This is a genomic window from Endobacterium cereale, from assembly GCF_009617585.1.
Taxonomy (GTDB): domain Bacteria; phylum Pseudomonadota; class Alphaproteobacteria; order Rhizobiales; family Rhizobiaceae; genus Neorhizobium; species Neorhizobium cereale.
Map to the genome: position 1 here is coordinate 1 of NZ_WIXI01000051.1, position 57,037 is coordinate 57,037.

49 protein-coding genes, 1 tRNA gene and 6 pseudogenes (1 of these 56 cut by a window edge) are annotated in these 57,037 nt (G+C 59.2%); 43 read left to right on the top strand and 13 right to left on the bottom strand.

Annotated elements, in window-relative coordinates; translation table 11 throughout:
• The 5 genes from GAO09_RS26225 to GAO09_RS26245 form a co-directional block, all read left to right on the top strand.
• On the top strand, positions 1-679 hold a 679-nt coding region (locus GAO09_RS26225), incomplete at its 5' end, for a metallophosphoesterase family protein (protein ID WP_153359428.1).
• On the top strand, positions 676-1,839 hold the full coding sequence (locus GAO09_RS26230; RefSeq protein WP_153359430.1) for an ABC transporter ATP-binding protein: 1,164 nt from the start codon (positions 676-678) through the stop codon (positions 1,837-1,839). The genes GAO09_RS26225 and GAO09_RS26230, both read left to right, overlap by 4 nt.
• Positions 1,832-2,794 carry a carbohydrate ABC transporter permease gene (locus GAO09_RS26235; protein ID WP_235938515.1) on the top strand — a complete coding sequence of 321 codons (963 nt, stop codon included), beginning with the start codon at positions 1,832-1,834 and terminating at the stop codon, positions 2,792-2,794. The genes GAO09_RS26230 and GAO09_RS26235 overlap by 8 nt, the downstream gene beginning before the upstream one ends.
• Positions 2,794-3,627 (top strand): carbohydrate ABC transporter permease, encoded by an 834-nt coding sequence (locus GAO09_RS26240; protein WP_153359432.1) that lies wholly within the window; start codon positions 2,794-2,796, stop codon positions 3,625-3,627. Before GAO09_RS26235 ends, GAO09_RS26240 begins: the two co-directional genes overlap by 1 nt.
• A gap of 63 nt (positions 3,628-3,690) precedes the next feature.
• Positions 3,691-4,959 carry an ABC transporter substrate-binding protein gene (locus tag GAO09_RS26245; RefSeq protein WP_324184673.1) on the top strand — a complete coding sequence of 423 codons (1,269 nt, stop codon included), beginning with the start codon at positions 3,691-3,693 and terminating at the stop codon, positions 4,957-4,959.
• 64 nt (positions 4,960-5,023) lie between these two features.
• On the opposite strand, the gene GAO09_RS26250 is transcribed toward GAO09_RS26245, so the two are convergent.
• The 3 genes from GAO09_RS26250 to GAO09_RS26260 form a co-directional block, all read right to left on the bottom strand.
• Positions 5,024-6,001, bottom strand: coding sequence for a substrate-binding domain-containing protein (locus GAO09_RS26250; RefSeq protein ID WP_153359434.1), 978 nt, complete (start codon positions 5,999-6,001; stop codon positions 5,024-5,026).
• 81 nt (positions 6,002-6,082) lie between these two features.
• Entirely contained in the window at positions 6,083-6,292 is a 210-nt protein-coding gene (locus GAO09_RS26255; protein ID WP_153359436.1) for a hypothetical protein, read from the bottom strand.
• A gap of 242 nt (positions 6,293-6,534) precedes the next feature.
• Positions 6,535-7,293 carry an SIMPL domain-containing protein gene (locus tag GAO09_RS26260; protein ID WP_153359438.1) on the bottom strand — a complete coding sequence of 253 codons (759 nt, stop codon included), beginning with the start codon at positions 7,291-7,293 and terminating at the stop codon, positions 6,535-6,537.
• Between the two features lie 160 nt (positions 7,294-7,453).
• Here GAO09_RS26260 and GAO09_RS26265 point away from each other — a divergent pair.
• Positions 7,454-7,529, top strand: a tRNA-Ile gene (locus GAO09_RS26265).
• A 200-nt stretch (positions 7,530-7,729) separates the two neighbouring features.
• On the opposite strand, the pseudogene GAO09_RS30620 reads toward GAO09_RS26265, so the two are convergent.
• Positions 7,730-8,770: pseudogene (locus tag GAO09_RS30620) on the bottom strand (tyrosine-type recombinase/integrase); the annotation flags it as partial.
• A gap of 538 nt (positions 8,771-9,308) precedes the next feature.
• Between GAO09_RS30620 and GAO09_RS26275 the strand changes: the two are divergent.
• The 10 genes and pseudogenes from GAO09_RS26275 to fhuF all read left to right on the top strand — a co-directional run bounded on the left by GAO09_RS26275 (position 9,309) and on the right by fhuF (position 19,598).
• A pseudogene (locus GAO09_RS26275) lies at positions 9,309-9,769 on the top strand (isochorismatase family protein).
• Positions 9,766-10,778 (top strand): annotated as a pseudogene (locus tag GAO09_RS26280) (GlxA family transcriptional regulator). Before GAO09_RS26275 ends, GAO09_RS26280 begins: the two co-directional pseudogenes overlap by 4 nt.
• Positions 10,779-10,932: 154 nt before the next feature.
• On the top strand, positions 10,933-11,145 hold the full coding sequence (locus tag GAO09_RS30180; protein WP_153359440.1) for a type II toxin-antitoxin system Phd/YefM family antitoxin: 213 nt from the start codon (positions 10,933-10,935) through the stop codon (positions 11,143-11,145).
• A 37-nt stretch (positions 11,146-11,182) separates the two neighbouring features.
• A pseudogene (locus tag GAO09_RS26290) lies at positions 11,183-11,520 on the top strand (hypothetical protein).
• Positions 11,521-11,841: 321 nt separating this feature from the next.
• Positions 11,842-12,354, top strand: a complete 513-nt coding sequence (locus tag GAO09_RS26295; RefSeq protein ID WP_209018858.1) for an RNA polymerase sigma factor — start codon at positions 11,842-11,844, stop codon at positions 12,352-12,354.
• An 88-nt stretch (positions 12,355-12,442) separates the two neighbouring features.
• Positions 12,443-13,426, top strand: a complete 984-nt coding sequence (locus tag GAO09_RS26300; protein WP_153359444.1) for a FecR family protein — start codon at positions 12,443-12,445, stop codon at positions 13,424-13,426.
• A gap of 116 nt (positions 13,427-13,542) precedes the next feature.
• Positions 13,543-15,984 (top strand): TonB-dependent siderophore receptor, encoded by a 2,442-nt coding sequence (locus GAO09_RS26305; protein WP_153359446.1) that lies wholly within the window; start codon positions 13,543-13,545, stop codon positions 15,982-15,984.
• A gap of 41 nt (positions 15,985-16,025) precedes the next feature.
• Positions 16,026-16,895 carry an ABC transporter substrate-binding protein gene (locus tag GAO09_RS26310; protein ID WP_235938519.1) on the top strand — a complete coding sequence of 290 codons (870 nt, stop codon included), beginning with the start codon at positions 16,026-16,028 and terminating at the stop codon, positions 16,893-16,895.
• Positions 16,888-18,873, top strand: a complete 1,986-nt coding sequence (gene fhuB, locus GAO09_RS26315) for a Fe(3+)-hydroxamate ABC transporter permease FhuB (protein WP_153359450.1) — start codon at positions 16,888-16,890, stop codon at positions 18,871-18,873. Before GAO09_RS26310 ends, fhuB begins: the two co-directional genes overlap by 8 nt.
• The gene (gene fhuF / locus GAO09_RS26320) at positions 18,870-19,598 is read left to right on the top strand and encodes a siderophore-iron reductase FhuF (protein WP_153359452.1); all 729 of its coding nucleotides are present in this window, start codon (positions 18,870-18,872) and stop codon (positions 19,596-19,598) included. Before fhuB ends, fhuF begins: the two co-directional genes overlap by 4 nt.
• A gap of 536 nt (positions 19,599-20,134) precedes the next feature.
• Here fhuF and GAO09_RS26325 read toward each other — a convergent pair.
• Complete coding sequence (locus GAO09_RS26325; protein ID WP_153359453.1) at positions 20,135-20,848, bottom strand: response regulator transcription factor; 714 nt, start codon at positions 20,846-20,848, stop codon at positions 20,135-20,137.
• Positions 20,845-22,083, bottom strand: coding sequence for a GAF domain-containing sensor histidine kinase (locus GAO09_RS26330; RefSeq protein ID WP_153359454.1), 1,239 nt, complete (start codon positions 22,081-22,083; stop codon positions 20,845-20,847). The genes GAO09_RS26325 and GAO09_RS26330 overlap by 4 nt, the downstream gene beginning before the upstream one ends.
• A gap of 241 nt (positions 22,084-22,324) precedes the next feature.
• On the opposite strand from GAO09_RS26330, the gene GAO09_RS26335 reads away from it, so the two are divergent.
• The 5 genes from GAO09_RS26335 (at position 22,325) to GAO09_RS26355 (ending at position 27,707) form a co-directional block, all read left to right on the top strand.
• Positions 22,325-23,332, top strand: a complete 1,008-nt coding sequence (locus tag GAO09_RS26335) for an ABC transporter substrate-binding protein (RefSeq protein ID WP_153359455.1) — start codon at positions 22,325-22,327, stop codon at positions 23,330-23,332.
• Positions 23,333-23,412: 80 nt separating this feature from the next.
• Entirely contained in the window at positions 23,413-24,873 is a 1,461-nt protein-coding gene (locus GAO09_RS26340) for a sugar ABC transporter ATP-binding protein (RefSeq protein WP_153359456.1), read from the top strand.
• Positions 24,870-25,811, top strand: coding sequence for an ABC transporter permease (locus GAO09_RS26345; protein ID WP_153359457.1), 942 nt, complete (start codon positions 24,870-24,872; stop codon positions 25,809-25,811). The genes GAO09_RS26340 and GAO09_RS26345 overlap by 4 nt, the downstream gene beginning before the upstream one ends.
• A complete protein-coding gene (locus GAO09_RS26350) occupies positions 25,808-26,755 on the top strand; it encodes an ABC transporter permease (protein WP_153359458.1) in 948 nt (315 codons plus the stop codon). The genes GAO09_RS26345 and GAO09_RS26350 overlap by 4 nt, the downstream gene beginning before the upstream one ends.
• A gap of 34 nt (positions 26,756-26,789) precedes the next feature.
• Positions 26,790-27,707 (top strand): SMP-30/gluconolactonase/LRE family protein, encoded by a 918-nt coding sequence (locus GAO09_RS26355; RefSeq protein WP_153359460.1) that lies wholly within the window; start codon positions 26,790-26,792, stop codon positions 27,705-27,707.
• 116 nt (positions 27,708-27,823) lie between these two features.
• On the opposite strand, the gene GAO09_RS26360 is transcribed toward GAO09_RS26355, so the two are convergent.
• Positions 27,824-29,893 (bottom strand): 2Fe-2S iron-sulfur cluster-binding protein, encoded by a 2,070-nt coding sequence (locus GAO09_RS26360; protein ID WP_153359462.1) that lies wholly within the window; start codon positions 29,891-29,893, stop codon positions 27,824-27,826.
• A 62-nt stretch (positions 29,894-29,955) separates the two neighbouring features.
• The gene (locus tag GAO09_RS26365; protein ID WP_153359464.1) at positions 29,956-30,567 is read right to left on the bottom strand and encodes a glutathione S-transferase family protein; all 612 of its coding nucleotides are present in this window, start codon (positions 30,565-30,567) and stop codon (positions 29,956-29,958) included.
• Between the two features lie 118 nt (positions 30,568-30,685).
• On the opposite strand from GAO09_RS26365, the gene GAO09_RS26370 reads away from it, so the two are divergent.
• The 9 genes from GAO09_RS26370 (at position 30,686) to GAO09_RS26410 (ending at position 39,917) form a co-directional block, all read left to right on the top strand.
• Positions 30,686-31,579 (top strand): LysR family transcriptional regulator, encoded by an 894-nt coding sequence (locus tag GAO09_RS26370; protein ID WP_153359466.1) that lies wholly within the window; start codon positions 30,686-30,688, stop codon positions 31,577-31,579.
• 200 nt (positions 31,580-31,779) lie between these two features.
• Complete coding sequence (locus GAO09_RS26375) at positions 31,780-32,493, top strand: FadR/GntR family transcriptional regulator (protein ID WP_153359468.1); 714 nt, start codon at positions 31,780-31,782, stop codon at positions 32,491-32,493.
• Positions 32,494-32,561: 68 nt separating this feature from the next.
• Positions 32,562-34,103, top strand: a complete 1,542-nt coding sequence (locus tag GAO09_RS26380) for an ABC transporter substrate-binding protein (protein WP_420796184.1) — start codon at positions 32,562-32,564, stop codon at positions 34,101-34,103.
• Between the two features lie 68 nt (positions 34,104-34,171).
• Positions 34,172-35,131 carry an ABC transporter permease gene (locus GAO09_RS26385; RefSeq protein WP_153359471.1) on the top strand — a complete coding sequence of 320 codons (960 nt, stop codon included), beginning with the start codon at positions 34,172-34,174 and terminating at the stop codon, positions 35,129-35,131.
• A 3-nt stretch (positions 35,132-35,134) separates the two neighbouring features.
• On the top strand, positions 35,135-36,022 hold the full coding sequence (locus GAO09_RS26390) for an ABC transporter permease (protein ID WP_153359474.1): 888 nt from the start codon (positions 35,135-35,137) through the stop codon (positions 36,020-36,022).
• 30 nt (positions 36,023-36,052) lie between these two features.
• Positions 36,053-36,970, top strand: a complete 918-nt coding sequence (locus tag GAO09_RS26395; RefSeq protein ID WP_153359476.1) for a dihydrodipicolinate synthase family protein — start codon at positions 36,053-36,055, stop codon at positions 36,968-36,970.
• 8 nt (positions 36,971-36,978) lie between these two features.
• Complete coding sequence (locus GAO09_RS26400) at positions 36,979-37,995, top strand: ABC transporter ATP-binding protein (RefSeq protein WP_153359478.1); 1,017 nt, start codon at positions 36,979-36,981, stop codon at positions 37,993-37,995.
• Complete coding sequence (locus GAO09_RS26405) at positions 37,996-38,961, top strand: ABC transporter ATP-binding protein (protein WP_153359479.1); 966 nt, start codon at positions 37,996-37,998, stop codon at positions 38,959-38,961.
• Entirely contained in the window at positions 38,958-39,917 is a 960-nt protein-coding gene (locus GAO09_RS26410) for a dihydrodipicolinate synthase family protein (protein ID WP_153359481.1), read from the top strand. The genes GAO09_RS26405 and GAO09_RS26410 overlap by 4 nt, the downstream gene beginning before the upstream one ends.
• Before the next feature lie 73 nt (positions 39,918-39,990).
• Here the strand turns inward: GAO09_RS26410 and GAO09_RS26415 are convergent, their stop codons facing one another.
• A complete protein-coding gene (locus GAO09_RS26415) occupies positions 39,991-41,172 on the bottom strand; it encodes a Fic family protein (protein ID WP_153359483.1) in 1,182 nt (393 codons plus the stop codon).
• A gap of 248 nt (positions 41,173-41,420) precedes the next feature.
• Between GAO09_RS26415 and GAO09_RS26420 the strand changes: the two are divergent.
• Together GAO09_RS26420 and GAO09_RS26425 are read left to right on the top strand one after the other, a co-directional pair.
• A pseudogene (locus tag GAO09_RS26420) lies at positions 41,421-42,932 on the top strand (hypothetical protein); the annotation flags it as partial.
• Between the two features lie 201 nt (positions 42,933-43,133).
• A pseudogene (locus GAO09_RS26425) lies at positions 43,134-43,979 on the top strand (hypothetical protein); the annotation flags it as partial.
• Positions 43,980-44,211: 232 nt separating this feature from the next.
• On the opposite strand, the gene GAO09_RS26430 reads toward GAO09_RS26425, so the two are convergent.
• Positions 44,212-45,027: an alpha/beta fold hydrolase gene (locus tag GAO09_RS26430; protein ID WP_153359485.1), complete on the bottom strand. Its 816-nt coding sequence runs from the start codon at positions 45,025-45,027 to the stop codon at positions 44,212-44,214.
• On the opposite strand from GAO09_RS26430, the gene GAO09_RS26435 reads away from it, so the two are divergent.
• Both GAO09_RS26435 and GAO09_RS26440 read left to right on the top strand, forming a co-directional pair.
• Positions 44,999-45,391 (top strand): ArsR/SmtB family transcription factor, encoded by a 393-nt coding sequence (locus GAO09_RS26435; protein WP_209018859.1) that lies wholly within the window; start codon positions 44,999-45,001, stop codon positions 45,389-45,391. The two genes, GAO09_RS26430 and GAO09_RS26435, sit on opposite strands and share 29 nt — an antisense overlap.
• Positions 45,392-45,441: 50 nt before the next feature.
• Positions 45,442-45,921, top strand: a complete 480-nt coding sequence (locus tag GAO09_RS26440) for a GNAT family N-acetyltransferase (protein WP_153359487.1) — start codon at positions 45,442-45,444, stop codon at positions 45,919-45,921.
• 29 nt (positions 45,922-45,950) lie between these two features.
• Here GAO09_RS26440 and GAO09_RS26445 read toward each other — a convergent pair whose 3' ends face one another.
• Positions 45,951-47,123: an MFS transporter gene (locus GAO09_RS26445; protein WP_153359489.1), complete on the bottom strand. Its 1,173-nt coding sequence runs from the start codon at positions 47,121-47,123 to the stop codon at positions 45,951-45,953.
• A 1-nt stretch (position 47,124) separates the two neighbouring features.
• A complete protein-coding gene (locus GAO09_RS26450) occupies positions 47,125-47,994 on the bottom strand; it encodes an EamA family transporter (RefSeq protein ID WP_153359491.1) in 870 nt (289 codons plus the stop codon).
• A 78-nt stretch (positions 47,995-48,072) separates the two neighbouring features.
• Between GAO09_RS26450 and GAO09_RS26455 the strand changes: the two genes are divergently transcribed.
• The 6 genes from GAO09_RS26455 to ppk2 all read left to right on the top strand — a co-directional run bounded on the left by GAO09_RS26455 (position 48,073) and on the right by ppk2 (position 53,584).
• A complete protein-coding gene (locus tag GAO09_RS26455) occupies positions 48,073-48,561 on the top strand; it encodes a MarR family winged helix-turn-helix transcriptional regulator (RefSeq protein ID WP_153359493.1) in 489 nt (162 codons plus the stop codon).
• Between the two features lie 20 nt (positions 48,562-48,581).
• Positions 48,582-49,391 carry a helix-turn-helix transcriptional regulator gene (locus GAO09_RS26460; RefSeq protein ID WP_153359495.1) on the top strand — a complete coding sequence of 270 codons (810 nt, stop codon included), beginning with the start codon at positions 48,582-48,584 and terminating at the stop codon, positions 49,389-49,391.
• 429 nt (positions 49,392-49,820) lie between these two features.
• The gene (locus GAO09_RS26470) at positions 49,821-50,282 is read left to right on the top strand and encodes an NUDIX hydrolase (RefSeq protein ID WP_153359497.1); all 462 of its coding nucleotides are present in this window, start codon (positions 49,821-49,823) and stop codon (positions 50,280-50,282) included.
• A gap of 197 nt (positions 50,283-50,479) precedes the next feature.
• A complete protein-coding gene (locus GAO09_RS26475; RefSeq protein WP_338015105.1) occupies positions 50,480-52,084 on the top strand; it encodes an inorganic phosphate transporter in 1,605 nt (534 codons plus the stop codon).
• Positions 52,085-52,315: 231 nt separating this feature from the next.
• Positions 52,316-52,591: a hypothetical protein gene (locus GAO09_RS26480; RefSeq protein ID WP_153359499.1), complete on the top strand. Its 276-nt coding sequence runs from the start codon at positions 52,316-52,318 to the stop codon at positions 52,589-52,591.
• A 75-nt stretch (positions 52,592-52,666) separates the two neighbouring features.
• Positions 52,667-53,584, top strand: coding sequence for a polyphosphate kinase 2 (gene ppk2, locus GAO09_RS26485; RefSeq protein WP_153359501.1), 918 nt, complete (start codon positions 52,667-52,669; stop codon positions 53,582-53,584).
• A 266-nt stretch (positions 53,585-53,850) separates the two neighbouring features.
• Here ppk2 and GAO09_RS26490 read toward each other — a convergent pair whose 3' ends face one another.
• Positions 53,851-54,567: a UTRA domain-containing protein gene (locus GAO09_RS26490; RefSeq protein ID WP_153359503.1), complete on the bottom strand. Its 717-nt coding sequence runs from the start codon at positions 54,565-54,567 to the stop codon at positions 53,851-53,853.
• A gap of 99 nt (positions 54,568-54,666) precedes the next feature.
• Here GAO09_RS26490 and GAO09_RS26495 point away from each other — a divergent pair, with 99 nt between their 5' ends.
• The 3 genes from GAO09_RS26495 to GAO09_RS26505 form a co-directional block, all read left to right on the top strand.
• Positions 54,667-55,716, top strand: a complete 1,050-nt coding sequence (locus GAO09_RS26495) for an ABC transporter substrate-binding protein (RefSeq protein ID WP_153359505.1) — start codon at positions 54,667-54,669, stop codon at positions 55,714-55,716.
• Positions 55,717-55,808: 92 nt separating this feature from the next.
• Positions 55,809-56,633: an alkaline phosphatase family protein gene (locus GAO09_RS26500; RefSeq protein WP_153359506.1), complete on the top strand. Its 825-nt coding sequence runs from the start codon at positions 55,809-55,811 to the stop codon at positions 56,631-56,633.
• Positions 56,630-57,037: the 5' end (the start) of an ABC transporter permease gene (locus GAO09_RS26505; protein WP_153359508.1), read on the top strand. The gene runs 420 nt beyond the window's last position; 408 of the gene's 828 nt are visible here — the first part of the coding sequence; its start codon is at positions 56,630-56,632; the stop codon falls past the right edge of the window. Before GAO09_RS26500 ends, GAO09_RS26505 begins: the two co-directional genes overlap by 4 nt.

Sequence of the window (57,037 nt, forward strand, 5' to 3'; positions counted from 1 at the left end):
CGAAACGTCGGTGCCGATGCTGATCATTCCCGGCAATCACGATGTCGGCCACCTGCCGGGTTCGCCGCAGCCCGTCAACGAAGAACGCCTCAACCGCTGGCGTGACATGGTCGGCCGTGACTACTGGTTCCACGATGCTGATACCGACAACGGCAACTGGCGTTTCATCGGCCTCAATGCTCTCCTGTTCGGCCAGGGTGATGATAGCGATGGTGCGGAAGAAGAAGCCCAGTTCGTCTGGCTGAAGGAAGTGCTGGAAGGTCGTGGTGACCGCCGCGTTGCCATGTTCTCGCACAAGCCGCTGTTCGTCGATGAACCGCAGGAAGGCGACACCGGTTACTGGGGTCTGCGCCCGGCCCAGCGCGGCCGCATGTATGACCTGATCGCTGTCCACGACGTTGCGCTGTTCGCCAGCGGCCACCTGCACTGGGCGTGGGAAGGCAAGCATGAGAACACGTCGCTCGTCTGGGGTCCGGCCGCTGCCTTCATCATCGATACGCTGGAGCGCGAAATGCCGGGCAAGCGTCTGGTCGGCGCCGTCGTCCACGAATTCGGGAACACGGTCAAGAGCACCATCGTCGCCGTTCCGGGCATGGTCGCCCATGTCATCGATGACGTCATCGAGGAAGTTTATCCGCAGAGCGCCAAAAAGGCGGAAGCAAACGAGGCCGCCGAATGAGCGCGCTTTCCATCACCAATGTCACCAAGTCCTTTGGTGACAATCACATCTTGAAGGGCATCAGCCTGGAGGCGGAAGCCGGCGAGTTCATCGCGCTGGTCGGCCCCTCGGGTTGCGGCAAGAGCACGCTGCTGCGCATCGTCGCCGGTCTTGAAGGCGCCGACAGCGGTGAGATCGTTGCCGGCGGCCGCGACCTGACGCGCCTGGTCGCGGCCGAACGCAACGTCGCCATGGTCTTTCAGTCCTACGCGCTCTACCCGCACCTGACCGCCGGCCAGAACATCGCCGTGCCGCTCGCCATGCGCAACCTGACGAGCTTGCAGCGCCTGCCGATGATCGGCTCGATGCTGCCGGGCCAGAAGGCAATCCGCAAGGACATCCTGCGGCAGGTCACCGACATGGCCCGCTCGCTGAAGATCGACCACCTGCTCGACCGCAAACCCGGCCAGATGTCCGGCGGCCAGCGTCAACGTGTGGCGCTTGCCCGCGCCATGGTGCGCCAGCCCGGCCTGTTCCTGATGGACGAGCCACTCTCCAACCTCGACGCCAACCTGCGCGTCCATGCGCGCGGCGAAATCGTCGATCTGCACCGCCGCGCCGGTGTGCCGACGCTTTATGTCACGCACGATCAGGCCGAAGCTTTGTCGATGGCCGACCGCGTTGCCGTGATGATGTCCGGTAGCCTGCTGCAGCTCGCGGCACCCGAAGTCATCTATGACGATCCGGCCCATATCGAAGTCGCCAAATTCGTCGGCCAGCCGCGCATCAACACCATTGCCAGCCGCGTCGATGCCGATGGCGCCGTCACGCTCGGCACATGGCGGTTGCAGCCGCATGAGCGGCTCGTCCCCGGCACCGACATCACCGTCGCCATCCGCTCGGAATTCCTATCGATTGCCGACATGGGAACACCCGGCCTGCCAGCCCATATCGAGCGCCTCGAATTTTTGGGCTCGGAAGTGATCGTCTACACCAAGCTCGACGCCATCGGCGAAAGCATGGTTGTCAAGCTCGCCCCGTCCGACGCCAGGGGCCTCGTCGCCGGCAAGCCGGTCACGATTGTTCCGCAGGGCGAACGCCTGATGGTGTTCGGTGCCGATGGTGCCCGCCTGCGCGCCGATCTCACCTTCACGACGCTGCTGGAGCGGGCGCATGGCTGACATGACCGCCATCTCCATTCCGGCCGAAGTGCCGCGCCAGAAGGCGCCAAAGCCCATCGTCCCCCGTCCCATCGTCAACGTCAGTGAACGTCACGAAGCCCGCGTTGCGTGGATGCTTGCCGCACCGGCAATGATCCTGATCGTGCTGTTCATCGTCGCGCCGGTCATCGCCGTCATCACGCTCGGCTTTACCGATTTCGAACTGGGTTACAGCACCTTCAAGTTTGTCGGTTTCGAAAACTACGCCGAACTTTTTGGTGATCGCACGTTCCGCCAGTCCTTGTGGAACACGGCCATCTATACGGCCATTGTCGCTCCGGCCTCGATCCTGCTCGGCCTCGGCGTCGCGCTGCTGATCGAAAGTGAAACCGTGGGCCGCTCCTTCTTCCGCACGGCCTATTTCCTCCCCGTCGCCTCGCTGCTCGTCGCCATGGCCACGGTCTGGCAATACCTGCTGCACCCCACCATCGGCCCGGTCAACAGCATGCTGGCCATGGTCGGCTTGCCCGGCCCCAACTGGCTCGGTTCCGCAGGCACCGTTCTCTACAGCCTGTCGATGATCGGCGTCTGGCAGACGGTCGGCTTCAACATGATCCTCTTCCTCGCCGGCCTCACCGCCATCCCGCGCGATCTGTATTCCGCCGCCGAAATCGATGGCGCAAAGTCCCCGATCGACCGGTTCTTCCTCGTCACGCTGCCGATGCTCGGCCCCACCACGGTCTTCGTCACCACGATCAGCATCATCAACGCGGTAAAAGTGTTCGAAACGGTCAAAACCCTCACCGAAGGCGGCCCCAACAAGGCTTCCGAAGTCCTGCTTTTCACCATCTATCAGGAAGGCTTTGTCTACCTGCGCGTCGGTTACGCCTCGGCCATGACAGTGGTTTTCCTCGCCGTGCTGGTGGTGATGATGTTCGCGCAATACCGCCTCGTCGACAGGAAGGTACACTACTGATGACCCAGACCTTTAACCTCGGCCGGGCCATCCGCCTCACCCTCCTGTCGCTCGGTGCGCTGATCTTCCTTGCACCCTACATCTTCATGATCTCCACAGCCGGCAAAGCCCAGAGCGAGATCTTCACCTCGTCACTGTCGCTCATCCCGACGCAGTTTTTCTACCTCGAAAATTTTGCCAAGGCGTTCGGCCGCGTCTCGATGGGGCAACTGCTCTGGAACGGTGTCGTGGTCTGCGGTCTGATCTTCGTCTTTCAGGTCGTCATCGCCATCCCTTGCGCCTATGCCATGGCCAAGCTGAAATTCGGCGCTGCCCGCCTGCTGATGGCACTGGTCATGCTCGGCTTGCTGGTGCCGATCCACGCCACCTCGCTGCCGCTTTACGTCGCCTTCGACAGCGCCGCCCTGCTAAACAGCTACACGGCACTCGTCGCCCCGTTCTCGATCTCGGTTTTCGCGATCTTCCTGTTCCTGCAGTTTTTTCGCGCCATGCCGGATGATCTCATCCACGCCGCCCGTCTGGACGGCATGTCGGAACTCGGCATCGTCATGCGGGTCATCGTTCCCAATGCCTGGCCGGCCATCACGGCCTTTGCGATCTTTTCAGTGGTTGCCCACTGGAACGACCTCTACTGGCCGCTGATCGTCGTTTCCAATCAGGCCTATGCCACCCCGCCGCTCGGTCTTCTGTTCTTCCGGGCAGCCGAAGCCGGCGACGACTACGGCGCGCTGATGGCCGCCACTTTGATCATCACCCTTCCCCTCGTTGCGGCATTTCTTCTCGCACAAAAACGCTTCGTCGAGGGCATCACCATGACCGGTCTGAAGGGATAGCCCGAACAACCGGTCGCCCCACTACCTCCCATCCTCCCGCCTATCCTCCCAAGGAGAAATGCAGTGAAGCATTTTGCAAAACTTCTCTCGGCCGCCGCCATCACCATGGCAGCCGCTTTCCCGGCGCATGCCGAAACCACCCTGACCGTGCATTACCCGATGCCGGGCTTCTTCAAGGACGTCATGGACAAGGTGTCCAAGAAGTTCATGGAAGAAAACCCGGACATCAAGATCGAGTTCGCCAACCCGTCGCCGACCTATGAGGAAGGCATCCAGACGATCATGCGCCAGGCCGGCACGTCCGAAATGCCGGACCTGACCTTCATCGGCCTCAACCGTCTGCGCATGGCCGACGAGCGTTCGATCCCGGTCGATCTCGCGCCGTTCATGGCCAAGGACAAGGCTTCGATGGCCGAACAGGGCTTTTCGGACACGATCCTGAAGCTCGCACAGGTCAACGGCAAGCAGGTCGGCCTCGCTTTCGCAACGTCCAACCCGATCATGTACTACAACGCCGATCTGGTGAAGGCTGCCGGTGGCAACCCTGACCAGCCGCCGAAGACATGGGACGAAGTGATCGCTCTCGGTGCAAAGATCAAGGCGCTCGGCAACGGCGTCGACTCGGTCGATTTCCGCTGGCAGGGTGACGACTGGATGTTCTCCGCGCTGCTGTTCGGCGCTGGCGGCTCCATGCTGTCGGAAGACGAAAGCAAGGTCGCGTTCAACGGTCCGGAAGGCCAGAAGGCTTTCAACGTGCTGTCGCGCCTCGTCAAGGAAGCCGGCATGCCGGTCTTCACCAAGGCTGCCGGTGAGCAGGCCTTCGTTGCCGGCAAGGTCGGCTTTGCCTTCCAGACCACCGGTGCCCTTGCCAACACCATCAAGAACGTTGGCGGCAAGTTCGACCTGCGCACCGCCGAGATCCCGCTTCTCGACCCGGTCAACGGCAAGCTGCCGACCGGCGGCAACGCCGTCGTCATCCTGACCAAGGACGAAGCCAAGCAGGACGCCGCCTGGAAGTTCGCCAAGTTCGCAGCCGGCCCTTACGGCGCCTCGGTTGTCGTACCGGGCACCGGCTACGTGCCGAACAACGAACTGGCTGCAAAGTCGCCGGAATATCTGGGTGACTTCTACGCCAAGAACCCGCTGTTCCAGGCTGGTCTCAAGCAGATGCCGCGCATGATCCCGTGGTACGCTTTCCCGGGTTCCAACGGTGTTCGCGTCACCCAGACCATCGTCGACAACTCTTCGCGCGTCGTTGACCAGTCTGCCAAGCCGGAAGAAGCACTTGACGATGCCGCCAAGGAAGTGAAGCGCCTGCTGCCACGCAGCTAAAAGGCCGGCACCGTGATGAAAAGCCGCCGCGCAGGAAACTGTGCGGCGGTTTTGTTTTGAAAAGTCAGATCGCCCGAACCGTACCGCCCGCCCGCATCGTGAACGGCACATCGAGATGCCGCGCCGGCGCATCGTTTTCGGCAATGTCGAGCAGCAACGAGGCGGCTGCCGCCCCCATGCTGACATCCGGCATCTCGATCGTCGTCAAAACCGGATCGATCAGTCGGCCAATCGAAATACCATCGAACCCCGCCACCGACACATCGCCCGGCACCGAAAGCCCCTCACGCTTCAAGGCACCGATGACGCCCAGCGCCAGAATGTCGTTGGAACCGATGATCGCCGTCGGTCGCGTCAGCCGCAAAGCCTCGCCGAGATCAAGCCGGTCATATTCGGTAAAACCGATCTCGACTGCCGGGATCGGTTCCAGCCCCGCCTGTTTCATCGCCTCGACATGCCCCTCATACCGATGACGCGCCCGGTCGGAGGCCGCAAAACTGCCCGACACGAACAGAATGCGGCTGTGGCCATGCGCAATCATGTGCCTTGTAATCATCCGGCTCGCCGCAAAATTGTCGGTGGTGACGGCCGCCGTAAAATCAGCTGTCGGACGATTGTGCATCAGCACGGTCGGCGGCATGTCGGCAATCGGCGGCTTATAACGCGCGGCATCGCACAACGTCAGGATCAGCCCCGTCGGCCGTTCGTTCAGTAGCGCCGCAATGGCATTCGCCTCCTGCGCCGGGTCGTAATTCGATTGCGCGATCAGCACACCATGCCCCGCCACCAGCATGCGGTTCTGGATGATGGAAACGGAAGTCGCAAAAACTGGATTGGTAATACTGGGGATCAGCAGGCCGATCACCGGCCGCCGCCCCGCCCTGCCCGCAGCCATGACCGAGGCGCGATACCCAAGTTCGGCCGCCGCCTTGGCGACCCGCCGCCGGGCGCTGTCGCTGACGGCCCCTTTGTCGGTCAGGACGCGGCTGGCCGTTGCCACCGAGCAGCCCGCGCGTTTCGCGACGTCTTCCAATGTAGCCATCGCTTGTCCGCTCCGTCCGTTGCCTCGAGGCGCGCGAGGTTTATGAAGATTGCGCGACAGTTTTACGACAACAGAGAAAACTCAATCCTTCGGCATGATCGCATAAAGCCGGAAGAAACGTGCCGCGCGCCGCTTTTCATCGGGATCGCGCCGCACGGAATCCCATGCCATCAGCAGCGCTTCATGCAGAGCAAGCCCCACCAGATGAGCGACGATACTGCGCTCGTCGATATCGCAAATCTCATCCCGGACCTTCTTCAACCCGGCCACCACGCTTTCGATATCCTGCATGTCAAAAGCCCCCGATGTGTTCCCCACATGCGCGAGACTACATGCAATCCAAGGCTGCATTCGGTAGAGTTAGATTTAAAGTAAAGCGTTAACGTGAGTATACGACGGACAGGGCAACCCACGCAAAGCAGGGATTGGAAATCCGAAAACACCGCCAAAGCAAAGGGATAAGCGGCTTGCATCGACGCGCCACGCCAAGCGTGGGCCGAACGGGCCGTGATACGGCCCGTTCGATGAAAAAATCAGTTCTGGTCGATTGCCAGCGTCATGGTCACGGAGATCGAATAGGTATTTTCGCCGGCTGCCACTGCAAAGCTGTCGGATTCGGCCTTCATCGCCGCCATGCGTGGCATCGGCGACGGCGGCATGAAACGATCTTCACCCTCGCTGATATCGACCACCTTGCCGACTTTCACACCGGCAGCTTCGGCAAGCGTGCGGGCTTTTTCTGTCGCTTCGGCAACAGCCTTCTTGCGCGCTTCGGTGCGGGCAGCAGACGGATCGTCATTGGTAAAAGTGATCTGGCCGCCCTGATTGACGCCGAGCTTCACCGACTGGTCGATAATGCCGCCCAGCCCCTTCAAATCGCGAATCTTGACGGTGATGCCGTTCTGCACTTCGTAACCGACGATCTTGGGCGGCGCACTGCCGGAATTCATGTAGTTCTGCTGGTATTGCGGATTGATAGAAAAATTGCTGGTCTGCAGATCCTTCTCGGCAATACCGGCCGTCTTCAGGGCGGCCAGAACCTGGCTCATGGCCGTATTGTTATCGGCAAACGCCTTTTCGGCGGTCTCGGCATTGCGCGCCACGGTCAAATTGATGATCGCCATGTCGGGCGCAACGGACGCTTCGCCGGTGCCGGTCACACGAATGACCGGTTCGCGCGCCGGGCGCTCCTGCGCCGACGCAGAGGTGGCGGCAAGCGGCAGGGCAACGAGCGTGGCAACGATGAGGGCGGAAAGAGGGCCGGTGGCGGAGCGATGATTGGTTCGGCGCATGGAAACGGTCCTTGTCTGAATAAAAAAACTTCGGCCACAACTCAGTGACGATCGATTGTGAACCTATTGCGGCAACGGCTTGTGAGGTCAGGGAAATTAAGTTAGAGCGTTTTTCGCGGAAGGCGAACCATTGCGCCACCGCGAGCCGTCTCTTACGGCTGGACCCGTAGCTCAATGGTTAGAGCCGGCGGCTCATAACCGCTTGGTTGGGGGTTCGAGTCCCTCCGGGTCTACCAATCCTATCCGTAGGCATTGAATTTCCATCATTTTTTCCTCGATTTGCCTCATCAAGATTTTGGCTTGGTAAAAGTGGGACAATTTTGCGGGACACGTATTTCTTGCGACGTTCAAAACCGGCATCGATGATGCGCTTGGACTGGGCGGACTTGGTATAATGTTGAGCCATCTTCGAATCGGACCAACCAAAGATAGCCATCAACTGATGCTCGGTCGCCCCCGCTTCAGCAAGAATGGTTGCAGAAGCCTTTCGTAGTCCGTGCGACGAGCATTCCGGCAGTTTCGCATCATTGCACCACTGGCGCATTTTGTTGCCAAAACCGTTCGAACTAAAAGCTTTTCCATACTCCGTGATCAGAAATGTCGATTTCTGATGATCGATTGTGTCCAAGGCCTCTCGCAACTCCTCCGTCACGGGCAGGCTTAACCAGAGCGCGCGGCGAGCGGCTCCCTTTTGCGGTGCGAACTCAATCCGATTGTTGACCAGATTTTTCAAACCCAGCCTTACGAGATCAGAACGTCTTACCCCTAAATTGAGCATTAACTCCATTGCAAGACGGGCCATGGAGCCTAGAGGGTAAAACTCGCGAAAACGCTCAACCTCCGCTTCACTCCAACTATGGAAACCAGATGATGTGTGGATTTTAGTGACACCAGCGCATGGATTGAATGTCGCAAGCTCCGCCGCAATCGCCCAATTGAATAAGGCTCGCAGATATTTAACCAATTTGTCAGCTGCGCCGGGCGTCTCGCCCCGCTTCATCTGGCTCGCTTCGATATCGGATTTCCGAATTGTCTTGAAGGGCAATTTGCCGACGTTGTTGCAGTATCGCTTGAGTACGCTCTTCTTATCTTTTTTCGTCGCCGGCGAATGGCTTTGAAACGCTTTTGAGCGGTAGTAATTTTCCACTAGCCATAAGACAGAACCAGGCTCAATACGCGCTATCAGAGGCTCATCTTTGCGGCCGCGATCCCCTGACATTACGCGATGGTACTCGGCCGTGAACTCCTGCGTCACACTGCCATTCTTGTCGCGATACGGAGATTTCATCCGATATTTCGGAAGGCCAGGGATACGAATATAGAAGCGCTCGTTTCCCCGTCGATCCACATCAACAGAGCAGTACCTAAAAGGGACACGACGCTCAGCCAACCGCGTGGTCAAACGGGTTTTCACAATCGTCATCCTCTTCGACATTGCGATGTAATTCAACGAGTTTGCGCCAAGACGATAAAACATCTCCGGTGTCCCACCGGCGTAAGGCGCCAATCTTGATCCCTCGCGGCATCCATCCTCGCCTCACCCATTCGTCAAATGTCGACGCTGATATGTCTAGCAAAGCAGCTGCTTCGGGGCGACTCACTGCGATCGGAAGAGAGACGGCATTCGGAATGCGGCTTTGGAGACTTGCCATTACTTTTAACGCCTCACGAACAACTCTAAAAATCTACGCCTTAAGGGGTACCTCGTTGCCCCATCATAGGCCATCAAACACACTTTCAAATTGTAGAATTTACCCTACGAACAAAAAGTGATCACGCCTCGACTAGCGCGCCATACAGCGCTTTCTGCACTGCAACGGCTAAGACGGCTTTCAAGTGTTTCGCCTTGATGGGATCAGAACCGCCGACCCGCTGAAATTTACCGTGACGCTGCCCATTTTATCCAAGATAGAGAGAAAAGATGACGGTGATGAGCGCCTTGGCGTGAATTGTCCGCTATAAGTCCCGTTGCTGCCTGTCGGTGCATGACGCAAGCCATATGATCGAGGCATCGCATCCGGAGAACCGTCATGCATCAAGACACAGCCCTCTTCGTCATCGACGCCCAAGAATCGTTCCGCCAGCGCTCCTATTTTCGCGAGGATGAGTTTCTCCCCTACATTGCACGCCAACAGGCGCTGATCGATGGCGCGAAAACGGCCGGCATCCCCGTCGTCCAGATATTCCATGTAGATCCGTGCGGCCCCTTTAGTGAGGCGTCGGGCCATGTGCGGACCATTGCACCTCTCAAACTCGAGGCGAATATCACCTTCCAAAAGACCCGGCACAGCGCACTTGTCGGCAACGGTCTTGACGTGTGGCTGACGGAACACGGCATTCGCAGGATCATCATCTCGGGCATCCGCACAGAACAATGCTGCGAGACGACCACGCGCCACGCCTTGCGGGCCGCTTCGCCCGTATCGCGACGGTCGAAGAGGCACTTGCGGGCGAGCATAAGGACGTAGCCGCATGATTGCAGCCGAGGGCGGGCAGGTCATACCGTTTTTTGTCCTGGTTCCGCCCCGGGCGCTGCTTCTCGATATCGCCGGACCGATGGAAGTGATGCGCAATGCCAACCTGGTCCAGTCCGACACCCGCTTCACCGTGACCTATATCGGGGTCTCGCCCGCCATGGAAACCTCCATCGGGCTCAGGCTGGCGGATATTGAACCACTTCCGATGGAACTTCCCGACGGGCCCACTATGGTCGTCTCCGGCGCCGTCGACCTCATGATGACCGGTCGCGACGATCGCAAGGGCGATGCCGTTGATGAGGCTGAGATCACCGGTGGCTGGCGCGCGCGATCCGGCCGGGCATTCGGCTCGTCACCGTCTGTTCCGGTGCGTTGCTCGCGGCGCTTGCTGCGCCTGCTGGAAAGCCACGAATGCACAACCCACCATTCGACACTCGATCAACTGGCCAGATTCGTGCCAACGGCACGGGTCCGCGCCAATCGCCTTTTCGTCGAGGACGGAGAAAGATTGACCAGCGCCGGCGTGACGGCCGGCATCGACCTCATGCTGGCGATCATCGCAAAGGAAATCGGCCACGGAGCCGCGACTGCCGTCGCCCGCAATCTCGTTGTCTACCTCCGGAGAACCGGTGCAGACGCACAATTGGCACCCTGGCTGGAAGGACGCAACCATATCCATCCCGCAGTCCACCGCGCGCAGCATGCCATCGCGGCTGATCCGGCTCGCGGCTGGTCGGTGCAGACGCTGGCGGATGTCGCGGCCACCAGCCCGCGCAACCTCTCCCGGCTTTTCAGCGATCACACCGGCACCAGCGTCACACTTATGTGAACCGCCTGCGCGTCGCGCTGGCAAGGGGACCTCATCAAGGGCACCCAGCTTTTATCGACGTCGTCGCCAAGCGCGCCGGCTTCACGTCGACCCGGCAATTTCGCAGGCCCTGGGGCCGCTTCAACGCCAGTGCGCGGCGGCGGGCGCGGGATGAGGCAGCAACCGTCCCAGATATATAATTGATCCGCATATTCGACATCATGCGCCAAGGCGGGCGTTGAATATTGTGCAGGTAGCTCCCGCAGTAATCGACAATGTCCGCATAGCAGCAGCGCAAATATCTTAAATATCTGGAAATCCAGATATTCTGGAGATCCAGTTCGGAGATTGTCTATGCGCCACTACACGACGGGTGACCTCAACAAACAGGTCGGCGATGTCACAGATGCGGCGAGCCGCGAGCCAGTGGTTCTCATCAAGCACAGGAAACCACGCTTCGTGTTGATGAGCTACGAGTATTATCAGCGCCTTTGCACCGGTGGCGATCCTCGCAAGGCTCATCTTGCCTCGAACATGCCAGATAAGCATAGAGAGCTGTTTAGTTAGGAAATAGATCGACTGGCGCGTGGTGAAGGGTATGGCGATGAGCCGTGAGTTCCTTCCCAGCCAAATCATTTCCTATCCGTATCTATGGGGCTGGCAAGATGAGCATGGCGAGACAGAAGGACGCAACCGCCAAAGTCCGACCGCGCCGCCTTGGAAATTCCGGATACGGAAGCGCGTCGAGCCGGCCTGAGCGATCTGAAGCGCTGTTGAGTGATGGTCGATGAATATAATTACGATGTCGCCGAACGCTCCTGGTACGTTGAGCCCGACGAAAAGGTCCTTGGTCGTTTTAGCAGGGCGTTCATGATCAAGATCGCAGCCGCATTTGGCGAAGCTTCCAAAAAATCTGGCCGCCGGATCAACCGAATGGATTGATCCGTTCGGGCCGATCCTTGCGAGTTCGTCATTCGATACCAAGCCTGACGGGGGCAACGACGACTACGCGATGGCGACGGCTCTTGAGATGGTGTGAACCAACGCCCTGCGGATTTACTCGTCGACCGTTCCGCAAACGCCTCTATGAGCCTGGGAACGCGCAGTGATCACTGATGCAGGTTTACAACTGCCACAAAAGAAGACAATTGCACTCAAATTAAATCCAGGGTCCGGCCTAGAAAGGCGCCGCGCCGTGCTTTAGCGATCTCCTACGTATGTTGGCGACTTTCGCGAACGACGAGAATGGCCGGCTCAATCCCGATGACGACTAAAATCGCCCGACTGCTGAACTCCTTCGTGCATCTGAAACCCCAGTTGATCGCAACAGCGCGTCAGCGGCGGATCAATCAGTCGTCGGCGGAAGATCTTATCCAGGATGCGTGGATCAAGGTGCAGACCGCGATGCCGGAACATCGCATCGAAAATATTGCCGGATATATTCACCGGACCGTTTCCAATACGACGATCGACCATTTGCGCCGCGAAAAGCGCCGTCGCGAAATCGATGCCGAAGTTCAGGATATCTTGCGCGAGGACATCGAAGACCGTTCCCCTGAACGCGCCTACATGGCCAGGCAGACACTCGACGCGGTGACCGAAACTCTTGAAGCAATGCCGGAGCGCTCGCGCCGGATATTTTTGATGAACCGGATGGATGGCCTCAGCCATAAGCGGATAGCCGAGCTTGAGGACATCACCGAGGAAGCCGTCTATTATCACATCCGCCGCGTTCTCGAACGTCTGGCCTATTTGCGCCGCGAGATGGATGCGTGAAACCGTTTCGGCGGATCGACCTTTGACGCCTGTGTGATAAGACCGTCGACATTCAATCCCTTTTACGAAAACGCTTCGATATAAGAGCATGAGCGACACCGACCACGATCGACCGGAGAACCATCGCGCTGCACTTGATGCGCGTGACTGGCTCGTGCGCCTGACGTCCGGATCGCTCAGCGCTGCCGAGCTTGAACAGTTCAGGCTTTGGCGGGACTGTCGCCCCGAACATCGCACTGCGTTCGAGCACGAGCGACGGTTCTGGAACCAGCTCGACCGTCTGGTGCAGCCGGCCGGAAATGTCGCACGAATGCAGACTTCCAGCCTGACGCGCCGCTCCCTGATTGGCGGCGGCGTGGCCCTTGCCGCTGCGTCGGCAGGCTTTGTCGCCGCTCCGCGCGTCTCACTCTGGTGGCAGGCCGACTTTATCGTGCCCGCCGGAAGCCAGCGCGAGGTGCCACTGCCGGACGGCACGATTGCGGCTGTGAATACCGGCGGGGCCCTCAAGGTCGACTTCCGGGTGGGCCTGCGCCTCGTCCATCTCCTGCGCGGCGAAGCGGAGTTCCGCATTCCACCTGCCGCCGATGGCAGCCCGTTTCGCATTGCCACCGGTGGCGGCAACACGGACATGCAGGATGGGCACCTAACGATCGGCAATGCCGACGACCTGACGACCGTTGCCGTTGTTGCCGGACATGCGGCCGTCTACAGCCCGCTTGCGCCGGACGAAACCGCCTTGTCACACAGGCCCCGCGTCGATCTCGCACCGTCACAGCAAACAATGTATCTGGCTGGCGCGAATCCCGGCCAGCCCCGCACTGCCGACCTGGAGATGCTCCTCGCCTGGCGGCAGGGAAAGATCATCTTCGAAGGCAAGTCTTTTGCCGCCGCCATTTCCGACATCGGTCGTTATGTTGCCGAACCGGTCATCCTGCGGCCGGGCATCGATCGCGAGCTTGCCGTCAGCGGCATATTTTCCACCGCCCAGCCTCTCGCTGCGTTGCAGTCTCTTGCCAAGACGCAAGCACTGTCTGTCCGACGCATTCCCGGCATCGCGGTCATTCTTGCCTGAAATCGAAAATAATTCCGCAAACCTCTTTAGGTGAATCCTTCCGCCAATCGTCAACATTTCAAACACGGCCAGAAAGGCCGGTGTCGGAATGATTATCAGTGCGTAGGGGCGACGGAATGAGGGACTATCAAAACGGCAGGCGGCATCAGGCCTCGGGCGCTACGGTGCTGCGAATGCTGATGGCGGGTGTGGCGATCTGCGTCGCAGGCGTGGCAACGGTCGGCATCAGCACGCCGACGATGGCGCAGATGAGCCAGACCTTCGGTTTCGACATTCCATCGACTTCGCTATCGCGGGCGCTGCGACAGTTTTCGCAGCAATCCGGCGTGCAGGTCGCCTACAGGACGGCCATTGCCGCCAATGCCGCAGCACCATCCGTGAAAGGTCAATTGACACCACAACAAGCGCTCTCGACACTGCTTGCAAGTTCAGGTCTGAGATACAGCTTTACCGGCAGCGGCGCGGTCACCATCCTTGCCGCCGATGCCGCAGCCGGCCCTGCTGACAACACAGGAGCAACAGTCCTCAACACCATCGTCGTTGCTGGCACCGGCGGCGCCTTCGACCGCGTCGAAGGTTATCGCGCCGACAGCTCTTCTTCCGGCGCAAAGACCGACACCCCGATCATCGAAACGCCGCAGTCGATCAGCGTCGTGACGGCAGACCAGATCGCCAACCAGCGCGCGACCTCGCTGTCCGAGACACTGGCTTACACACCGGGCATCGCCACCCAGTCCGGCGGGTTCAGCCGTATGGTCGACGATTTCATGATCCGCGGCTTCAACACCGCCAGCGGCAATACAGGCACGCTGCGCGACGGCATGAAATTCCAGTCGAGCGTTTATGACGGCGGCCAGGAGCCTTACGGGCTGGAACGCGTGGAGGTTCTGCGTGGGGCGTCTTCCGTCCTCTACGGTCAGGTCGCACCGGGCGGTATCGTCAACGCCATTTCCAAGCGCCCGACGACAACACCGCTGCACGAGATGAACCTCGAATACGGCAGCTATAACAGAAAACAGATTTCAGCTGATTTCGGTGGTCCGGTCGATGCGGATGGCGTGCTGTCCTATCGCCTCACCGGCCTTTACCGCGATGCCGACAACTGGGTCGACAATACGTCCGACAACAAGGCCTATATCGCGCCTGCCCTGACATGGAAGCCGGACGAAACGACGTCGCTGACGCTGCTCGGCAGCTATCAGCATGTCGATACCGGTTTCGCGCCGCCTTACCTTCTTTCGGATATCACATCGGGCAAACTGTCTCGTGACACGTTTACGGGTATCGACAATTTCGACACCTACAAATCCGACATCTATACCATCGGCGGCATGTTCGAACATGAGTTCGATGACGGCCTGAAGCTGCGCAGTTCCGCGCGCTATTTCCACGCCGATATCCAGTGGAACTACATGATGCCGAACGTAGCACCGATCAGCGCTGGCGGCGTGATGACACGTCTGGCATCGGAGCGACCCGAGACATCCTACGGCATCACATCCGACAATTCGCTCGAATATACGTTCGATGCCTTCGGGGCCGAGCATACGCTGCTTGGCGGCTTCGATTTTTACCGCCGCTCTTATGACAGCCACCGCTACCGCGGCACCGCCAGCCAGCTGAACCTCAATACCGGCGTCAACAGCAGCGGTCCCAATGTCAGTTATGCCGTCGATCGCGGCTCGGACAGCATTGGCGATCAGTATGGCATCTACCTACAGGACCAGATAAAATTCGACGATCACTGGATCCTGCTGCTCGGCGGACGTCACGACTGGGCCGACGGCAGCACCAAGAGCTACCAGACCGGCGTCGTGACCAACCAGCGTGACAACGCCTTCACCGGACGCGCTGGCCTCGTCTATCTCTTCGACAACGGCGTTGCGCCTTATGTCAGCGTCAGCCAGTCGTTCCTGCCGCAGGTCGGCTCCGATTTCCTGACCGGCAATGCCCTCAAGCCGAACGAAGGCCTGCAATACGAAACCGGCATCCGGTATCAGCCGCTCGGCACCAACCTCCAGTTCAGCGCCGCCGTTTACGATCTCAATCAGAAAAACGTCGTCTCCTACAACTCGAGCGGCAACGCCTATCAGCTTGGAGAAGTGCATTCCCGTGGTCTCGAACTGGAAGCGCGCGGCGATATCGGCAACTGGGGCCTCGTTGCGGCCTACACGTTCACCGATGCCGAAATCACGGCAAGCGCAAAAGCCGCGGAAATCGGTGAGCAGGTCGCGCTGGTGCCGCGCCACAGCTTTTCGATCTGGGCCGATTATGGCCTCGACGACCTTGGCCTAGAAGGCGTACGCCTTGGTGGCGGCATGCGTTATATCGGCAAGACAAACCTGACCGACAGCGTGATCGACGGTCCGAGCTATGTCCTGTTCGACGCCATGGCCAGCGTCGATCTCGGCAAGCTCAATGCGGATCTCGAAGGCCTGGATTTCAAGGTCAATGCCCGCAACCTCTTCGATCGCAAGTATTATACCTGCGTTTCGCTGGATGGCTGCCGTTTCGGAGAACCGATGACGGTTTCGGCAACTTTGTCCTACAAGTGGTAATGCGTTTGCCAATCAGCAGGCGCAATATTCTGGAGGCGGCCTTGGCCGCTCCCTTTGTCATGCTGTCCGGACGATACCCGCACGCACAATCTCCCAATCCGGGATCCCCGCAACGGCTGGTCAGCCTCGACTTGCTGATCACTGAACTTTTGCTGACATTGGGCGAGGGGCCGGTCGCCGTTGCCAATATCCCGCTTTACCGCCGGCTGGTCGCCAGCCCTGCCCTGCCCGAGAGCGTCGAGGATCTCGGCCCTCTCAACGAACCCAATCTCGAATTCCTGCAAAGTCTCGCGCCCACACGGGTGCTCGTGGCCGACTGGCAGGCACCCGGCCTAATGCCCCTGATGCGTATCGCACCGGTTCTGCCGATCAAGGTGTTTGCCGGACGAACCCCGGCGCTCGAGCATTGTGAAACCCTGCTTTCAGACATGGCCGAACTAACCGGTCGAAAGATGGAGGCGAAAACAGCCATCACCGCGACCAATGCCGCGATAGACGCAGCACGATCCACGCTGAGTGGCTTTTCCAGACCTGTCTACATCTGTCGTTTCAACCGCGACGGCCGCAATATTGCATTGTTCGGCGGCAATGGCATGCTGGGTGACGTCGCGAACCGGTTGAACCTTCGCAACGCCTACAAAGGCCGGGTGAACGGCGCCGGCGTGACCAACGCGCCGCTGTCACGACTGGCAGACGAACCCGATGCTGTCATCGTCCATTTCGACCGAGGGGCGGAAACCGATGTTGCGTTGGGGCGTCTGGAGGAAAGTGCGCTGTGGCACGCCCTGCCCGCGGTGCGCAAAGGCCGTGTCGTGCGCATGCCGGTGATCTATCCCAGCGGCGGCCTGCGCTCGGCGGACCGTTTTGCTACCCAGATCGGCACACAGCTTGCGAAATTTGCCGATGGCTGAAACCTCATATCTCCCGTCCCGACTGCGCCGCCTGTTTTTGCCCTTCATTTTGACGATAGCGGCAGTGCTACTGTTTGCCGGTTATCTGTGCATGAGCGGACTTGCCGAAGCGCTTTCGCTTTCTTCCGCACCGAATGCCTCTTTGCAATCGGTGCAGCTTTTTTACGGAGCGCTGCCCCGCGTCATCGTCGCATTGGCGGCAGGTGGCCTGCTGGGCTTGGCAACCACACTCATGCAGCAAGGGCTAGGCAACCCGCTTGCTGAACCTGGAACGATAGGGCTTCTGTCAACGAGCCGTCTGACCGTCGCCGTCGCACTCATTTGGCTACCCGCCTTTGCGGGCGGTTTTGTCCTGCCGGTTCTGGCCGGCTCGCTTTTTGGGCTTGTCATCCTGCTCGGCCTCTCGTGGCGCCGAAAGCTGTCACCACTTTTTCTCATCCTCAACGGGCTGGTACTCGGCCTCGTCTGCGATGCCGTCACCTCGATGCTCATCCTCACCCATTACGAGGACATCGCCGATCTGCTTTTATGGCAGTCGGGCTCGCTGGTGCAGGATAACTGGCAGGTCGCGCGCCTGTTGAGCGTGTGCCTTGCCGCTGTGTCGATCATCACTATCCTTTTGCGCAAGCCTCTGTCCCTGCTCGATCTCGACGATACCGCTGCCAGAAGCCTTGGTCTGTCGCCGATGATGGCAAGGCTTGCGGCAATCGGACTTGCCACGGTCGCTGCGGCCGCGGTTACCGCCCATGTCGGCCTGCTCGCCTTTGTTGGACTGGCCGGTGCGGCCCTTGCACGGATTTGCGGCGCACGCGGCTTTGCCGACCGCGCCATGTTTTCCGCACTCCTTTCGGCAGCCCTTCTGTTGCTGACCGACCAGACCATGCAAATTGCCGAAATGGTCATGGCAATCCCGGCGGGCACGGTAACAGCGCTCTTTGCCGCTCCGCTCCTTTTGTACCTTCTGCATTCGGGACGCATTCAGCAGCAAACCGAGCGCGCATTCGATCTCCACGTTCCACACCGCATTGTTCCAACGCGGAGCATCCTTCTTGGCCTGACAGCCGTCTTCGTTTTCGCCATCCTGCTCGCACTGATGGTCGGACGGGCGCCGCAGGGTTTTACCTGGGCAACAGCGAACGAATTCTCGCAACTTCTGCCATGGCGCTGGCCGCGTGTGACCGCAGCGCTTGCTGCAGGCGGCATGGTCGCACTGGCCGGCTGCCTGATGCAGCGCATGACCGGTAACCATCTGGCCAGCCCCGAACTGATCGGCGTCTCGTCGGGCGCGACGCTAGTCATGCTGCCGGTGATCTTTTTCCTGCCGCCGCTCAGTCGCAGCCAGACCATGCTGGTTGCCGCCATCGGTGCCTTGCTTTTCCTCCTCATCGCGCTGCGGCTGGCACGCAGGTCGCAATACGCGCCTGAAAAACTGCTGCTCACCGGGCTGGCGATCACCGCGCTCAGCGGCTCGCTTCTTTCCTCCGCCATCTATTTTGGCGATATACGCCTGACGCGACTGATCGGCTGGCTGTCCGGTTCGACCTACGCGGTGACCGCGGCAGATGCGATGATCGCGCTTGGCCTGCTCGCGGCGGCAGTAGCGGTGCTGCCGCTGATACAGCGCTGGCTCGGCTTGATGCCGCTCGGAGAACCTGTCGCCGCCGCCCTCGGCGTCGAGATCAGGCTTGCGCGCCTTTGCATCATCATTCTCGTTGCACTCCTGACCGGCGTTTCTACGGTCATGATCGGACCCGTGACCTTTGTCGGGCTGGTCATTCCGCATCTCGTCAGGCTGATGGGCCTGCGCAAGCCACTAGCACAAACCACCGGCTGCGTCCTTGCGGGCGCAACGCTGATGATCGTATCCGATTGGATCGGAAGAACCATCGCCTTTCCGTGGGACATCCCGGCGGGACTGGTGGCAAGTGTCGTAGGTGCCATGGTCTACGGCATTACCACGAGCCGAAGCAGCAGATGATCCCAGAACTTTCCCATATATTTCAAGGCCCGTTTGGCGCGCTCGGTGAAACCTTGAGCATCGACATCGCCCCGACGATGCCCCTTGGCAACTTTTGCTCCTCGCCGCAGTTGCACAACACCCTCGACATATTTGCGCGGCGTTGGCCCGAACGCGATCCGAGAGTGGTGGCGACGCAGTGGTCGAAAACCTATTTTTCGACCCTCCTTCCCGCGGTCCTTCTGCCTTGCCTGCTGCATGACTGGCATCTGCCGCTTTCCCCGCAGAAAATGGGCATCCGCATATCAGCGGCCGGTGCGGTGTCGGGGTTTGAGCTCCCGTCGTCCGGTGGACACCGCAATGCGCAAGAAAAAGCGTCCGGACGCTTCGACTTTCTGGTAGCCGATCACTTGCGACCAATCATAGAGATGCTGGCCGCTGCTACGCCACTGCCCGCCAAAGTTCTCTGGAGCAATGCCGGAAACGTCTTCGAGAATGTTGTCGGCCGGGCATCCAGCCTGCTCGGCCATGACCATCCGGCGGTCCGCGAGGCCATGGCCATCATGGCAGACAGGCGGAATGCCACGGGCCGGGCCAATCCGCTGTTCGAGCCGATCCGCTACATCAACGAGGGCGGTAAAAACATGCGGCAAAGGCGGATCTGTTGCCTGCGGTATTTCACGCCGGAGCTCGGATACTGCAAGTCCTGCCCCAAGCCGGGTCCAGAACCGGATGGTGGTAGTTGAACTGTCTTAAGGTCTTGAACAGATTCGAACCAACAACCCGTCAATTTCACAGAGTTCTGTTGACCTATCAGCTCTTGCGATTCTCTAGCAGTATGGCAATCGTGAGTACGACTTTAGGCGGTCTGGTTCCTAACGCGCAAACCGGTCACGCGATCGGAGCACAGATTAGGTTCGCTGGCCTGACCATACATAATGCGGTTTACGTCGTTTACGCGTGTTTGAAGCAATATGAATCTGCTACAAATGCAGTGGAAGATCGCACTCCTCCGCAGGAACAGAACAGCAAATCAGCGCTTCCCATCTGCAACTTGGTAGTTGGGCTCGGAAAGATAGCTCACCGCGCCTTCAGAATTTTTGTCCGGCAATCACCACATCGACTAGCTCGGCAACTGTATGCGAGTTTAGCCCTCGTTTTCGGCGAGGTTCAGGAGAGGGCCGTCGTCGGGCTTCCAGCGCCCTTCCTTTGCCGATTGCGCAAAGATCACGCGGGGGGAGCGGCCGGTTATTTCAAAAGGCTTACCCATGAGATGGCCCAATCAGTAGCCTGCGTCATCCTGCAGGTCGCGCTCGGCGCGCTCCACGGCACTCGCATTGAGAACGCGCCGCATCAGTGCAACGGCAACCGCACGGGTTCGGAGATTGTAGCGACTCTCGTCATCGCCATCCTCCTGATAAACTTCGAGCTTCTCATAAAGCTGCTGGAGACGGTTCTGCACGGTACGCAGCGACAGCTTTTTTCGGCTGGCGATGGTCTTGTCGGTCAGACCCAACGCAACATCGACAAGGATTTCATATTCGGCATCGCTTAGCCCGTGTCCTGACCCCATTCCCTTCTGCTGGATGCCGCGTACTTCGCGGTCGATCACGCATTGCGACTCCAGAAATACGCTGCGCAAAGCCAGTTTCAGGCGCTCTTCGGATGTGGATTTCAGGACATACCCATAGGTTGCACCTTCCGGGACAATCCGCGAAACACCGCGTACATAGGCCTCGTCGGAATAATTGGACCAGAACAGGATCTTTGTATCGGGCCTTTCCCGCCAGATGGTGCGGGCAGCCTCTATGCCGTTGCGTTCGTTCATCTGCAGGTCCATCACCACGAATTCGGCGCGCAGTTTTCGTGCCTCTACCTCGCCCAGCCGGCCGTTTTCGCTCTCCGTCACCGCATCGCATTCCGGCAGCGCCGAGCGCACCGCTTCATTCAGATAGGAGCGATGCAGCGCATCGTCCTCGATGATCAGCACCTTCATTCCGCTGCCTCCGTTTTCAATGCATGTCTCAACGGAAGCGTCACCTTCACCATCGTTCCCTTACCGCCGGGATTTACCGCCATCTCCAGTCGTGCCGAGATCAGCCTTGCCCGGGTTTTCATATTATCGATGCCGCGTCCCCGCAGATCATGAGAGGATACCAGTCCGTTTCCATCATCACTGACGTCGAGCGAGACAGCGCCATCGTCGGCCCGCAAAGTCACGGTCACCATGTCCGGCTGTCCATGACGGATGGCGTTGTTGACCGCCTCCTGAACGATACGAAACAGCGCAGTTGCGACGGTCCGGTCGAGATCGACAAGCGTTTCGCCCGCCAGATCGATCACCTGCCAGCGCACCGGCAGCCCGCTTTCGCGCACCGAACGTTCCAGATGGTTTTCGATCGCTTCGGCCACGCCGAAAAGCTGCAACACTGTTGGCTTGGCCTCCTCGATGATCTGACGCAGGTCATGCATGCATTGCTGCAAGGCGCGACAGAACGGTTCCAGCGCATCGCCCTGTATTGTCCCTTCCCCGGTCAGCCGCTCGATGCGACGCGTCAGGCGCGTCAGGTCCGCCAGCGTCTGGTCGTGCAGATCCATGCCGATGCGTTGCCGTTCGGCTTCCAGCGCCTCGGTCAATTTCAGCGCACCCAGCCGCAAGCCCTCTTCCCGCGCCCGCGCCTCTGTTTCGATCACCGCCGAAAGCTTGGCCTGCTCGGCGGCTCGAAGTGCGAAGAAATAAGGCGCGAGAAGGTCGGCTACCGCGCGCGCCTTCTCGACGTCTTCCATGTCATACCGACCGCGCTGCCGCGACGAACAGCTCAGCGCCCCGATCACATCACCCTGCGCCTTCAGCGGCACATGCACACGACTGCGCAGGGAAAGTTCGATGATCGGGCTGGAAAATGCGCCATCGAAATGGAACCGGGGATCACTGCAGGCATCATCTGCCAACAGGAAATCCACTTCCCCTGCCAGCAACGTGCGAATGGGACTGCCGCTCAAAAGCGCCGGTGGCTGCCGGCTCCAGGCGGTTTCAAGCCCGCTTTCGTAGGCAATGTGGTATTTGCCATGCACCATCTTGATGCAGACATCGAGGTGGTCATGCGGAATGATATGCCGGATCTCCTCGGCAACCGCCTGGATGATCGCGTTGAAATCCAGCTGACCCGCCAGCAGCCTAGAAATGCCTAAATAGCGGTCGAACAGCGCATTGCGCCCCAGATCGAGCATGGTTTGGACCTCCTCCCAGTCCGTCCCGTCATTTAGCGCCAGCTTTTTCAGCTTGTCCTGCGGGAACCCGCAAGTCAGTGACGGGCGCCCGCAAAAGCGGTGCTCGTATGCGCCTATACAACATGAATATTCTCCTCCATTCTCGATTTACTGAGCAAGAGGGGCTCAGGGCAATGTTTATCTGCGGACAACCGTTGAGGAGCGGCCCGAAGATATTTTGTGGGATTTTTGGGAGGAAATCATGACCATCAGAATGATGCTGGCGGCATCCGTCGCATTTGCTTGCCTTGGCGGCACGGCGTTCGCCGATACGTCGTCCAAGAAGATCGCGTTGTCCAACAACTACGCCGGCAATTCCTGGCGTCAGGCGATGCTGACCAGCTGGGACAAGATCACCAAGGAAGCCGTTTCCAAGGGTGTAGTCGCAGCAGCCGACCCGTTCACCACGGCGGAAAATCAGGCGACCGAACAGGCAGCCCAGATCCAGAACATGATCCTGCAAGGTTATGATGCGATCGTCATCAACGCCGCTTCACCGACCGCGCTCAACGGCGCCATCAAGGAAGCCTGTGATGCCGGCATCACCGTCGTGTCCTTCGACGGCATCGTGACCGAACCCTGCGCCTGGCGTATCGCCGTCGATTTCAAGGCGATGGGTGAAAGCCAGATCGATTATCTCGCCAAAAAACTGCCCAAAGGCGGCAACCTTCTTGAGATCCGCGGCCTTGCCGGCGTTTCCGTCGATGACGAGATCCATGCTGGCATCGAGGCCGGCGTGAAAAAGAACCCACAGTTCAAGGTGGTCGGTTCCGTCAATGGTGACTGGGCGCAGGACGTTGCTCAGCGTGCCGTGGCCGGTGTTCTGCCGAGCCTGCCCGAAGTGGCGGCTGTCGTCACCCAGGGCGGCGACGGTTATGGTGCGGCACAGGCTTTTGCCGCCGCCAAACGCCCGACACCGACCATCGTCATGGGCAACCGCGAGGATGAGCTGGTGTGGTGGAAGAGCCAGAAGGACAAGAACGGTTACGAGACCATGTCGGTCTCGATTGCCCCCGGCGTCTCGACGCTCGCCTTCTGGGTTGCCCAGCAGATCCTCGATGGCAAGGAGGTCAAGAAGGACCTCGTCGTGCCTTTCCTGCGCATTGATCAGGACAATCTCGAAGCCAACCTGAAAAACACCCAGAAGGGTGGCGTGGCGAATGTCGAATATTCGCTAGAAGATGCCCAGAAGGTCATCACTGCCAAGTAAGGCATCTCCAGGCTGCCGGGGTGAAAGCATAGGCCTTTCGTCCCGGCACAGCTTTGCGACACACGAACGATAGCGATCGCATGACAGAACCCTTGCAACGCGAAGAGGTGGTGGCCGCCCGTGCCATCAAGGTGACCTTCGGTGCCGTCAAGGCGCTTGATGGCACCGACCTCGTCATCCATTCCGGCGAGTGTGTCGGCCTTGTCGGCCATAACGGCGCCGGCAAATCGACCATCGTCAATGTCATCAATGGCGGGCTTTCTCCGCATGAGGGCACGTTGGCCTACGCTGGCCAAGAGGTTCACGGCATTTCTGCCGCCCGCGCCAACGGGGTGCGCTGCGTTTTTCAGGAACTGTCGCTCTGCCCCAACCTGACCGTCAATGAGAATGCCCGCATCATGCATGCGGAACTGAAGGGCTGGAACTGGCGCAGCCGCGCTAGCGAACTCGTCCGCCGGCAGTTGCAGAAAATCTTTCCCGGTCATGCCATCGATTGCGACAGCACGGTCGACGACCTGTCGATCGCCGAACGGCAGATGGTGGAAATCGCCATCAGTTTCGCAGGCCTGAACCAGAGGCCAAAACTCGTCATTCTCGACGAACCGACCTCTTCGCTGGATGCCGGCCTTGCCGCCCAACTGATGGCCTATGTCCGCACCTTCATCGCCGAAGGCGGCTCGGTGCTTTTGATCTCGCATATTCTCGGTGAAATCCTGTCCACATGCGACCGTATCGTGGTGATGAAGGATGGCCACGTCGTCGCGGATCGTGCAGCGCGCGAATTCAATACCCACAGCCTTGTCGAGGCCATGGGCAATGTTGTGCGCGAGCAGGAGTTTTCACGCAAGGCCACCGCGCGCGCAGGTGCGCCAGTTCTCTCCATGCCGCCACATCCGCGGCACGGCATCGCTTTCGAAGCCTATCGCGGCGAGATGATCGGCCTTGCCGGTCTCGGCGGCCACGGCCAGACCGACGCTCTTCTTGACCTCTATCTGGAGCACAGCAGCAACTGGTGGCCGACGCGCAAGCGCGATATCGCCTTCGTCGCCGGCGATCGCAGCCTGAACGGCACGTTCCCGCTCTGGAGCATTCTGAAAAACCTGTCGATCGCCTCGCTCAGCCAACTGTCTTCCAGAAAGATGGTGAGCCAAAGCCGGGAAGCTACGCTCGGCGCCGGCTGGAAGCAGCGGATCGAAATCCGCACGCCGGATATGGACAACCGCATCCTGTCACTGTCGGGCGGCAACCAGCAAAAGGTGCTGTTTGCCCGCGCACTGGCGACCACTGCCTCGACGGTGTTGATGGACGACCCGATGCGCGGCGTCGATATCGGCACCAAGCAGGAGGTCTACGAGATTCTGCGAAGCGAGGCCGCCAACGGGCGCACCTTCATCTGGTATTCAACCGAGATGGACGAGATCCGCCTCTGTGACCGTGTCTATGTGTTTCGCGAGGGCGCCATCGTTGCCGAACTCGTCGGCGACGCGATCAGCGAGAAGAACGTGCTGGCCGCTTCTTTCAGCGAAGGAGAAGCCGCATGAAACTGTCCTCCGGCACCATCCGCCTGATCATTCCCGCCGCCTCGCTGGCACTGCTTCTGGCCGCCGTTTTCTACATGCAGCCGCGGGCGATGAGCTATACCGGCCTCAACCTGCTGTTCAACCTCGCCGTCCCGATTGCACTGGCGACCATCGCGCAGATGCTGATCATGTCCGTCAACGATCTTGACCTGTCGATGGGCACATTCGTCAGTTTTTGCGCCTGCGTCGCAGCAACCGTTCTGCAGAACTCGCCGCTTCTCGGCGTGCTGATCTTCATCGGCGCAATCGCCGCCTATGCCGGCATGGGCGTGTTGATCCATGTGCGCGAACTGCCGTCCATCGTCGTCACGCTCGGCATGAGTTTTGTCTGGGGCGGCCTTGCCGTGCTGCTTCTGCCCTCGCCCGGCGGCACCGCGCCCTCCTGGGCACGCGCCATCATGACCGCCAAACCACCGCTCGTGCCGATGGCGATCGTCGCCAGCATTCTCATCGCCGCCGTGACCCATTACATCGTCATGCGATCCTCCTTCGGCGTGCTGATGCGTGGCACCGGCGGCAATGACCGCTCGGTGGAACGTGCCGGCTGGTCGGTGATCGGCATCCGCGCCGCCACCTATGCGCTGGCCGGCCTGTTCGCCATCCTCGCCGGCATCGCTCTGGTGGGTCTCACCACATCCGCCGATGCCAATATCGCGCTGCGCTACACGCTGCTGTCGATCGCCGGCGTCATTCTCGGCGGTGGTGAATTCGTCGGCGGCAAGGTGTCGCCGATCGGCGCCGTCATCGGCGCACTCACACTGACGCTTGCCGGCTCCTTCCTGTCCTTCATGCGCATATCCCCCGACTGGCAGATCGGCGCACAGGGCGCCATCCTGATCGTCGTTCTGGCCCTGCGCCTTGCCCTCAACCGGTTGGAAAAGCGGGAGAAACATCAATGAACCTGCAGAAATTCCTGTCCGAAAAACCGTGGATCTGGTCGTTTGCCGCCACCATGATCGTCTGGATCACCACCGTCCTTTTCACCGGCGGCGCCAGTTCCTTCGGCCTGTCGCAGGCAGCGCTGACATTCGCCGCCTTTTCGGTGATCGTCGGCATCGGCCAGATGTTCGTCATCACGCTCGGGCCGGGCAATATCGATCTCTCGGTCCCGGCCACCATGACGCTGTCCGGCACGCTGGCGCTCAAGCTGATGGATGTGCAGGACGGCATGATCCTTTTCGGCCTCATGGCCTCTATCGGCATCGGCCTGATCATCGGGCTCGGCAATTACATCCTGATCAAGGCGCTGCGCATTCCGCCGATTATCGCCACGTTATCGATGAGTTTCATCGTCCAGTCGGTGGCGATCTGGAGCAATCGCGGCCTGCGCATCAAACCGCCGGAAACGCTTGCCGGCTTCGCGACATCGGGCCTGCTCGGCATCCCCAACATCGCGCTCGTGGCACTCGTGCTCTCCGTCATCGCCTGGGTTCTTCTGGAAAAATCCATCTATGGTCGCTGGATTTCGGCCATCGGCCAGAGCCGCTTTGCCGCCCGCATGGCCGGCATTCCGGTCGATGGAACCCGGCTCGTCACATACATGCTCTGCGCCGTACTCGCCTCTGTCTGCGGTTATCTGCTCGCCAGCTTTTCCGGTGGCGCGGCACTCAACATGGGCTCGGAATACCTGCTGATGTCGATCGCCGTGGTGGTGATCGGCGGCACGGCGGTTGCCGGCGGCAATTCCAACATTCCCGGCATCTGGGGCGCCTCGCTCTTCATGTTCCTCGTGGTGTCCATGCTCAACACCTACGGGTTTGGCGCCGGTTTCCGCCTCATCCTCACCGGTTTCATCATCATCGCCGTCATCCTGCTTGCCGGTGGCAAGAAGTCGATCCGCTGATCTCCGTTTCGAACATATCGATTGGAATAAAACCATGCCGCAGTCCTCTTCCATATACGAGATCCACGACGACCGTTTCCGCCACCTGATCGTCGGAACTTCCGATCTGGAGGAGCTGTATTCCGATTGCCGCTGGGCCGAAGGCCCGGTCTGGTTCGCCGATCTCGGCTGCCTGATCTTCAGCGACATCCCCAACCAGCGCATGTTGCGCTGGACGGAAGGAAGCGGCATTTCCACCTACCGCTCGCCCTCCAACTTCGCCAATGGCAATACACGCGACCGGCAGGGACGGCTTGTCTCTTGCGAACATGGCGGACGACGGGTGACCCGCACCGAGATCGACGGCGCGATCACCGTGCTGGCCGACAGTTTTGAGGGCAAACGCCTGAATTCGCCGAACGATGTCGTGGTCATATCCGATGGCAGCGTGTGGTTCACCGATCCCACCTACGGCATCAAGTCGGATTATGAAGGTTATCGCGCTGAGCCGGAACAGGCGACCCGCAACGTCTACCGGCTCGATCCGGCAAGCGGAAAACTCGACGCCGTGATTACCGATTTCGGCCAGCCCAACGGGCTTGCCTTTTCGCCCGACGAAAAGACGCTTTACGTCGCGGATTCGTCGTCCAGCCACGACACCAGCGCCCCACGCCACATCCGCGCTTTCGCTGTCGCTGAAGACGGCCATGTCGGTAACAGCCGCGTGTTCTGCGAACTCGACACCGGCCTGCCGGACGGCTTTCGCCTCGATATCCATGGCAATCTATGGACCAGCGCCGGCGATGGCGTGCATTGTTTCGGGCCGGATGGAAAGCTTCTCGGAAAAATCCTCGTGCCGCAGACGGTCGCCAATCTCACTTTTGGTGGGCCACGCAGAAACCGGCTGTTCATTACGGCAACGCGGTCTCTATACGCCGTTTACACGGCGACCAATGGCCATTCGCTCGGCTAACTACCTCCTTCGCGGACGACGGCAAGCCAAGCGGCTTCGCCGCCCCATAGATATCTGATTGTAGCGCTCAACTCGTCTTCTGCCTGCCCTGTCTTCAGCCGCGATAACGAGACCGGTTACAAATCCAGCTGAAGATCGCCACCCTCCGCCGGAACAGAACAGCAGATCAGTGCTTCCCTCTCCTCAACCGGATAGCTGGGCTCGGAAAGATAACTCACCGCGCCTTTCAGAATTTTCGTTCGACAATCGCCACATTGACCGGCCCGGCAACCGTATGCGGGGTTTAGCCCTCGTTCTTCGGCGATATCCAGGAGAGGGCCGTCGCCGGGCTTCCAGCGCGCTTCCTTTGCCGATTGCGTGAAGATCACGCGCGTGGGGACCGCGGCCGCCGGCTTGGTGGCGATCGAGGCAGGAGATACCGACTTGTCACGCTTGAGGCCTGATGGCCCGAATGCCTCCGCATGGATCCGGTTGTCCGCAATGTTCATCTTGCGCAGGCCATCATAGACCGCCTGCATGAAGGGCGCGGGTCCACAGACATAAAAATCATAGTCGCCGAACGGCAGATGCGCCTTCAGCAGGTCCATATCTATGTGGCCGACGACATCATGGCTCACCACGTCGCTGGTATCCGGCTGGCTGAGTACCCTGACATCGTGGATCGTCCCTTCGCTGCGCTCCACAAGTTCGCCGATTTCGCGATCGAACGCACGTTCCTCCTGCCTACGCGCTGATCTGAACAGCCATATGGGGCGGCGATGGCGGGTCCGGCCGCCCTCGTGAACGACATGGCGCAGCATGGACAGAAGCGGCGTGATGCCGATCCCGGCGCCGAGCAGAACCGCTGGCCGGCTGCGTTCCATCGCATCGATGGTGAACGCGCCGGCAGGCGCAAGCGCCTCGATCTCATCGCCCTCACGCAGCCCATGGAGAAACGTCGACGCCCTGCCCTCGCGCTTGATGCTCAGCCGAAAATAGCCGTCGGACGGCGCATTCGATATCGTGTAACTGCGGCGGATTACCTCATCGCCGTCAGTAATACGGATCGGCAGGTGCTGGCCTGCCATAGGCGGGACGAGTGCTTCGTCGTCCGCCGGAGCAAGATGCAGCGACCGAATAGTGGCGCTTTCTTCCACGATCTTGCCGATGCGCAACCGGCGCCATGTGCCGGCCTTTGCCGCAGCCGTAAGGCGGGACTGCGCTTCGTCCCATGTCCCCGTCATCAGGCTGCTTGGCGACATCCCGTTGTCTGCAAATGTCCACCGCAACGGCAGCGCATCCCGGCGCATGACGATCTTTTCGGGCATCACGCGCCACAGCCGCTCGGCACCTTCGAAGGCGGCGATCTCGGGCGAATCCAGAATGACTTCCACCCTGCCCGCCAGTTGCAGCACGTCTCCGGTGTCGTGGTCGACAAACAGGAGTCCGGCCCTCGGATTGACGAGGAAATTGCCGAGCGTGTTGAAAAACAGGTTGCCGTTGAAATCGGGAACCGTCAGGCCGCCGTCCGCATCGATGCGCAGGAAGCCCGGACGGCCTCCGCGGTGAGAAACATCCACCTGCCGCCCTTCGTCATCTCGGTCCAGATAGGACGCAACAAAAAACGAGGCTGCGGCCTCTATAATCCGCCGCGCCGGATCGTCGAGCCGATCGGACACGGACAGGTTGGACACATGCGGCAATGCCGGATCGCGTTTGAAGGCAAACTGCCGGTTCTGGATATAACGCGGGCAGTTTCCAAAACTTTGCTCGACGGCAACGGAAAAACCGTCGCCTTCGCCGCGTGTGATCATGCCGTTCATGCGGTTTCGGCGACGGGTAATGAGATCGATGCCGAGCAGGCCGATCGCATCGCCGTTTTTCATCCCCTCCTGCGCTGGATCGGACGGATCGCCGATCGCCTCGATATCGAGGGTAAGGGGATCCGGGGAAGACACGAAACCCGGCGCGCCGCTGCGAATGGTCGCCCAGGGAATACCTTGCGCATCCACGGTGCCGATCACGATAAAGGGCAGCAGCGGATAAAATTCGCGATGCTGATCGAGCAGGAAACGGCGCACGAATTTTCGACCCACCGTATCCATCTGCTCCGCAACACCCGCATGGCGCTGCAATTCCAGCTCGCCATCATGCCATGGTGAAGACAGTGTCAGGATGGCCTCGTGACCCTTTACCTTGTCGAGCATACCTGCCTCCATTCGTCGGGAAAAATGCGGCCGATGGGTTGGCCGGCCGCATGTCCGCAGTGTCAGGCGGCGAGACCGATCGCGGTCTTGGGGAACGGCACAAAACCCGGAAGCGCCTCGATCCGTGCCAGCCAGTGACGGACTTCCGGATGTGGCGCGAGGTCCACATTGCCTTCCGGCGCACTGACGATGTAGCTGTAGAGCGCGATGTCCGCGATCGTCGGGCGGCTGCCGGTGATAAACCGGTCCTGTTCAAGCTCGGCATTGATCAGGCCGAGAATGCGGTGCGCGCGGGAAATCACTTCGTCGGCTCGGAAATCTGCACCGAACACGGTGATCAGTCGGGCGGCTGCCGGGCCATAGGCGATCTCGCCGGCGGCAACGGACAACCATTTCTGGACTTTCGCAAGGTTCAGCGGATCATCCGGAAGCCAGTCCTTGCGGCCGAGTTTGGTTGCGACATAGACGAGGATGGCATTGGAATCGCTGACGGCGACGCCATCGTCCTCCAGCACCGGCACTTGGCCGAACGGATTGAGCTTCAGGAAATCGGGCTTCTTGTGCTCGCCGTTTGCCAGATCCACCTCGACGACTTCGGCCTTCAAGCCGAGCAGCGAGAGAAACAGCAGAGCGCGGTGGGCATGGCCGGAAAGCGGAAAATAGTAGAGTTTCATGAGGGGCTCCTTGAGATGGCGGAGCGCGAACTCCGATGACGCTCAGAGCCTAGCAACATCCAGATTCGTGATGTAGATACCGATTTTTTAACGTTTCCTCTCATTTTTCGGTAGGCTAATGGATCGTCTCGATGCAATGTCTGTGCTGCTGGCCGTGGTGGAAACCGGCAGCCTCTCCGCCGCCTCCCGAGCGCTGCACTCGCCATTGCCCACTGTCAGCCGCAAGATGTCAGAGCTCGAAGCCCATCTCGGCGTTCGCCTGATCACGCGAACAAGCCGCAGGATCATGCTGACCGAGGCCGGCGAAAGTTATGTTGCCGCCGCGCGGGAAATTCTCGGACGCGTCGAGGAGGCGGAACGCCGTGCCTCGGGCGAATATATCGCGCCGCGGGGGGACCTGATGATGACGGCACCGATCGTTTTCGGTCGCCTGCATATCCTGCCGGTCGTCACCGATTTTCTGAAGGCATTTCCCGACATTAATATTCGGCTCACCTTGAGCGACCGAACCGTCAGCCTTGCGGATGAACAAATCGATGTGGCGCTGAGGATCGGCCAGCTTCCCGAAAGCAACATGGTTGCAACGCGTGTCGGCGCCATGCGCACGACGGTCTACGCCCATCCGCACTACCTGAAGCGCCATTCCCGGCCGCTTCACCCCCGCGATCTCGGTGATCACCAGTCCATCGCTTTCGAGGGCGTGCTCTCGCATCGCTTCTGGACGTTTCGCGATGGCGCGCAGGATATTTCCGCGGCGATCAGGCCGCGCCTCTCGGTCAACACGGCCGAGGCTGCCGTGGATGCCGCAGCATCGGGGATCGGTGTGACCCGCGTCATGGCCTATCAGGCGAAAAGAGCGGTCGATGCGGGCCTGCTTGAGCCGCTTCTGGAAGACTTCGAACTGGAAGCTTCGCCCGTGCACCTCGTTCATCTCTCGCAAGGATCAATGCCGCTTAAGCTGAGGGCATTTCTGGATTATGCGGCGCCAAGGCTGAGGAAAGCCTTGGGCTAGGACATGCTCCCGGCCCATCTGCGACCGGTATCGCAGATGGGTTTGCGAGAGAGCAGCATAGACCCTTCTCGCGGGGCGAAGGGGCAAGCGGCACCACCTGCATTCCGTATGCGATGCCGCTGCAGACTAGTCGTCGTTGACAGATATCCTACAAGTGGATATGTTGACCTCATAACCGGTATTCAGATCGGATTAACAGCATGTCACTGAAGGCCATCAGACCGCTAACGCGTGCACCTCTGCTCCATATATCGGTGCAGGAGAGCCTGCGTGACTTCATCAGCGACAACGGGCTGACACCCGGAACCTTGCTTCCTGCCGAATCCGAACTGGCCAACCAGCTTGGTGTCAGCCGCAACTCGCTGCGCGAAGGCATCAAGGCGCTGGAATCGCTCGGCGTACTGGAGGCCCGTCGCGGCGTCGGTATTTTCGTGAAGGCGTTTTCCTTCGAACCGCTTCTGGACAATCTCGCCTATGGGCTTGGAGGAGCGTTGCGGCAGGTCGAGGAACTGATCGAAATCCGTCGCGTGCTTGAAGCCGGCATGATCGGCAAGTCGCTGGCGATGATCAGCGACGAGGATATCGCCGAACTGCGGGCCACCGTCGATCGCATGGGAGCTCACGCAAAACGCGGCGAGACCTTTGCCGACGAGGACCAGCAGTTTCACGCCCTGCTGTTCAGTTGCCAGAACAACGAGACCTTCACGCGGCTCATCGATATTTTTTGGCTGGCTTTCTACAAGGCATCCGATTTCGTCAATCTCGACACGGTCGATCCGATAGCAACGTGGAAGGACCACGCGGCCATCGTCGATGCCGTCGAGAAGAAGGATCTGGCCGAGGTGCAACGGCGGCTGGCCCGCCATTACGAGGGGATTTCGCGGGTCATCGCCGCAAGCAAGTCAGCAAGCTAATTTCAATTGTGGGAGGAGCACAAATGAAACGCATGTCCGGACTAACAACCGCCATCGCGCTTACCGCCATGATGGCGACGACAGCATTGCCGGGTTTTGTCGCACCAGGACAGGCCGCAACTTTATCCGGCGGTTTCGACGTCGGCCCCGGCGGTTTTCAGGGCAATTTCAATCCGCTTGCCGCGACCAGCGGTTTTACCTGGCTGAGCGTCTATTTCGAACCGCTCGTCACCTATGACGAAAAGCTGCAGAAAGTGGTGGGCCTGCTGGCGTCGTCCTACGAGGTCAGCCCCGACCAGAAGACCTACACATTCAAGCTGGCGGATGCGAAATGGCACGACGGCAAGCCGTTCACCGCCAAAGACGCCAAATTCACCATGGAACTGGCGAAAAATGCCAAGACCGGCTCGGTTCTTGCCGCCCGCCTGACGGCGATATCCTCCGTGGAAGCCACCGACGATAAAACGCTTGTGATCAAGCTCTCGGCCCCGTCGGCCAGCCTGATGGACGCGCTGACCAAGGTGATGATGCTGCCGGAACATGCGCTGTCACAGATCCCGGCCGATCAGCTGGCGAAAAACTCCTGGTGGTCTACCGCACCGATCGGCACCGGCCCATTCAAGTTCAACAGATACGTGACCGATCAATATGTCGAACTGGCCGCCAATACCGAGTATCGCGGTGGCAAGCCGGCGCTGGAAAAGGTGATCAACCGCTATTTCGCCAATCCGGCAGCCGCGATCGCCGCCCTTCGGGCCGGTGAAATCCAGTTCACCTATGTGGACAGCAACGACCTCAACGCCTTCCGCGACAACAAGGACTTCCGCATCATCGAAGGAGATTCCTTCGTCGTCAACTATCTTGGCTTCAACCACGATGCACCGATCTGGAAGGATCTGCGCGTCCGCCAGGCGGTGATGTATGCGATCAACCGCGATGCCATCATCCAGAGCCTCTATGGCGGCGCGGCCAAACAGGCGAACTGTGCGTATGTTTCCGATCAGGTCGTGCCGCAGGGTATCGAGGCCTATGCCTATGACCCGGAAAAGGCCAAAAAACTGCTGGAAGAGGCTGGCTGGGACAAGATCAACGGCGACAAGCCCATCACGCTTCTGACCTATTACACGACGCCGCTCGCCGCCAATGTCATGGCCGCCGTGCAGGCCATGCTGGCGCAGGTCGGCATCAATGTGGTGCCGCGCGCCGTCGACACCCCGACCTATAACAGCATCGTGCTCAACCCGACGCCTGATGTGGCACAGTTCCAGATGGTCTATGCCGGCCTGCAGAACGGGCCCGATCCCGGCAGCATCAATGTCGGCCTCAACGAAAAGCAGATCCCGCCCGCCGGCCCGAACGTGGTGCGCGCCCGTATGCCGGAGCTGACGAAGGCGCTGGATACGGCGCTCGGCGAGACCGACGCGACCAAGCGGGATACCCGTTATCAGGATATTTGCAAGGTGATGAATGCCGAACTGCCTTGGGGCACGCTCTGGGTGGCCAATCGATATGGCGTCGCCTCCGTCAAGCTGAAGGATTTTGTCTGGACGCCGGCGCCCGGAGGCGGCCCCTATCAGGCGCATCCGGAAAAATGGTCGATCGCCGAATGAGGCGATACCGCTCCTGAGAAAAACAGGGTGGCCGGCGTCAGGCCCGCCACCCTCACAGGAACATATCCATGCTGAAATACAGTCTCCGGCGCCTGCTGATCGGGGCAGGCATGCTGCTTGCCTTGAGCATGCTGATCTTCGTGATGTTGCGCCTCACCCCCGGCGATCCGATCGACGCCTATATCGATCCCAATGTGCCGATGTCGCCATCGGACCTTGCGGAACTGCGCGCCACGCTCGGCCTCGACCGACCGCTGCCGCTGCAATATCTTGCGTGGCTGCAGCAGGCGCTGACCGGCAATCTTGGCTATTCGATCCAGCGCCCTGATCAGGCGGTGCTGAACCTCGTCTTTTCGCGCATCGGTCCTACCGTTCTATTGATGGGAACGGCGATCGTTCTCGCCATCATTGCCGGCATCGCGACAGGCATCATCAGCGCCGTTCGCCGTAATTCCTTGGCTGACGTGTCCTTTTCGGTGCTTGCCGTCACCGGTATTTCCAGCCCGCCATTTTTGAGCGGCTTGGTTGGCCTCTATCTCTTCTCCGTCTATTTCAACTGGATGCCCTCTGGCGGCATGCTGACACCCGGTCGGGAGTTTTCTCTTCTCGACCTCATCCACCATCTCATCTTGCCCGCCTCACTTTTGGCATTGGCGCAAACGGCACTGATCATGCGCTACATGCGTGGATCGATGCTGGAAGTCCTCAATCAGGATTATGTGCGCACCGCCCGCGCCAAGGGTGTCGCGGAATTCTGGGTGATCACCAAACACGCCCTGCGCAATGCGCTGCTGCCGGTCATCACCCTGATCGGCTCGACCATCGGCCTTGCTATCGGTGGAGCCATCTTCATCGAAAGCGTCTTCAACTGGCCGGGCATGGGTCTGCTGATGGTCACTGCCGTCGAAAACCGCGACTACCCGGTGATCATGGGCTCGACGCTGGTTATCGGCGCCTGCGTCATCACCGTCAACCTTCTGACCGACCTCGCCTATGCGGTGGTCGATCCGCGCATCGAGGTGGGCTGAACGATGCTCGCGAACAATCAGACAAAGGCCCCCACGACCAGCCCCGGCCCCCTCGCCCGCGCCTTCGAGCGTTTTCGCTTCAACCGCGCGGCGATTTTTGGCGTGGCGATCATCATCCCGACATTCCTCGCCATCCTCACCTATCCACTGTGGTGGAGTTTCAAGCCGAATGACATTGACCTCTTGGCCATGAATGCCGGGCCGAGCGCCAAACACTGGTTCGGCACCGATGGCGTCGGCCGCGATATCTTTGCCCGCGTCATGGATGGCGGACGGATATCGCTGCTCGTCGCGCTCACCTCGACGGTCATCTCCGCCATCATCGGTTTTCTCGTCGGCGCTATCTCGGCACTTGCCGGCCGCTGGGCGGATGCCGTCACCATGCGTTTTGTCGATCTGGTGATGACACTGCCGCCGGTCATCTTTCTGCTGGTGCTCGCCTCCATTGCCGGCACCGGCATCTGGCCGACGGTGTTCGTCATTTCTCTTCTGTCCTGGCCCCTGTTGGCACGCATGGTGCGCTCGCGGCTCCTAGAGCTGCGCGAGCGTGACTTCGTGATGGCGGCAAGAGGCATGGGTGCCGGCCTGCCGCATCTTCTCTTCCGCCACGGTCTGCCGAACGCGATCGACATCCTTGTCGTCTTCGCGACGCTGCAGATCGCCAACGCCATCCTGCTCGAAGCGGGCCTGTCCTTCCTGGGCTTGGGCATTGCCCCGCCCGCCGCAAGCTGGGGCAACATGCTGAACGCCGCGCGCTCTACTGCCGTGCTCGAACAATATCCTTGGCAATGGCTGTTTCCCGGCGGCGCGCTGGTCACCGCCGTGCTTGCCATCAATTTCATCGGCGACGGCCTTCGTGATGCCTTCGACCCTCGTGCCGAACTGAACTGAACTGAACTGACGATCAGAAAGAAAGAGAACATGAGCAAATTCAAGGGTGTCGTCCCTCCCGTCGTAACCCCGCTGAATGCGGATTTCACCGTCGATTACCCGTCCTATACGCGGGTGCTCGAAAACCTGATCGAAGCCGGATGCCACGGCCTGTTCGTGCTCGGCTCCACCAGCGAGGTGGTTTTTCATGACGCGCAAACGAGACGCGAAATCATCGAGCACTCGGCCAAGATCATCAACGGACGCGTGCCGCTGATCGTCGGTGTTATCGATGCCACGACCGATCTCGTCATCAATCATGCACGCATCGCCAAGGCGGCCGGTGCCGATGCGGTGGTGGTGACGGCGCCCTATTATACCGTCACCAGCCAGCCGGAAATTCTCGACCACTTTCGTTACATCCGCGATGCCGTCGATGTGCCGCTGATCGCTTATGACATTCCCGTCTGCGTGCATGTCAAACTGCAGCGCCAGACGAGTGTGACGCTCGCCCGCGAAGGCACGATCATCGGCATCAAGGATTCCAGCGGCGATGACGGCAATTTCCGTTATGTCCTGCTCGATCTCGCCGACAAAAAGGATGTCTTCCTGATGACCGGTTCCGAGATCGTCGTCGACAATGCGCTGCTGATGGGCGCGCATGGCGTCGTGCCCGGCATCGCCAATGTCGATCCGCATGGTTACGTCCGCCTTTGGGATGCCGCCCAGCGCGGCGACTGGCTTGCTGCCCGCAAGGAGCAGGAACGGCTTTGCCGGCTTTTTGAGATCGTTCGGGTGGGCGCTGGTCGCGTCAGCGGCGGCGCGTCCGGCATCGGCGCCTTCAAGGCGGCGATGAAGAGCCTCGGCATTATCGACACAACTCTCATGCCGCGCCCACGTGCCGCCCTCAACGACGCCGAAACCGCGAAGATCGACGAGATCCTGCGCGCGACTGGCCTGCTGCCTTGAGGAAAACCATGCAACAGACCGCCGATACCATACTCAACGTCAAGGGATTGCGGACCGTCTTTCGCGTTCGCGCCGGCGAAGTGACGGCGGTCAACGGCATAGACCTGTCGGTCGCAGCCGGCGAGACGTTGGCCCTTGTAGGCGAATCCGGCTCCGGCAAATCGGTGACCAGCCTGTCGGTGATGCGGCTTTTGACCCGCAAGATCGGCACAATCGCCGCCGGCAGCGTCCAACTGAGGCGCAAGGATGGCAGGGTCCGTGATCTCGTTTCGCTGAGTGAGGACGAGATGCGCAGCATTCGCGGCGACGATATCGGCATGGTGTTTCAGGAGCCGATGTCGAGCCTCAATCCCGTTTACACGATCGGTGACCAGATTTCGGAGCCGATCCGCATCCATCGCTGGGCGGACCGAAAAAGCGCGATGGATGCGGCCATTTCCCTGCTCGACAGTGTCGGCATTCCCGATGCTGCGCGCCGGGTCAAACAGTATCCGCACGAGCTTTCGGGCGGCATGCGCCAGCGCGCGACGATTGCCATGGCGCTCGCCTGCGATCCGACGCTGCTGATTGCGGATGAACCGACGACTGCGCTCGACGTCACCATTCAGGCGCAAATCCTCGATCTGTTGCAGAAACTCCAGAGAGAGCGTGGCATGGCCATGCTGTTCGTCACCCACAATCTAGGTGTGGTGGCCGAAATCGCCCACCGGGTGGCGGTGATGTATGCCGGGCGTATCGTCGAAACCGGGCCGGTGGCTGAGGTTTTTCGCAAACCCAAACACCCCTATACGATGGGCCTGCTCGCCTCGATGCCAAAGCTCGGCGACGCCACGCGAATGAAACAGGCCGGCGAAAAACTGACAGCCATTCCCGGCGTGGTGCCAAGCCTGATGAACATGCCGACCGGCTGTGCTTTTGAACCGCGCTGTCGGTTCGCGACAGAAGACTGTCGCAAGACCGTGCCGCCGCTTTTCGATGTCGATGCGCAGCACAAGAGCCGCTGCATCCACTGGCAGGAGATTTGAATGCGTGAACAGTTGCTTCAAGTCCGTGATCTGGCGAAACACTATACGAGCAATGGCTCGAAACTGACGATCCTGCAGAATATTTCCTTCGATATCGGCAGGGGCGAGGTCGTCGGGCTGGTGGGCGAATCCGGTAGCGGCAAGACCACGATCGGCCGTTCGGTCCTGCGATTGATCGAACCATCGGACGGAAGTGTTCGTTTTGACGGCAAGGAACTGACGGACCTGTCGGCCACACAGATGCGCCGTGCCCGCCCGCGCATGCAATATATCTTTCAGGATCCGTTCGCGAGCCTCTCTCCCCGCATGACGATCGGCGAGATTCTGACCGAGGGGTTGAAAATCCAGGGCATCGGCACATCGAAGGAACGGCTGGTGCGCGCCCGCAAGGCGCTCGAACAGGTCGATCTGCCCGCCGATTCGGTTTCCCGGTACGCCCATGAATTCTCCGGTGGTCAGCGGCAGCGGATCGGCATTGCGCGTGCCCTGACGCTTCAGCCGGAATTTCTGGTCGCCGACGAACCGGTTTCCGCGCTCGACGTGTCGATCCAGGCGCAGGTGATCAACCTTCTGCGCGACCTGCAGCAGCGGCTGGGCCTGACCATGCTGTTCATCAGCCATGATCTCGCCGTGGTTGAATATATCTGCGACCGGGTGATCGTCCTTTATCTCGGACGGATCATGGAAATCGCGCCCAGCGCCGAGCTTTATGCCGATCCGCACCACCCCTATACGCAGGCGCTTCTATCCGCGATCCCTTCACCCGATCCCGACGCCCGTCGCAACCGGCAGATTTTGAAAGGCGACATTCCCAGCCCCGCCAATCCGCCAAGCGGCTGCGTTTTTCGCACACGATGTCCAAAGGCATTGCCGAAATGCGCCGAGGTTGTGCCGGAATTGCGCGAAACTTCGCCGGGGCGCTTCAAGGCCTGCATTCGCGACGATTTGAATGAGATCGCGTCATGACCCGTCGCCACCCTATCGCCGGAAACTGGGCCAGTCTTCTTCTGCCGATCCGTGATGACGACAGTATCGATTTTGCCGCGTTGGCCGACGAGATCGATATCCTGATCGAGGCACGGGTCGACGGCATCTATTCGAACGGAACAGCCGGCGAGTTTCATAACCAGACGGAGGCGGAATACGACCAGATCCAGTCTCTTCTTGCAGATCGTTGCCGACCTGCGGACATGCCTTTTGTGATCGGCGCCTGCCAGCCGGACCCGATCATCATGCTGGAACGCCTGCGCCGCGCCGCGCTACATCGGCCAACGGCCATTCAGGTGATCCTGCCCGACTGGTGGCCGTTGACCAATGCCGAAGCCATCGACTTTCTGAAGCGGGCATCTGACCTCGCCGATGGCATTCCGCTTATTCTCTACAATCCCCCGCATGCCAAGCGCGTGCTTTCGCCCGTGGATCTGGCTGCTGCGTGCATTCCCTGCCCGTCCGTTATCGGCATCAAGCTCGCCGATGGCGACGGTGACTGGTATGCCGAAGCGCGGCACCACCTCGCCGAATTCGCTCTGTTCGTTCCCGGCCATCATCTGGCGACGGGGATGCGAGAGGGCGTGGCCGTAAGCGCCTTTTCCAATGTCGCCTGCCTCAGCCCTTCCTGTGCGCAGGCATGGACCGACCTGATGAAGACCGATCTCGAAACAGCTCTGGCCATCGAAGCCCGCCTCTGCACTTTCATGAACGATCACATCGTTCCATTGCGCATCAACGAAGGATATTCGAACGCGGCCTTGGACAAGCTGCTATGCGCCATTGGCAATTGGGGGCCGGTCGGCACGCGGTTGCGTTGGCCATACCGGTCTGTCGACAGTTATCAAGTTGAACGACTTGCAGCTGTCGCAAAGAACTGTCTACCTGAGCTATTGCAAACCACCGCCTATCGTGAACGTACCCGTCAAAAGTGAGATTCTTAGCAATGTAACACTGAAACGCAGGTACATCGTCTTGATGAAGGTCGAACCTTTGGCCACCTATTTGTCATGAACTGAGAGGCAGGGGACCGGTGCCCTCGCTTAGAATTGCAAGATATCGTCGATAGCTGAACACGCGGCCACGCTTGCGGCCGGTTACCTCATCAACGATGCCCAATCGCTCCAGATCGGCAAGAGCAGCGTTGACCGTAGGTGCGGACAGGCCTGTAATCTGAACAATCTGGTTGGCAGTATGGAAAGGATTCTGCTGGAATAGCTCGTGAATGCGAAGGGCCGAGCCTGCTCTATCACTCGCCATCGTGATCCGCTCCCGATCTTCCTTGAAAAGATCGACGATTTGGGTCGCAGCTTCAAACGCTTGATTGGCAGTGTCAGCGACACCGGTCAGGAAAAAGTCCAGCCAGGCTTCCCAGTTTCCATTTTCGCGGACTTCCTGCAGCAAACGATAATACTCTCTCCGATGGGACTTCAGATAGAGGCTGAGGTAGAGCAGCGGCTTTCGCAAAACGCCGTTCATGCACAGATACAGGGTTACAAGCAGACGGCCGATACGACCATTACCATCGAGAAACGGATGGATCGTTTCAAACTGTACATGCAGTAGGCCAGCTTTGATCAGTGCCGGCAACCGCGACTGGTCGTCATGCATGAACCGCTCGAACGCATCCAGGCAACCGGACATTTCAGTGACGGGTGGGGGCACAAAGAGGGCGTTACCGGGCCGCGTTCCGCCAATCCAATTTTGCGAGCGGCGGAATTCTCCAGGATCCTTGGTGCCTCCTCGCCCACTGTGTAGGAGCCTGGCGTGCATTTCACGGATCAGTCGCAACGACATGGGAAGCGTTTCCAGTCGTTCCAAACCATACATCATGGCGTCAACGTAGTTGGATACCTCACGAATATCATCAACCGGTTGGCCCGCCTGAGCTTCCGTCTCAAACCGCAAGAGGTCGGAAAGCGTCGACTGCGTGCCTTCAATCTGCGAGGAAAGAACAGCTTCCTTTCTCACATACATATAAAGGAACAACTCCTGTCGCGGCAGCAGCATTGTAATACCGTCCAGACGTCCCAGCGCGCGCTCGGCCAGGCTGAGACGTTCCAGCAATGAAAGCACATCGATCACCGGCTCGGGCGGCAATGGTGGGGGAACGAACGCCCGCACCGTTTCACTGGCGGCGATCGTTTCGACGAAACGACCCATGCGATTTTTGGATGCGGAATCAGACATAACTCATTATCAGCGCCAGCCACTATTTAAACAAGGCGCCTTCAATTTAATTAACCGACAAACTTAGATAAGCAAGCTTAATTAACGACGCGGGGAACTCCCAAGCTTTGATGCCGAGTGATTTGTTTCAAGGCATCAACCTGAGGATCAGGCAGGTTTGAAAGTGCACGCCCGATACATCCTTTTTTAAAGCTCGCCTCATATTCCCGCTCGCCCTCGGCACTGGTGCCGAGAGAAACGGAATAAGCATGCCCAAACAAGACATTTCATCACGCCATTTTCAGCGAAAGATATCCGAATTCTGCGAGCTGCGTATAGCGCCGAACACATCCAGGCGGGTACTGGAGAACATCCGTCCCTATCTGGTCAGTTTGATCATATACCGGAAATCGCCCCCACTCCTGAATGGTCGCATCGACTGGTCCACGATCAGACAGGCCTGTGGAATCGAAGCTGAGCTGACCACTGAATTGAAAAAGCAGCTCCGGCCGGGCTTGGATGCCATTATCCGATGGCTCGGCGCAACATCAGCAACTGAAGAGAGGCGGACACCAAAGCCAACAGTCCGCTTGGGCAAGATTGCACCCGCCAAGAACACAAGTTCCGCATCGTCAACCAGAAAGCCGCAACGCGCGGCGGCAGACGGCACCTTTGCCCGCTCTACATCGCCAACGCGCGGGCCTGCACCGAAACCAATCAGTCCGTTCCCTGAACCACTGTTCGAAGCGGAAAAAGACCCGGCAAGTTTTCAGGATGCATTGGCCTATCATATGCGCCGCTTCGGCGACACCTACTGGCAACTCTACCGCGCCGTTGTGCAACTGAATGAGACTTTCGACAACAAGACGCTACTATCGTGGATCCAAGGCGAGCGCGTGCCAAGATCTGTCGCAAGTTTTGAAATCCTGCGACGCATCGAGCGACGCTATCGACTTTCTGAAGGATATTTCAAGGAGAAGCTGCCGCATCAGGCGCGCTCGCTTTATGGTCATGACCTCGGTGATATCAGTCCGGCTGAGCGGCGCAGAATGTCGTTGCATCTTCCGGATGATTTCAGCAGCCTGCCCTTTACCAAGCGTCAGGAGATCGTCGATTGGGTACGCCGGGTGATCATTTCCGGCGCGACGGAATACCGCCGGTATCAGGCAGCGGCCGTCAAGCAGCGTTATGCCATCCGCTTCCCCGGAGTAACATATGGCGGAAGTCCTCTATCGCCCAGATCCTTGGCATGCGCCGTCGGCGAAAATCAGAATGTAGTGCCTGAGTTTGATGATCCTGATCTACTCTCCGGCGTCGTCGACGCGCCACCGAGACTTGCCATGGAAATGGCTGACCTCATCCGTTTCAAAACCTCGACACTGACTGCGATTGGTTTCCAACGAAATGGCGTCTGGGGTGAGGAAACGGCCTCTCAGAAGATCGAACATCTTGGCTTGATGTTCGGCGCGCTGGCCGCCTCGCCAAACGGTGCCGTAAAAGGTCGCGGCGTGCCAGTCAGCCATTTGAGCTTCGGCCTCCTTGTCTTCCCCGGCGTTTGGGATTGGTACCTTCAATGGCGCGAACAGCGCCGCGGCTTTTATACCAAATGGGAAGAAGACATGCTGATGGTAGCACAGGCTCTTACTCGCGCCGATGTCGGCTGAATTCGACAGCATCCGGAACTGCTCAAGAACGTCAGACCTATCGAAGGCTTGATTGAGCACGAAGAGATCGAGTTCGCAGGCCGCGACTGGCATGGTGCCTGCGATGCGTTTCATCGCCATGCCGCCAACCGATCCAAGGAAATACAGCGTGTCATGCGCGTCCATCGCGATCCGTTCGAACCGATCATGTGTGTCCTTGAAGCGGACAGTCCACTGGAGGAATATCGCAAGATCACCGAATGAAATTCTGAAACGCATGCCGGATGAAAGCCGATATCCTCGGTCGGCGGCCGAAGCCGTACGCTCATTCCTGCTTCGCATGCCGCCAACCGATCCAAGGAAATACAGCGTGTCATGCGCGTCCATCGCGATCCATTCGAACCGATCATGTGTGTCCTTGAAGCGGACAGTCCACTGGCGGAATATCGCAAGATCACCGATGAAATTCTGAAACGCATGCCGGATGAAAGCCGATATCCTCGGTCGGCGGCCGAAGCCGTACGCTCATTCCTGCTTCTCCGTCTTGGATTGCATCTCGGTCTTCGACAGAAGAACCTTCGCCAGTTGCGTGTCTGTCCGCGTGGGCATCACCCGACATCGGAACGCAGGCTTGAGGACATGAGATGTGGCGAGCTACGCTGGAGCGATCGCGATCATGGGAGGGAAGTCCTGATCCCATCAGTCGCATTCAAGAACTCGGGCTCATCCTTCTTCGGGCAGAAGCCATTTCGACTGATCCTGCCGGACCTGCTTGACCTATACAAATATCTCGATGCTTATATCGATCGCCATCGAGCTGCACTGCTAGATGGTGCCAAAGATCCCGGCACCCTCTTCGTCAAAACGGTGAAAACGATCAGCATCGATGCGGCTTACAACTCCACCACCTTCTACGAAGCCTGGCGGACGGTCATACAACGATACGGCATTTACAATCCTTACACCGGACGAGGTGCAATCAAGGGACTGCTGCCGCATGGGCTCCATAACCTGCGGGACATTCTTGCGACGCATATCCTGAAGCAGACCGGATCATATGAGCAGGCGAGCTACGCCATTCAGGACACGCCCGATGTCGTGCAGCAGCACTACGGCCGCTTCCTGCCGCAGGACAAGGCTGCTCTTGCTGCTAAGATCCTCAATCAAGTCTGGGAAGCGGCATAAGGCGGATTGAGCCATTCAACCCGAATGTGAAGAGCATTTCGCATCCGGGTTGAATAGCCCCAGTCTTTAGCTTGAACGGATATGAACTCACGACGACGCTGTTCTCCGGCGACCAACTCTCTGATCTCCTTGAAGATCAATCTGATCAATCGTTGAGCGACTGAACGCCTCCGCTCGCGCCTGTTACTACAAACCGTTGTTCTTCGTCAGAACCAAGCGCCCTTGCAAACCATCACATCATGATCCTTTTCAGAACGGCAGCGACGATCGCTTCGGGCCGATCTTCCTGCACCAAATGCCCCGCTTCCGGGATCGCCATACATTCCTTACTGGAAATCGCAGTGGCAAGCTCGACGCCCTTTTCAAACGGAATCCAGCCGTCGTTTTGACCCCACATCACAGTCACCGGGCAATCCATCTCCTCGTAAAGCCCTTCGATCTCGTCTGTATACGCCTGGTCCATCTGAGCGATCTGCCGATAAAATGCCGGCTGACCGACAGGCCCCAGCCATGGTGCGCAATAGATATCCATCGCCTCTTCGGACAACGGCGTATGCGCAGCGGTCTGGAGATAGGCCCTGAGCAGTGCCCGATGCATGTAGTCAGGCATTTCTGAAAACGCCGCCTCATGGCTGCGCACATGTTGCACGAACGGGGATCCCCATGGCGCGAGGGCGACGGCATCGAAGATCGTCAACGAGCGATAACGCAAGCCATTGAGATAATAACCACGTAGGGCCGTCGCGCCGCCGAAATCATGCGCCAGCACATCCGGGCGGCCAAGCTTCCATTCATCAAACAGCGCTGCAAGCACCCTGTTCTGAATGCCCAGCGACACATCCTGCCCCTCGCGCTGCTCCGAAAGGCCATAACCGACCAGATCGAAGTAGTAGACAGTGCGATGCTCGGCAAAATACGGAATGATCCTTCTCCAGACCTGCGACGAGAAAGGCGTTCCGTGGATAGCGACAAGAGCAGGTCCCCTGCCGATTTTGCCCCAACGCACGGCGTTGCCTTCGATGAAGGTCGTATCGGAAAGTTCAAGCATCGCATCGACTCACATTGCAATTTCGCTATATGACGATATGATGTCGCGGATGGATAGATCAACCCAAATCAAGGCAATGGCGAGCGAGCAGCGATTGACGATCCTACGTCTGCTTGCCGAACCGAAGAAGCATTTCGGCCACCAATGGTCGGCCGACGCGGTCGAGTTTGGCGTTTGCATGACGTTGATTGCAGAGGCCTTGTCGATTGCACAGCCGACGGTCAGCCGCCATCTCGACATTCTGAAACAGGCCGGCTTTATTACCGTTCGCAAACACTTGAAGTGGTCGTACTGCCAACGGGATGAGGTTGCGATCAAGGCCTATCTCGCTTGGCTTGGCACAGAATTGTCGCTAAACGATTGATCTGCTGAACATCATTCCTCTGTGCAAACGCCTTGAAACCGATCCCCTCCATGACATTGACCATACGTGAAGCCGTTCTAACCGACGCCGCAACGCTGCTGCATTTCATTCGCGAACTGGCGATCTACGAAAAGGCCGAGCATGAGGTGGCGGCAACGATCAAACTGATCGAGGCTTCGGTATTCGGTCCGAATTCGGTCACACGCGGGCTGATTGCCGAACTCGACGGCAAACCCATCGGCATGGCGATCTGGTTCTTCAATTACTCCACCTGGCAGGCGCGCAACGGTCTTTATCTGGAAGATCTTTATGTTACCCCGCAGGCGCGTGGCGTCGGTGCTGGCAAGCAATTGCTGAAGCATCTGGCAAAAATCGCCGTCGAAAACGGATGTGGCCGTTTCGAGTGGAGCGTGCTCGACTGGAACGAACCGGCGATCAAGGTCTATGACGCCATCGGCGCCCAACCTATGCCGGAATGGCTGCGTTACCGGCTGACGGGCAACGCACTTGAGGAATTTTCGGCCAGCTGACAAAAGAGGCGCCGCCGCCCATCACTCCGCTACCGGGAAAACCCGGCCGATGCGGCGCGTGCAATAGTCATTGCCAGAACGAGCAGAAACAGCACCGCCCAGCTCAGCGACCACGTTCCGAAACCGGCCAGCAGCAGGCCGCCGGCAAAGCCGCCAACAGCCACGCCACTGTTCCAGACAGTCACGAAAATCGCCTGGGCAACATCCGTTGCGTCGCCCGCAGCGCGTGCCTCTGCCGTCTGGAACAAGGTCGGTGCCGCACCGGCAACAGCGCCCCAGAGCGCAACGCCCACCAGCATCACCGGCACGGAGGCGCCAGCCAGCCCGAATGCGATAGCAATCGCGCAAAAGACGAATAGGCTCGTCAACACCAGCAGGCGCAGATGGCGATCGATCGTAGCCCCCACGATCCACAGGCCGGCAAGCGATGACAGGCCAAAAACAAGCAGCACCAGATCGACGCGCCCGGAGAGACCCGATGGGCCAAGCAACGGCGCGATATAGGTGTAAAGAATGTTATGACCGACAACAAAGGCGAACATGACGACAAGGATCGCTCCCAGTCCCGGCATGGCAAGCACGGTCAGTGTCGAGGTCTGATCATCGCTTTTTTGACCGGGAAAGTCCGGTAAGCCGACGCGAACCCATATCATCAGCCCTAAGGCGACGGCACTCATCAGCATGAAGGCCACATCCCAGCCGACGAATGCCCCTAGCGACGTGCCGAGCGGAACTCCGACGGAAAAGGCGAGCGGCGCCCCGATCCCGGTCATGGCGATGGCGCGTCCCGCAAGCCGGGCCGGCACCATGCGCGCAGCATAGCCCACGAGCAGTGCCCAGACTATCCCACCAAACATGCCGGCCAGAAATCGTGCCGCGATCGTCAGCCCGTAATGGGAGGACAAGGCGGTCGCCATGTTGACCAGCGCAAAACCACCGATGGCGATCAGCAGCAGACTGCGGCGCGCCATCGCCTGTGTCAGCGTCATCATCGGTATAGCCGTGACGAATGAACCCGCAGCATAGGCGGTGACCAGTTGCCCGGCCATGCTTTCATCGATCTGCAGGCCGGCACTGATCTGCGGCAAAAGGCCGGCCGGCATGACTTCGGTCATGAGGGTGATGAAACCGGCCATCGCCAATGCCAGCAAACCACCGATCGGCAGACGATCGCTCTTCGCTTGCGTATTTTCGAATGTCATATCACGTGCCCTTTGCCAGCGTCTTTGTGCCGGCCTGACGGGCGCCCGCTATGACGCAAACCAAAACGATGATGGCGCCCAACACCTGAAGGGGGGACAATGTCTCGCCCAGAACGATCCAACCCAGCAACACGGCCGTCAACGGACTGAGAAAACCGAGCCCGGTCACCGATTGCGGGCCGACACGCTCGATCCCCCGAAACCACAGGAAATAGGTAAGCGCTGCACCGAACAGCCCAAGCCATACGAAACCCGCAGCATTCAACGCCGTCAGTTGAGGCAGGGCGGGCTCCAGGAACAACGCCATTGGCAGCAACAGGATACCGCCGGCCGTCAGCTGACAGGCCGTAAATGTCAGAGCCGAAACAGGCGGCTTCCACTTACGGGTCAGCACCACGCCAAAGGCCATGGACAGCGCCCCGACCAACACCGCCGTCACACCAACGCCATCGAGCTGCGCCGTCGGCCCAAGCACAAGTAGCGCAACGCCACCGATACCGGCCACGGCAGTCAGCAGGCTCTTCGCGGTCAGCGTCGTTCCCAACATGGCCCGCGCCAGAAGCAGCACAATCAGCGGCTGGATCGCACCCAGCGTTGCGGCAACCCCGCCCGGCAGGCGATAGGCTGCAATGAACAAAGCGGCCCAGAACACTGTAAAATTCAGAGCGCCGAGGATAGTGAGGCGTCCCAGCCACGTCACGGGAGGCACCTGCCGCGTCACCGCCATCAACAGGAGTCCCGCCGGCAATGCTCGAAGCATCGCGTCGGTCAGCGGATATCCCGGCGGCAGCATCTGGGAGGTGACGATATAGGTCGTGCCCCAGATGACGGGCGCCATCGCGGCCAGCATAAGATCGGCGTTTCTGGACATGTCGGCTCCATTTATCTTGACGTCGAGATATTATATGAATTTCTTGACGTCAAGATAAAATACGGTATCGATTGCGGCATGGATCATGTCGACCGTATTCTTGCCCAATGGAATAATGAACGCCCCGATCTGGACGTCGGGCCCATGGGCACGTTCGGCCGATTGAAGCGGCTGACCGACCATCTGGCAACGGAACTCGTTCGCGTTTATGAAGCCCATGGCCTCACTGCCGCCGGTTTCGATGTTCTGGCGACGCTGCGACGCTCCGGCGCTCCCTACACGCTCAGCCCATCGGCTCTGATCGAATCGACGATGGTGACGTCAGGCACGATGACCAACCGTCTCTGCCGGCTGGAGGCTGCGGCTCTGATTACCCGCCAGACCGACCCCAAAGATGGCCGTGGCCAGGCCGTGGCGCTGACACCGCTCGGCTTCGAGCTGATCGACCGGGTCGTCACAGAGCATGTGGCAAACCAGCATCGGCTGATCGCAGGCCTGCCACCGGAATTGCGCGCGCACCTCGACGACGGCTTGCGGGCATGGCTTGCCGCGGTCGAAGCGGAATGACGGATGCCGGTTGATTTCGCATGACGACGAACTCAGTCACGATCTCCCGCACCAACGCGTTCGGCGGTTTCGACATGTTGGAAAGCAGCGTCCGTCGGTTCGAATATGCACCACACCGCCACGCGGAAGTTGTCATCGCGGCCTATACGGCCGGGCGAAAGCTGGCGAGTTGCGGCAAGCAGAAGTTCGGCATCATGCCGGGCGATCTGCTGGTGATCGGACCGGAAACACTCCATGCCGCCGAAACTGTGGACGACATTGGCTGGCACTATCACTCCATCTACCTTACCGTCGACCAGATCGCGGAGGCCACCGGGTTCGACCTGTCCACCGTTGATCGCCGCATCGGCGGGCACAGACTGCATACAGGAAAGGCAGCCGGCTTTCGCCTCCGGGAAGCGCTTGAGAACCCGCTGGACCTGACTGAACTGCTGGTGGAAATCTTTTCCGAGACGCACGCGCAACATGCCGCTTCGCTCGTGTCCTTGCCATTTTTCGCGCCTGCGTCCATCAGCATCGTGCATGATCGTCTGGCCGATGACCCCGCCACAACGCCCACGCTTGCGCAGCTGGCAGCCCTTGCCGGCATCTCTCCCGAACACCTTTCACGCCGGTTCCGAGCCGTCTACGGCCTGTCGCCGTTTCAGTTTCTTTCGGTGACGCGCGCCCGCCTGGCAAAGGACATGATGGCGAAAGGCATCCCTATCGGGTATACGGCTCAGGCTGCGGGCTTTGCCGATCAAAGCCATCTGACGCGTTGGTTCAAGCGCGTCTACGGCGTGACACCAGGCGCGTTCTCCCGGCATCAAATGCGTTCAAGACGGTCGTGATTTGTCGATGTACCCAATGGCAAAAGCTGAAGGGACAAGACTGTGCTACGCCCATTGAAACAAAAAACCATCGGCCTCCTCGGAGGCTGCTCAAATATCGCGACCGAGCAATATTACCGCATGCCCAACGACGGCGTAAACGCACGCCTTGGTGGCTGGAAAATTGCCGAGACGCTGCCGCCGTCCATCTGGAGATCGCCGGAATATTGATGCGGCGCGGCCTTGCCACTTTGGCCGCCCCGTTGTGCTGTGTAGGGTCCGCAGCGGGGTTCAACTCTTCGCAGAATATTCTCGACATCTCATCTACCGGCGTTGAATTCGGCACGTGCGCGCTGAAAGAAATCCGTGCCGCAGAAGTCCGACCCGCCGGCGGCGGCTATATCAGGGTTGCCTGATATCTTGGCTTACATCTGATTTAAGAGTGTCAATATGCTCGCAACATCTGGTTTCAAACAGCTTCGAGCGACAATCGCAATTGCCGTCGACAAGTGGCTCGCCCCTGCGCAAGCCGCGGCCATATGCGTGCGGTTTGTCGATGGCGCTCCGCAAATCTTGCTGATTTCGAATAGAGCGCGAACCCGCTGGGGCATACCCAAAGGTCATGTGGAAGTCGGTGAGACATCGTGGCAGGCTGCGCAAAGGGAGGCATTCGAGGAAGCGGGGATTATGGGCTCGGCAGACCCAGCATCTATCGGCGAATATCGCTATTCGAAGATTGGCGAACTCAAACGGCGCGTTGTGAAACTTCATGTCGTTCATGTGGAAGCGTGCCTTGAAACATTTCGGGAGGAAGGGCTGAGAGAAATGAAATGGGTCAATCTTCCGGCTGCGGCCGGAAGCGTTGGATACCCGGAGCTGGGACAGAAGCTGAACGAATTGCTCCTTTCATGACCATTTCCGCCTTTGCCTTCGAATGGAATTGAACCGCCCTGGTTCCAAGCGTGTCGATATGTAGTCCACGCCCAACCATGTCCTGCGGGTCAAACACTACCGCAATGCGCAAGTCTGCCATTGTCGATGCAGGCGTCACAAGACGTTCATCCAGCAGATCTAACAATAGTGAGATTTGATAACGTCGGAGTCCACTCGTGACGGACGCAACTGCTTCATCTTCAAATTCGAACCAGACCTATCATCCCCTTGAACATCGCTCGAAATGGGGGCGTGTATTTCTTCCGATATTCGCATCGGTTCTTCTGATCGGCGTAAGTTACGTTGGCTACGAGCTCGCTCTGGACCTCGAGGTTGCACATTCCGTTCCGTGGCTCATGCTCGGACTGGCCCTTCTGATTGCCCTTGGGTTCGAATTCGTCAACGGATTCCATGACACGGCAAACGCCGTCGCCACCGTCATCTATACGCGATCCATGCCCGCAGAGCTGGCAGTTATCTGGTCAGGTTTTTTCAATTTCCTCGGCGTATTGCTGTCCAGCGGAGCGGTCGCGTTTGGCATACTGGCCCTGCTTCCCGTTGAACTCATCCTGCAAGTAGGCTCAGGTTCGGGACTGGCCATGGTGTTTGCATTGCTGATCGGTGCAATCATCTGGAACCTGGGGACCTGGTATCTTGGCCTGCCCTCATCCAGCTCGCACACTTTGATCGGCTCGATCATCGGTGTTGGTCTCGCCAATCAGTTTCTGGCGCCACAGGGAACCGCAACGAGCGGTGTCGATTGGTCCCAAGCCAGCAGCATCGGCCTCTCCCTGCTCATATCGCCATTGATAGGCTTCGGCATGGCCGCGCTTCTTCTTCTGGCCATGAAGTTCTTCGTGCGCAACAAGCAGCTCTATGAGGAGCCGAAGGGCAATCAACCGCCGCCATGGTGGATCCGTGGGTTGCTGATCTTTACCTGCACCGGCGTGAGCTTTGCGCACGGCTCAAATGATGGACAAAAGGGCATGGGTCTGATCATGCTGATTCTGATTGGCTTGGTACCAACTGCATTTGCCCTTAACCGCACGCCCGACAGCCGATATCTCGACGCTTACGAGAGTGCATCCCAGCAAGTTGAGACAGCGTTGCAGAAATACGTAAAGCCCGGCGCGACCGTAACGGACGCCCAGGCAGAGGTCGCTCACGCGGTTCAGAACAAAACGTGGAGCGATACGACGACGCTCGCTTTGCAACAGTTTATCCACTCGACAAGCGAAGAGATTTCCAAATACCCGACCCTGGAAGCGGTACCGACGTCGCTTGTTACGAACATGCGCAATGAGATCTATCTCATCGGAGAAGCACTCAAACTGATCGACAAGAACAAATTGCTGCCGATGCAAGCGGCTGATCTTGAGGCGGTCAAAACCTATCATCACGCCGTGGATGACGCCACGAAGTTTATCCCGCCATGGGTCAAGGTTGCGGTCGCCCTAGCGCTTGGCCTTGGCACCATGGTTGGCTGGAGGCGGATCGTGGTAACCGTGGGCGAAAAAATCGGCAAGACTCACCTCACCTACGGACAAGGTGCCGCCGCTGAAGTGGTTGCAATGGCAACCATCGGCGCCGCCGATCATCTGGGCCTTCCGGTTTCGACCACACACGTTCTGTCATCCGGCGTGGCAGGCACAATGGCTGCCAACGGTTCAGGCCTGCAATGGTCGACCGTTCGCAACATGCTGCTTGCATGGGTACTGACGTTGCCGGCGTCGATTGCGATCGCCTTTGGTCTATTCGTGGCGCTCAGGCAATTCGTGTGACTGCTGAAGCAGCGCGGTTGTCATCGTTTTGATTGCGGTGCGCAGCACCATGATGATGACATCATCGGCCCAGCAGTAAAAACAACCCTCCTCCAAGGCGTTTAATAACCTTGGCCTTGCGCCCGACCAGACGGTTCGGGCGGGATATGGTTGGCGAACAGCAGGGCTTTCAGAGCGCCCTCTCCTCGACGAAGATACGTCGAGGGGCGCTCAAACGTCACTGCAACTGAGATGGTCACCGCTTGGTCGCGTTCGTTTCGTTCGGAGGTATCCTTCTGTTTAACGCCGTCCATCACCCCCGATGGTCATGATGACTGGATCAAGGTCATCGGCCAGGTTTCCCAAGCCCCCGCGGCAAGCTTCCTTCAGCAGGTTCCGGTCCACCTTCAGTTGGCCGCAGCGGCGCAAAAGAGAAAAGGCCAATTCCTCAAGCAAGCCCTGATCAGAAAACCATACCCGTGGGTGGTTCATTTCTCGGTGGAATGTCTGACAGGCCCGACCATCTGATCGCCGTCATGCGGCTGATATGAGCGCTGTCTTAAATCCGGTAGCTTCGTTCAGCCTCTTTCAAGGACCATCGCGATGAACATGACAGATCCGAACCAACTGGACCGCATCAAGGCGGAAATCGCCGACAGCTTTGACGAAGAGCTCGAGCTGCAGATGGAGGAAGAGCGTCTCGATGATTTGATGGCGAGCGAGGCGCAGCCATCTGTCGGGAAGCTTCTCGACAGGAAAATCTATTTCCAGGAACTGTTCCGACTTCAGCACGAACTCGTCAGGTTGCAGGACTGGGTGCAGCATCAGAAACTGAAGGTCGTGGTGATCTTCGAGGGCCGTGACTCAGCCGGCAAGGGAGGTGCCATCAAGCGCGTGACCCAGCGTCTTAATCCACGTGTTTGCCGGGTCGTTGCCCTCCCCGCGCCAACCGAGCGCGAGCGTCATCAATGGTATTTCCAGCGCTACGTGCAGCATCTTCCGACCGCAGGCGAAATCGTGCTTTTCGACCGTAGCTGGTATAACCGAGCAGGCGTCGAACGCGTCATGGGGTTCTGCACCAAGGACGAACTGGAAGAGTTTTTCCAGTCGGTCCCACAGTTTGAAGACATGCTCGTGCGTTCAGGGATCATTCTGGTGAAATACTGGTTTTCGATCACGGACGAGGAGCAGGAATTCCGCTTCAACATGCGTATCCAGGATCCTCTGAAGCAGTGGAAACTGTCGCCAATGGATCTCGAAAGCCGGGTTCACTGGGAGACATACACCAAGGCCAAAGAAGAAATGCTCGAGCGTACGCACAGGCCGGCAACGCCATGGTGGGTGGTGGACGCAGTCGACAAGCGCAAGGCGCGATTGAACTGCATTTCCCACCTTTTGCAGCAGATTCCGTACGGCGATGTTCCGAAGTCTACGGTTACGCTCCCCGAGCGAGCGCGAAATGCGGACTACAACCGCTCACCGGTCCCAACGGAAATGTACGTTCCCGATAACTATCGGTGACATGCCTATCGTTTAGGCTCGGCATTTGACGATGCCGGGCCTGCGTATCGGCCATCGATGCGCGACGGGAAAACGGCTGAAATCGATGGCTTTGCTGCCTCGATAAGAGAACTTGGCTCGACTGTGATAAAGCCGAACGCCTTCATCGAAGTGGTCAGGCTTCGTGATCCGGATACGCCAGGAAACGGATCGCACACGCCGCATTCCTCAGCGTCATATTTTCTTCCCAGCATGGCGAGCAACATGCACGGATTTTGCACGATATCCTATGGAGTTCCATCCCTCGTATCGATCCGGATAGAGACGGCGTCATGTCGCCAGTATTCGGCGTCGCAATCCAGAATGCGGCCTGCTTGGTCACGATTGACGCGCACGATCTGCAAACCAAACGTGCCATTGGAACAGTGCAGTTCTGCCGCCGGCATGCCGGTCAGTGCAATCGGGTTGATCTCGAAGGAAACGTCGCCGTATTCGAGCGCGTATTTTTCGCGATAGAGATTGGTCAGCGAACCGGTCAGGTCCTGCTCTAGTATGTCGGCAAAAACCGTTTTGCTGAGATGATGCTCCACGAAGACGACAAGACGGTCATCGACCCGCCGGCGGCGGCGGATGCGCCAGAACTCCGTTCCGGAAGGCTGCTCCAGCAATGCGCAGATATCATCCGGGGCAACCGCACTGACGGCTTCGATCAGTTCGGTGCTTGCCTGCCGGTTCTGCTCCCGTGTCATGCGCTGAAAGTCCGTCCGCCACAGCGGATTATACACCAGTCGACGATCGGAAACGAACCACCCCCTGCGATTTTCGCGGTAGATGAGACCATCCATTTCGAGATGAGAAAGTGCTTCGCGCAACGTGATGCGTGTTGTCCTATAACGTTCCGCCAGTTCGCGCTCAGGCGGCAAGCGTCGATCCACCGCCAGACGACCTTCGGCTAAATCGACTCTGATCGCCTGCTCAAGTTTCGAGGAACGCTGTGTGATCATATCGTTTGTGCTGCCGTCAGCCATTCGTCACCCGTCATGCGTCTGTCATCACAGTTTGGCATAGGATCACGCATCTGGTCTATACCAATGAGGTGAAACATGTTCCGTCGCACTTTCCTGGCCCTGCCCGCCCTCGGCGTTCTGGCCTATTCCGGCATTGCCGCCGCCAACGACATTTCCGCTCTCGAAGAAGCCGCCCGCAAGGAAGGCGCCGTGTACAGTGTCGGCATGCCGGACGGCTGGGCCAACTGGAAAGACACCTGGCAGCAACTGACCGAGAAATACGGCCTGAAGTATTCCGACACCGACATGAGCAGCGGCGAAGAGATCGCCAAGTTTGCCAATGAAGGTGTCAACGCCACCGCCGATATCGGCGACGTCGGCCTTGAATTCGGCCCGATCGCGCTCGCCCGCGGCGTCACCATGCCTTACAAGACCACCACCTGGGACCAGATCCCTGATTGGGCAAAGGACGCCGAAGGTAACTGGGTTATCGGCTATACCGGCACGATCGCCTTCCTCGTGTCCGCAGACGTCGCCAACCCGCCGACCTCCTGGGCAGATCTCCTGAAAGGCGACTACAAGGTCACCATGGGCAAGGTCGGTTCCGGCGCACAGGACAACGCCTCGATCCTCGCCGCGGCCGTTTCGCAAGGCGGCAGCGAGAAGAACCTGCGCCCGGGTGTCGAACTGTTCCAGAAGCTGGCAGAACAGGGTCGTGTCGTCGGCAGCGGCGTCACTCCGGCGCTGATGGAACGCGGCGAAATCCAGGTCGCGCCGCTTTGGGACTTCAACGCGCTGAACTACCGCGACGTCGTCGGCAAGGACAAGTTCAAGGTCATCATTCCTTCGGACGGTTCGGTCACCAGCGGTTACGCAACGATCATCAACAAGCATTCGAAAAACCCGAATGCCGCCAAGCTGACCCGTGAATATATCCTCAGCGATGCCGGCCAGATCAACCTTGCCCGCGGTTACGCCCGTCCGATCCGCTTCGACCATATCGAACTGCCGGCCGACGCCAAGGAAAAGCTGCTGCCGTCCGACCAGTACAAGGCTGCCCGTCCGATCGACCCGACGCTGTGGACCTCGGATGCCGCCAAGGAAATCTCGCAGCTGTGGCGCGATCTCGTCGCTCCGAAGATGTAATTCCGGCGACACAATCTTTCGTCAAACATCCCGTCTCGCGGATTTTTCCGCGAGACGTTCTTGCATTGAATTCAGCGAAAAGGACCAGCTTCATGACGAAGCGCACGATCTTCATCATTCTCGATGGCCTCCGGTATTCCACCGCACGCGAATGCCTCGGCTACATGGAAGCTCTGGTCGCAGGCGCTGAAGCGCAGGTCTATCGCGTCGACAGCGAATTGCCGTCGATTTCCCGCCCGCTTTACGAAACGCTGATGACCGGCCTGCCGCCAGTCGTGCATGGCGTGACCAGCAATTGCGTGGTGCGCCGCTCGAATTTCGACAACGTCTTTTCGCTGGCCCGCAAGGCAGGTCTGGTGACATCGGCTGCCGCCTATCACTGGTATTTCGAGCTCTACAACCAGGCGCCGTTCAGCCCGGAATTCCGTCGCATCACCAATTCCGACGGCGGCATCCAGCATGGGGCCTTCTACTGGCAGGATCATTATCCGGACGATCACCTGTTCGCCGATGCCGATGATCTCATCCGCCGGCACAATCCGGATTTCCTGTTGCTGCATCCGATGAACATCGATGACATCGGCCACAAGCATGGCGGCGCGTCCCGCCAATATCGCGACACCACCCGCAACGCCGCCGATCTTCTCGCCCGTTATGTGCCGCAATGGCGTGCGGCGGGTTATACCGTCATTGTCACCAGCGATCATGGCATGAGCGACGACGGCAATCATGGTGGTCCGCATGAGGACGAGGCGACCGTGCCGCTCTACACGGTCGGCGCAGACGTCTTTACGCTCGATGCGGCGGTGCAGCCGAAGCAGACAGAGCTTGCAGGGCTGATTTGCGAACTGCTCGGCGTCGAAAATCACGGGCTTTCCGTACCGGCCCTGCTGAATCCGGATATGGCTCGCGCATGAGCCACCATTCCTCTCCGGCCATGAAGCTTCTGGCCGCGCCCTTTCTTCTGATGCTGGCGGGACTGGTCGTCTGGCCGCTGGCAAACGTCCTGATCGACAGTTTCAGTAAAGGCGGCGCCTGGTCACTCGGAAACTATGCCGAAATCCTGACGAGCGCCTATTACGGCCAGAGCTTTGTCAATTCGCTGCTGATCTCCTTCTCAACAACGGCCATCGGCATGATCTTCGGCTTCCTGATCGCGGTCAGCCTTCGTTACCGTAAGGGAGGCACACGCCGTGTCGCGATGGCGCTGGCCAATATCGGAGCCAATCTCGCCGGTGTGCCGCTGGCGATGGCGTTGGTCTTCCTTCTTGGCCTGAACGGCACTCTGACAATCGTCCTAAAAGCGTCTGGTCTGATCGGC

What these genes read in the sequence shown, in the direction of transcription:
- GAO09_RS26230 (WP_153359430.1), top strand. Translation starts at nt 676, where the DNA reads ATGAGCGCGCTTTCCATCACCAATGTCACCAAGTCCTTTGGTGACAAT.
- GAO09_RS26235 (WP_235938515.1), top strand. Translation starts at nt 1,832, where the DNA reads ATGGCTGACATGACCGCCATCTCCATTCCGGCCGAAGTGCCGCGCCAG.
- GAO09_RS26240 (WP_153359432.1), top strand. Translation starts at nt 2,794, where the DNA reads ATGACCCAGACCTTTAACCTCGGCCGGGCCATCCGCCTCACCCTCCTG.
- GAO09_RS26250 (WP_153359434.1), bottom strand. Translation starts at nt 6,001, where the DNA reads ATGGCTACATTGGAAGACGTCGCGAAACGCGCGGGCTGCTCGGTGGCA.
- GAO09_RS26255 (WP_153359436.1), bottom strand. Translation starts at nt 6,292, where the DNA reads ATGCAGGATATCGAAAGCGTGGTGGCCGGGTTGAAGAAGGTCCGGGAT.
- GAO09_RS26260 (WP_153359438.1), bottom strand. Translation starts at nt 7,293, where the DNA reads ATGCGCCGAACCAATCATCGCTCCGCCACCGGCCCTCTTTCCGCCCTC.
- GAO09_RS30180 (WP_153359440.1), top strand. Translation starts at nt 10,933, where the DNA reads ATGCGCCACTACACGACGGGTGACCTCAACAAACAGGTCGGCGATGTC.
- GAO09_RS26295 (WP_209018858.1), top strand. Translation starts at nt 11,842, where the DNA reads ATGACGACTAAAATCGCCCGACTGCTGAACTCCTTCGTGCATCTGAAA.
- GAO09_RS26300 (WP_153359444.1), top strand. Translation starts at nt 12,443, where the DNA reads ATGAGCGACACCGACCACGATCGACCGGAGAACCATCGCGCTGCACTT.
- GAO09_RS26305 (WP_153359446.1), top strand. Translation starts at nt 13,543, where the DNA reads ATGAGGGACTATCAAAACGGCAGGCGGCATCAGGCCTCGGGCGCTACG.
- fhuB (WP_153359450.1), top strand. Translation starts at nt 16,888, where the DNA reads ATGGCTGAAACCTCATATCTCCCGTCCCGACTGCGCCGCCTGTTTTTG.
- fhuF (WP_153359452.1), top strand. Translation starts at nt 18,870, where the DNA reads ATGATCCCAGAACTTTCCCATATATTTCAAGGCCCGTTTGGCGCGCTC.
- GAO09_RS26325 (WP_153359453.1), bottom strand. Translation starts at nt 20,848, where the DNA reads ATGAAGGTGCTGATCATCGAGGACGATGCGCTGCATCGCTCCTATCTG.
- GAO09_RS26330 (WP_153359454.1), bottom strand. Translation starts at nt 22,083, where the DNA reads ATGCTCGATCTGGGGCGCAATGCGCTGTTCGACCGCTATTTAGGCATT.
- GAO09_RS26335 (WP_153359455.1), top strand. Translation starts at nt 22,325, where the DNA reads ATGACCATCAGAATGATGCTGGCGGCATCCGTCGCATTTGCTTGCCTT.
- GAO09_RS26340 (WP_153359456.1), top strand. Translation starts at nt 23,413, where the DNA reads ATGACAGAACCCTTGCAACGCGAAGAGGTGGTGGCCGCCCGTGCCATC.
- GAO09_RS26345 (WP_153359457.1), top strand. Translation starts at nt 24,870, where the DNA reads ATGAAACTGTCCTCCGGCACCATCCGCCTGATCATTCCCGCCGCCTCG.
- GAO09_RS26350 (WP_153359458.1), top strand. Translation starts at nt 25,808, where the DNA reads ATGAACCTGCAGAAATTCCTGTCCGAAAAACCGTGGATCTGGTCGTTT.
- GAO09_RS26355 (WP_153359460.1), top strand. Translation starts at nt 26,790, where the DNA reads ATGCCGCAGTCCTCTTCCATATACGAGATCCACGACGACCGTTTCCGC.
- GAO09_RS26360 (WP_153359462.1), bottom strand. Translation starts at nt 29,893, where the DNA reads ATGCTCGACAAGGTAAAGGGTCACGAGGCCATCCTGACACTGTCTTCA.
- GAO09_RS26365 (WP_153359464.1), bottom strand. Translation starts at nt 30,567, where the DNA reads ATGAAACTCTACTATTTTCCGCTTTCCGGCCATGCCCACCGCGCTCTG.
- GAO09_RS26370 (WP_153359466.1), top strand. Translation starts at nt 30,686, where the DNA reads ATGGATCGTCTCGATGCAATGTCTGTGCTGCTGGCCGTGGTGGAAACC.
- GAO09_RS26375 (WP_153359468.1), top strand. Translation starts at nt 31,780, where the DNA reads ATGTCACTGAAGGCCATCAGACCGCTAACGCGTGCACCTCTGCTCCAT.
- GAO09_RS26380 (WP_420796184.1), top strand. Translation starts at nt 32,562, where the DNA reads ATGATGGCGACGACAGCATTGCCGGGTTTTGTCGCACCAGGACAGGCC.
- GAO09_RS26385 (WP_153359471.1), top strand. Translation starts at nt 34,172, where the DNA reads ATGCTGAAATACAGTCTCCGGCGCCTGCTGATCGGGGCAGGCATGCTG.
- GAO09_RS26390 (WP_153359474.1), top strand. Translation starts at nt 35,135, where the DNA reads ATGCTCGCGAACAATCAGACAAAGGCCCCCACGACCAGCCCCGGCCCC.
- GAO09_RS26395 (WP_153359476.1), top strand. Translation starts at nt 36,053, where the DNA reads ATGAGCAAATTCAAGGGTGTCGTCCCTCCCGTCGTAACCCCGCTGAAT.
- GAO09_RS26400 (WP_153359478.1), top strand. Translation starts at nt 36,979, where the DNA reads ATGCAACAGACCGCCGATACCATACTCAACGTCAAGGGATTGCGGACC.
- GAO09_RS26405 (WP_153359479.1), top strand. Translation starts at nt 37,996, where the DNA reads ATGCGTGAACAGTTGCTTCAAGTCCGTGATCTGGCGAAACACTATACG.
- GAO09_RS26410 (WP_153359481.1), top strand. Translation starts at nt 38,958, where the DNA reads ATGACCCGTCGCCACCCTATCGCCGGAAACTGGGCCAGTCTTCTTCTG.
- GAO09_RS26415 (WP_153359483.1), bottom strand. Translation starts at nt 41,172, where the DNA reads ATGTCTGATTCCGCATCCAAAAATCGCATGGGTCGTTTCGTCGAAACG.
- GAO09_RS26435 (WP_209018859.1), top strand. Translation starts at nt 44,999, where the DNA reads ATGAAGGTCGTATCGGAAAGTTCAAGCATCGCATCGACTCACATTGCA.
- GAO09_RS26430 (WP_153359485.1), bottom strand. Translation starts at nt 45,027, where the DNA reads ATGCTTGAACTTTCCGATACGACCTTCATCGAAGGCAACGCCGTGCGT.
- GAO09_RS26440 (WP_153359487.1), top strand. Translation starts at nt 45,442, where the DNA reads ATGACATTGACCATACGTGAAGCCGTTCTAACCGACGCCGCAACGCTG.
- GAO09_RS26445 (WP_153359489.1), bottom strand. Translation starts at nt 47,123, where the DNA reads ATGACATTCGAAAATACGCAAGCGAAGAGCGATCGTCTGCCGATCGGT.
- GAO09_RS26450 (WP_153359491.1), bottom strand. Translation starts at nt 47,994, where the DNA reads ATGTCCAGAAACGCCGATCTTATGCTGGCCGCGATGGCGCCCGTCATC.
- GAO09_RS26455 (WP_153359493.1), top strand. Translation starts at nt 48,073, where the DNA reads ATGGATCATGTCGACCGTATTCTTGCCCAATGGAATAATGAACGCCCC.
- GAO09_RS26460 (WP_153359495.1), top strand. Translation starts at nt 48,582, where the DNA reads ATGACGACGAACTCAGTCACGATCTCCCGCACCAACGCGTTCGGCGGT.
- GAO09_RS26470 (WP_153359497.1), top strand. Translation starts at nt 49,821, where the DNA reads ATGCTCGCAACATCTGGTTTCAAACAGCTTCGAGCGACAATCGCAATT.
- GAO09_RS26480 (WP_153359499.1), top strand. Translation starts at nt 52,316, where the DNA reads ATGGTCACCGCTTGGTCGCGTTCGTTTCGTTCGGAGGTATCCTTCTGT.
- ppk2 (WP_153359501.1), top strand. Translation starts at nt 52,667, where the DNA reads ATGAACATGACAGATCCGAACCAACTGGACCGCATCAAGGCGGAAATC.
- GAO09_RS26490 (WP_153359503.1), bottom strand. Translation starts at nt 54,567, where the DNA reads ATGATCACACAGCGTTCCTCGAAACTTGAGCAGGCGATCAGAGTCGAT.
- GAO09_RS26495 (WP_153359505.1), top strand. Translation starts at nt 54,667, where the DNA reads ATGTTCCGTCGCACTTTCCTGGCCCTGCCCGCCCTCGGCGTTCTGGCC.
- GAO09_RS26500 (WP_153359506.1), top strand. Translation starts at nt 55,809, where the DNA reads ATGACGAAGCGCACGATCTTCATCATTCTCGATGGCCTCCGGTATTCC.